This window comes from Polyangium jinanense (genome assembly GCF_028435365.1).
On the sequence record NZ_JAGTJJ010000024.1, the window covers coordinates 115,344 to 167,279 of the forward strand.

The 51,936-nt window shown below is 69.3% G+C and carries 37 protein-coding genes (1 of these 37 cut by a window edge); 18 read left to right on the forward strand and 19 right to left on the reverse strand.

Annotated elements, in window-relative coordinates; all coding sequences use genetic code 11:
- A protein-coding gene (locus KEG57_RS30885) for a glycosyltransferase family 39 protein (protein ID WP_272428750.1) crosses the window boundary here: on the reverse strand, positions 1 to 2,308 show its 5' portion. It extends 287 nt beyond the left edge of the window; 2,308 of the gene's 2,595 nt are visible here — the first part of the coding sequence; its start codon is at positions 2,306 to 2,308; its stop codon lies off the left edge, out of view.
- A gap of 141 nt (positions 2,309 to 2,449) precedes the next feature.
- Between KEG57_RS30885 and era the strand changes: the two genes are divergently transcribed.
- Both era and der read left to right on the forward strand, forming a co-directional pair.
- Positions 2,450 to 4,051, forward strand: a complete 1,602-nt coding sequence (gene era / locus KEG57_RS30890) for a GTPase Era (protein ID WP_272428749.1) — start codon at positions 2,450 to 2,452, stop codon at positions 4,049 to 4,051.
- A gap of 2 nt (positions 4,052 to 4,053) precedes the next feature.
- Entirely contained in the window at positions 4,054 to 5,454 is a 1,401-nt protein-coding gene (der, locus tag KEG57_RS30895) for a ribosome biogenesis GTPase Der (RefSeq protein ID WP_272428747.1), read from the forward strand.
- Positions 5,455 to 5,460: 6 nt separating this feature from the next.
- Here the strand turns inward: der and KEG57_RS30900 are convergent, their stop codons facing one another.
- The 3 genes from KEG57_RS30900 to KEG57_RS30910 form a co-directional block, all read right to left on the reverse strand.
- Positions 5,461 to 7,209, reverse strand: coding sequence for a hypothetical protein (locus KEG57_RS30900; RefSeq protein ID WP_272428745.1), 1,749 nt, complete (start codon positions 7,207 to 7,209; stop codon positions 5,461 to 5,463).
- Between the two features lie 59 nt (positions 7,210 to 7,268).
- Positions 7,269 to 7,649: a hypothetical protein gene (locus tag KEG57_RS30905; protein ID WP_272428744.1), complete on the reverse strand. Its 381-nt coding sequence runs from the start codon at positions 7,647 to 7,649 to the stop codon at positions 7,269 to 7,271.
- 128 nt (positions 7,650 to 7,777) lie between these two features.
- Positions 7,778 to 8,398, reverse strand: a complete 621-nt coding sequence (locus tag KEG57_RS30910) for a hypothetical protein (protein ID WP_272428743.1) — start codon at positions 8,396 to 8,398, stop codon at positions 7,778 to 7,780.
- A 327-nt stretch (positions 8,399 to 8,725) separates the two neighbouring features.
- Between KEG57_RS30910 and KEG57_RS30915 the strand changes: the two genes are divergently transcribed.
- The gene (locus KEG57_RS30915; protein WP_272428742.1) at positions 8,726 to 11,704 is read left to right on the forward strand and encodes a carboxylesterase family protein; all 2,979 of its coding nucleotides are present in this window, start codon (positions 8,726 to 8,728) and stop codon (positions 11,702 to 11,704) included.
- 31 nt (positions 11,705 to 11,735) lie between these two features.
- Positions 11,736 to 12,977: a pectin acetylesterase-family hydrolase gene (locus KEG57_RS30920; protein ID WP_272459102.1), complete on the forward strand. Its 1,242-nt coding sequence runs from the start codon at positions 11,736 to 11,738 to the stop codon at positions 12,975 to 12,977.
- Between the two features lie 66 nt (positions 12,978 to 13,043).
- Here the strand turns inward: KEG57_RS30920 and KEG57_RS30925 are convergent, their stop codons facing one another.
- Both KEG57_RS30925 and KEG57_RS30930 read right to left on the reverse strand, forming a co-directional pair.
- The gene (locus KEG57_RS30925) at positions 13,044 to 13,760 is read right to left on the reverse strand and encodes a hypothetical protein (protein ID WP_272428738.1); all 717 of its coding nucleotides are present in this window, start codon (positions 13,758 to 13,760) and stop codon (positions 13,044 to 13,046) included.
- A 121-nt stretch (positions 13,761 to 13,881) separates the two neighbouring features.
- Positions 13,882 to 15,762 (reverse strand): OPT/YSL family transporter, encoded by a 1,881-nt coding sequence (locus KEG57_RS30930; RefSeq protein WP_272459103.1) that lies wholly within the window; start codon positions 15,760 to 15,762, stop codon positions 13,882 to 13,884.
- A 164-nt stretch (positions 15,763 to 15,926) separates the two neighbouring features.
- Here KEG57_RS30930 and KEG57_RS30935 point away from each other — a divergent pair, with 164 nt between their 5' ends.
- On the forward strand, positions 15,927 to 17,093 hold the full coding sequence (locus KEG57_RS30935; RefSeq protein ID WP_272428734.1) for an oxygenase MpaB family protein: 1,167 nt from the start codon (positions 15,927 to 15,929) through the stop codon (positions 17,091 to 17,093).
- Positions 17,094 to 17,454: 361 nt separating this feature from the next.
- On the opposite strand, the gene KEG57_RS30940 is transcribed toward KEG57_RS30935, so the two are convergent.
- Entirely contained in the window at positions 17,455 to 18,834 is a 1,380-nt protein-coding gene (locus KEG57_RS30940; RefSeq protein ID WP_272425835.1) for a DUF2330 domain-containing protein, read from the reverse strand.
- Positions 18,835 to 19,031: 197 nt separating this feature from the next.
- On the opposite strand from KEG57_RS30940, the gene KEG57_RS30945 reads away from it, so the two are divergent.
- Positions 19,032 to 20,150 carry an MBL fold metallo-hydrolase gene (locus tag KEG57_RS30945; protein WP_272425836.1) on the forward strand — a complete coding sequence of 373 codons (1,119 nt, stop codon included), beginning with the start codon at positions 19,032 to 19,034 and terminating at the stop codon, positions 20,148 to 20,150.
- Between the two features lie 9 nt (positions 20,151 to 20,159).
- Positions 20,160 to 20,972 carry an SDR family oxidoreductase gene (locus KEG57_RS30950; protein ID WP_272425837.1) on the forward strand — a complete coding sequence of 271 codons (813 nt, stop codon included), beginning with the start codon at positions 20,160 to 20,162 and terminating at the stop codon, positions 20,970 to 20,972.
- Here KEG57_RS30950 and KEG57_RS30955 read toward each other — a convergent pair.
- On the reverse strand, positions 20,956 to 21,855 hold the full coding sequence (locus KEG57_RS30955) for a hypothetical protein (RefSeq protein WP_272425838.1): 900 nt from the start codon (positions 21,853 to 21,855) through the stop codon (positions 20,956 to 20,958). The genes KEG57_RS30950 and KEG57_RS30955 overlap by 17 nt on opposite strands.
- Positions 21,831 to 22,976: a GNAT family N-acetyltransferase gene (locus tag KEG57_RS30960; protein WP_272425839.1), complete on the reverse strand. Its 1,146-nt coding sequence runs from the start codon at positions 22,974 to 22,976 to the stop codon at positions 21,831 to 21,833. Before KEG57_RS30960 ends, KEG57_RS30955 begins: the two co-directional genes overlap by 25 nt.
- Positions 22,977 to 23,328: 352 nt before the next feature.
- Between KEG57_RS30960 and KEG57_RS30965 the strand changes: the two genes are divergently transcribed.
- Entirely contained in the window at positions 23,329 to 23,778 is a 450-nt protein-coding gene (locus KEG57_RS30965) for a hypothetical protein (protein WP_272425840.1), read from the forward strand.
- On the opposite strand, the gene KEG57_RS30970 is transcribed toward KEG57_RS30965, so the two are convergent.
- From KEG57_RS30970 to KEG57_RS30980, 3 genes are all read right to left on the reverse strand, one after another.
- On the reverse strand, positions 23,775 to 24,032 hold the full coding sequence (locus KEG57_RS30970; RefSeq protein WP_272425841.1) for a hypothetical protein: 258 nt from the start codon (positions 24,030 to 24,032) through the stop codon (positions 23,775 to 23,777). The two genes, KEG57_RS30965 and KEG57_RS30970, sit on opposite strands and share 4 nt — an antisense overlap.
- A gap of 77 nt (positions 24,033 to 24,109) precedes the next feature.
- Positions 24,110 to 25,732, reverse strand: coding sequence for a radical SAM protein (locus tag KEG57_RS30975; RefSeq protein WP_272425842.1), 1,623 nt, complete (start codon positions 25,730 to 25,732; stop codon positions 24,110 to 24,112).
- A 97-nt stretch (positions 25,733 to 25,829) separates the two neighbouring features.
- The gene (locus tag KEG57_RS30980; RefSeq protein ID WP_272425843.1) at positions 25,830 to 26,282 is read right to left on the reverse strand and encodes a PA2169 family four-helix-bundle protein; all 453 of its coding nucleotides are present in this window, start codon (positions 26,280 to 26,282) and stop codon (positions 25,830 to 25,832) included.
- Positions 26,283 to 26,524: 242 nt separating this feature from the next.
- On the opposite strand from KEG57_RS30980, the gene KEG57_RS30985 reads away from it, so the two are divergent.
- Together KEG57_RS30985 and KEG57_RS30990 are read left to right on the forward strand one after the other, a co-directional pair.
- The gene (locus KEG57_RS30985) at positions 26,525 to 27,697 is read left to right on the forward strand and encodes a hypothetical protein (RefSeq protein ID WP_272425844.1); all 1,173 of its coding nucleotides are present in this window, start codon (positions 26,525 to 26,527) and stop codon (positions 27,695 to 27,697) included.
- A gap of 22 nt (positions 27,698 to 27,719) precedes the next feature.
- Positions 27,720 to 28,466 carry a ferritin-like domain-containing protein gene (locus KEG57_RS30990; protein ID WP_272425845.1) on the forward strand — a complete coding sequence of 249 codons (747 nt, stop codon included), beginning with the start codon at positions 27,720 to 27,722 and terminating at the stop codon, positions 28,464 to 28,466.
- 13 nt (positions 28,467 to 28,479) lie between these two features.
- Here the strand turns inward: KEG57_RS30990 and KEG57_RS30995 are convergent, their stop codons facing one another.
- From KEG57_RS30995 to KEG57_RS31015, 5 genes are all read right to left on the reverse strand, one after another.
- Entirely contained in the window at positions 28,480 to 29,481 is a 1,002-nt protein-coding gene (locus tag KEG57_RS30995) for a PEGA domain-containing protein (protein WP_272425846.1), read from the reverse strand.
- A gap of 10 nt (positions 29,482 to 29,491) precedes the next feature.
- The gene (locus KEG57_RS31000; protein ID WP_272425847.1) at positions 29,492 to 30,826 is read right to left on the reverse strand and encodes a serine/threonine-protein kinase; all 1,335 of its coding nucleotides are present in this window, start codon (positions 30,824 to 30,826) and stop codon (positions 29,492 to 29,494) included.
- Positions 30,823 to 32,010, reverse strand: a complete 1,188-nt coding sequence (locus tag KEG57_RS31005; RefSeq protein ID WP_272425848.1) for a hypothetical protein — start codon at positions 32,008 to 32,010, stop codon at positions 30,823 to 30,825. Before KEG57_RS31005 ends, KEG57_RS31000 begins: the two co-directional genes overlap by 4 nt.
- 51 nt (positions 32,011 to 32,061) lie before the next feature.
- Positions 32,062 to 33,159 carry a tetratricopeptide repeat protein gene (locus KEG57_RS31010; protein ID WP_272425849.1) on the reverse strand — a complete coding sequence of 366 codons (1,098 nt, stop codon included), beginning with the start codon at positions 33,157 to 33,159 and terminating at the stop codon, positions 32,062 to 32,064.
- A 66-nt stretch (positions 33,160 to 33,225) separates the two neighbouring features.
- A complete protein-coding gene (locus KEG57_RS31015; RefSeq protein ID WP_272425850.1) occupies positions 33,226 to 34,041 on the reverse strand; it encodes an STAS domain-containing protein in 816 nt (271 codons plus the stop codon).
- A 196-nt stretch (positions 34,042 to 34,237) separates the two neighbouring features.
- Between KEG57_RS31015 and KEG57_RS31020 the strand changes: the two genes are divergently transcribed.
- A complete protein-coding gene (locus tag KEG57_RS31020) occupies positions 34,238 to 36,199 on the forward strand; it encodes a serine/threonine-protein kinase (RefSeq protein ID WP_272425851.1) in 1,962 nt (653 codons plus the stop codon).
- Between the two features lie 262 nt (positions 36,200 to 36,461).
- Here KEG57_RS31020 and KEG57_RS31025 read toward each other — a convergent pair whose 3' ends face one another.
- Positions 36,462 to 39,200, reverse strand: a complete 2,739-nt coding sequence (locus KEG57_RS31025; protein ID WP_272425852.1) for an RCC1 domain-containing protein — start codon at positions 39,198 to 39,200, stop codon at positions 36,462 to 36,464.
- A gap of 356 nt (positions 39,201 to 39,556) precedes the next feature.
- On the opposite strand from KEG57_RS31025, the gene KEG57_RS31030 reads away from it, so the two are divergent.
- Positions 39,557 to 42,301, forward strand: coding sequence for an ATP-binding protein (locus tag KEG57_RS31030; RefSeq protein ID WP_372518224.1), 2,745 nt, complete (start codon positions 39,557 to 39,559; stop codon positions 42,299 to 42,301).
- Positions 42,302 to 42,320: 19 nt separating this feature from the next.
- Here the strand turns inward: KEG57_RS31030 and KEG57_RS31035 are convergent, their stop codons facing one another.
- Entirely contained in the window at positions 42,321 to 45,680 is a 3,360-nt protein-coding gene (locus KEG57_RS31035; protein ID WP_272459104.1) for a serine/threonine-protein kinase, read from the reverse strand.
- A 36-nt stretch (positions 45,681 to 45,716) separates the two neighbouring features.
- Here KEG57_RS31035 and KEG57_RS31040 point away from each other — a divergent pair, with 36 nt between their 5' ends.
- The 6 genes from KEG57_RS31040 (at position 45,717) to KEG57_RS31065 (ending at position 51,818) form a co-directional block, all read left to right on the forward strand.
- Positions 45,717 to 46,967, forward strand: a complete 1,251-nt coding sequence (locus KEG57_RS31040) for a hypothetical protein (protein WP_272425854.1) — start codon at positions 45,717 to 45,719, stop codon at positions 46,965 to 46,967.
- On the forward strand, positions 46,964 to 47,557 hold the full coding sequence (locus KEG57_RS31045) for a hypothetical protein (protein WP_272459105.1): 594 nt from the start codon (positions 46,964 to 46,966) through the stop codon (positions 47,555 to 47,557). Before KEG57_RS31040 ends, KEG57_RS31045 begins: the two co-directional genes overlap by 4 nt.
- A gap of 377 nt (positions 47,558 to 47,934) precedes the next feature.
- On the forward strand, positions 47,935 to 48,540 hold the full coding sequence (locus tag KEG57_RS31050; RefSeq protein ID WP_272459106.1) for an RNA polymerase sigma factor: 606 nt from the start codon (positions 47,935 to 47,937) through the stop codon (positions 48,538 to 48,540).
- Positions 48,527 to 49,270 carry a hypothetical protein gene (locus KEG57_RS31055; protein WP_272425857.1) on the forward strand — a complete coding sequence of 248 codons (744 nt, stop codon included), beginning with the start codon at positions 48,527 to 48,529 and terminating at the stop codon, positions 49,268 to 49,270. Before KEG57_RS31050 ends, KEG57_RS31055 begins: the two co-directional genes overlap by 14 nt.
- Positions 49,271 to 49,331: 61 nt before the next feature.
- A complete protein-coding gene (locus KEG57_RS31060; RefSeq protein WP_272425858.1) occupies positions 49,332 to 50,180 on the forward strand; it encodes a HugZ family pyridoxamine 5'-phosphate oxidase in 849 nt (282 codons plus the stop codon).
- 366 nt (positions 50,181 to 50,546) lie between these two features.
- Positions 50,547 to 51,818: an ABC1 kinase family protein gene (locus KEG57_RS31065; protein ID WP_272425859.1), complete on the forward strand. Its 1,272-nt coding sequence runs from the start codon at positions 50,547 to 50,549 to the stop codon at positions 51,816 to 51,818.
- The last annotated feature ends 118 nt before the right edge of the window (positions 51,819 to 51,936 follow it).

Genomic DNA, 51,936 nt, shown 5'->3' on the forward strand with positions numbered 1-51,936 from the left:
GGTAGTGGAACCGCATGTGGTACTTCCGCTGCGGGACCACGCTGTCCACGACCGTGCCGGCGCCGTCGCGGACCTCCCAGCCGAGCACGTCGAGTTGATCCTCGAACGCGGCGTCGACGACGTGGAGCTCTGGTGGGAGCGGCTCGTCGAGCACCAGCGCGCCGAGCGGGTTTTCGTTGCGCTGGCCCCCGAGATCACTCGATACGAGCAGGATCTGGCTCGAACGCGCGTCGAGCACGGGCAGGTTCGAGCTCTTCTCCTTGCGGTGGAGCGAGTTGAGGCGCGGGAGCTCCTCGGCGCGGACGATGAGCCAGCGGCGATCCGTGCCCTCGGTGAGCCATTTGAAGGCCTCCGCGGGATCGTTGAACTGCGCGACCTCGCCGCCCTGGTGGTAGTAGGCGATCGAGCGGGCGCGCACGCCGAGCAGGGCGAGCGGCTCACCGGGCTTCTGAAGGCGCGCGTATGCGTCGAAGACCTCCTTCGGCGAGAGCTGCGCGGCGAGCGCCGGGTAGTAGCCGAACGAGAGCACGGCGCCGGCCGCGAGCGCGGCGAGGAGCACGCCGGCGCCGCGCGGAAGGCGCGTGAGGCCGAGGGCGGCGCGGAAGCCGTCGCGAAGGGTTGCGAGCGAGATCGGGGCGATCGCGAGGACGAGCGGCACCGCCCACCAGAGGTTCAAGCCGGCGTCGATGAAGTTGCGCGGCAGCCTCTGCACGGACGCCCAGCCGAGCCGCGTGCCGACGAAGAGCATCGCGCCGAGGCCGACGAGCGCGGCCTCCACGACGACCGCGGCGAAGAAGAGGTTGCCGTTCCAGACCGTCGTGAGCTCGCGGCTCACCTTGCGGTAGTCGTCGGCGAGGCCGGCGGCCCACTGGTCGATCGTGCCGGGTTTGTCCGCGCGCCCTTCGAACCACGCGATCGCCACGAGCGCCGCGAACGCCGCGGCGGAGACGCGCATCAGCGTGGTCGCATCGTGCTCGAAGCTCTTCGGGAACACAGGTTTGTCGACCTCGAACACGCTGAACATGCGCCCGGGATCGAGCACCATGTCGCGGTAGAGCACGAACGCGAGCAAGGCGACGCCGAGTGCGAGGGCGCGCGATGGAGGCGCGCCTCGATCGAAGTCGGCCACGGCGAGCCCCACGACGCCCGCGAGCAGCGCGACGCCGCTCCACGGGAGGAACACGACGTGCGGCGTGAGCGCGGCGTATACGGCGTACGCGACGGCGGCGCCGACGAGCAGCGCGACACGCAGGCCCACTTCGCGCCTGCGCGCAGGCACGTCGAGCTCCACGGGCGCGCGGAACAGCCTGCCGAGGGCGAACGGCAGGAACGCGCTCCACGGGAAGAGCGCGTGACCGAGGTGCCGGATCGTCCGATCGAACGTCGCTTCCACGCTCGACTTCTTGGTCAGGGCGACCGCGAGCGCGCGCGGCAGCGGCGCGTCGGGCGAGGTGCGGAGCAGGAGCGAGATCCCGAGTCCCAGGGCCACGAGCCCGGCGATGAGCGAAAGCGCGCCGAGCGCGTGCTCGACAGTGGATCGCCCTGCGGAAAACCCTCCGAGCTCGAGCACGAGCCAGGTGAGCCCCGCGGCGAGCGCAGGCACCGCGACGCCGATCAAGAGCCCACGCGACATGTACCCAGCCGCGAGGCCGAGGGCACCGACGAGCAGCCACACGCCCTTCACGATCCACGTGCGCGTGCCCAAAACCTCGACCTCGGCGCCTTCCTTCGTGCCTCGCGCGCGATCGAACAGCGCGCCGACGAGGCCTGCAAACGCGATCGAAAGCGAGGACATCGTGACGATGTCGCCGAGCATCGTGCGCGCCTGCATGAAGTAGAGCGGCGTCGTGGCGAGCGCGACGGCGCCGTAGAGCGCGGCCCGCTTTCCCGAGAGGCGCGCGAGTAGCTCGTGCAGCGCGACGACGCCGACGAACGCCCAGATCGCGAGCGGCAGCCTTCCCGTCCAGTCCGCGAGCCCGAAGAGCCGGAAGCCGAGCGCCATCGAGGTGAACGGCAGCTCACCCATGCGCAGATCGCTCAGCGTGGGCATCTGGTTGATGGCATCGGGCAGCGCGAGCTTGTCCGCGTGGAAGACGTGGATCGCGATGCGGCGCGAAAGATCGGCCGCGTCGAGCTCGTACGGATCCCAGATCCCGCTCTTGCCGAGCGTCGAAAACAGCACGACGGCAGCGACCGCGAGGGCGAACGGACGGGACCACACGGCGAGGGAAGGCGCGCGGGCGGTCGCAGGGTTCGGCAGAGCGTCGCGGGTCGTACCGCCTTGGGCGCTCTCGGGGACGGCTTCCATGGGGGGCTTCTACCGCTGCTCGGGCCGGTAGCCAAAGGCGTTTGGCGGCGCGGGCGCGGGTGCGGCGGACGGGCATCCCAACGTGGAGATCCGTCAGAAGCCGTTTGAGGCCTCCCTCGCTGTCTGCTATCGCGCCGCGCTGTGAAGAGCCGCAGACCCGAACCCCGCGCCGAGCGCCCTGGCCGGAAGCCCGAAACCGCGCGCGAAAAGCCGTCCGATGACGAACGAGCCGGCGCGTCCCCGCGAAAGGAGGCGCGCGGGCCGAGGCCCGAGCGCGGCCCGCGCGGAGGTCGGCCGGGCGAAGAGACGCGCGGCGCGAAGGGAAAACCGCGCGCGGACGAAGCGCGAGGGCAAGGGCCCGGCGCGGCGCGTGGAAAAGGACCCGCGAAAAAGGGGGCGCCTCCCGCGCGCGGCGGCGGCGGCAAGGGAGCACGGCCGGAGGCGCGTGGCGCGGGGGCGCGGCCGGGATCACCTGGACGCGGCGGAAGGCCTGCGACGACGGACGATCTCACACGTGGACCGCGCGGCGGCACGGGCGAGGGGCGTCGCGACAGGACGGCGCCGCGTCCACGCCCCGAGCCTCGCCCGGCGCCCGAAGCGAGCGGGCCCTCGCGGAGCGGTACGGTCGCGCTCATCGGCCGGCCGAACGTCGGCAAATCCACGCTGCTCAACGCGGCGCTTCAGCAGCCGCTCTCGATCGTGTCGAAGACACCGCAGACCACGCGCGACGCGCTGCTCGGCGTGGTCCACCACGGATCCGCGGAGCTCGCGCTGCTCGACACGCCCGGTCTGCATCGGCCGCGCACGCAGCTCGGACGCGTGATGAACGAGGCCGCGCGGGACGCGGCGCGCCGTGCCGACGTCGTCGTCTTCGTGACGGACGTCTCGCCCCGCCCCGTGAAGCACAAGGAAGACGGCACGCCCATCGAGCCTCGGCCGCTCCTGCCGCACCCCGGTGATCTCGTCCTGCTCGCGGATCTCGCGCCGGATCGGCCCGCGCTTCTCGTCGTGAACAAGGTCGATCTGCTCCGGGACAAACGGCACCTCTTGCCGCTGCTCGAGGCCTACGGGAAGGTGCGGAACTTCGACGCGATCGTGCCCATCTCGGCGCAACGCGAGGACGGCATCACGCTCGTGCTCGACGAGATCGCGCGCTTCTTGCCCGAGGGTCCGTTCCGCTACGGCGTCGACGACGTCACCGACAAACCCGCGCGGTACTTCGCGGCGGAGTACGTGCGCGAGCAGATCCTCCGCGCCACGCAGGACGAGGTGCCGCACGCCACGGCCGTCACGATCGATCGCTACACCGAGCCGCGGGCCCCGGGTCAGGCGGTCCAGATCGACGCCACGATCCACGTCGAGCGTCAGGGTCAGAAGCGGATCCTCATCGGCGCGGCCGGCGCGATGATGAAGCGCATCGGCATCGCCGCGCGCGAGCGCATCGAGGAGCTCGTCGGCGGCAAGGTGGTCTTGCGCCTCTGGGTGCGCGTGACGCCGGACTGGCGCGAATCTCTGCCGCGCCTCGAGGAGCTCGGTTATGGCAAGGCGCGCGCCGGCGGGGCGGACGCGGCCGAGTACGTGATCGTTGCCGAGCGTGACACCGAAGCGGACGAGGCCGACGACGAGGACGCAGGCGACGAGGACCTCGACGACGACGGCGAAGAGGACGAAGACCGAGACGAGGAGGACCTCGACGACGACGGCGACGACGAGGGCACGCCCGACGAGGACGAGGAGGAATGACGATGCAAGAAGACCAACTCGAGCAGCCGGACGAGGGCGTGGCCCCCGCGCGGATGATGAGCGCTCCGCTGCCGATCGTTGCGATCGTCGGCCGCCCCAACGTCGGCAAGAGCACGCTGTTCAACCGCCTCGTCGGCAAAAAGACGGCGATCGTGCACGACGAGCCCGGTGTCACGCGCGACCGGCACTACAGCGACGTCACGTCGCGCGGGCGCAGGTACACGCTCGTCGACACGGGCGGCTTCGATCCGGAGAGCGACGATCCGATGCGCCAGGGGATCAAGCGCCAGATCGACGTCGCCATCTCCGAGGCCGACGTCATCGTGTGCGTGCTCGACGCGAGCCAGCCGCCGACCCCGGCCGATCACGCTGAGCTCGACCTGCTCCGCCGCGCGGGCAAACCGGTCATCTACAGCGCGAACAAGGCGGATTCGCAGCGGGCCGAGATGGAGCTCTCCGATCTCTACCGCCTCGGCGCGAAGGACATCATCCCCTTCTCCGCGCTCCACGGCCGGCGCATCGACGAGCTCGAGTCCGCGATCGCGGCCGCGCTCCCGCCTCCCCCGCCCGAGCCGGAAGAAGGCGCGGCGCCGGACGAGGCCATCCGCGTCGCCATCGTGGGCCGACCGAACGCAGGCAAATCCTCGCTCGTGAACCGCCTGCTCGGCGAGGAGCGCCTCATCGTGGACTCGCGCCCGGGCACCACGCGTGACGCCATCGACACGCGCATCACGAAGGGCAAACACTCGTTCCTCTTCATCGACACGGCCGGCATCCGTCGCAAGGCGAAGGTCACGAAGGAGGACAGCGTCGTCGAGGCGGTGAGCGTGCTCCACGCGATCCGCGCGATGGAGCGCGCCGAGGTCGTGGTCCTCTTGAGCGACGCGTTCGAAGGCGTGGCCGAGCAGGACGCGAAGATCCTGGGCCTCGCCGTCGATCGCGCCCGCGCCGTCGTCGTCGGCCTCAACAAGGCCGATCTGCTCGACAAGAAGTCGTTCGCGAAGGCCGAGGAGAACGCGCGGGACAAGCTCTCGTTCGTGCCGTGGGCGCCCATCGTGCCCATCAGCGCGAAGACGGGCCGCGGCGTGGGCAACCTGCTCTCCACGATCACGCGCGTCGCAGAGGCCTTCCGCACGCGCGTGGGCACCGGCGAGCTCAACCGCTTCTTCGAGCAGGTCCTCGCGAACCGCCCGCCGCCCACGTCCGGCGGACGCGCGCCGCGGCTCTACTACGTCACGCAGGCCGAGACGTCACCGCCGCTCTTCGTGGTCATGGCGAGTGATCCCGAGAAGATCCACTTCAGCTACCAGCGCTACGTCCAGAACCAGCTCCGCAAGAACTTCGGCTTCGAGGGCGTGCCGGTCCGCGTGAAGTACAAGGCGAGGCGCCGCCGCGGCGAGTGACGCCCATCAATCTCCACGGTGCGAGTGTCGCCCCGACGAGGGGCGGCTCTCGTTCACCGGGATCTCGACGCGCGGCACCTCGTCGCGCACGTGCTCGGTCCCCGCATCTTTCCACACCGGCACCGAGCGGCTGAACACCTCCAGCCGCTCGATCTCCTCGTCGTCGACGAGGCACCGCAAGCCGAGCACCGCCTGGTTGATCCCCGTGAAGCCGAGCGCCTTCGCCAGCGCGCGCAGCCGGTCCTGCTCGTCTTCCTGCGGCTCCGAGGGGATCGAGATCGCCTCGCCCGACGGCGTTTCCAGGTGCCCTCGCAACGCCGAGAGCGCGCTCCGCGACGGGCCCACGATCTCGCGCGCGAGCTGCCGCGCCGCGATCCCGCCCCGCACGAGGTACTGCTCGCGCAAGAGCTGCGCGTTTGTCCGACCAACCCGCGCGATGAGCAGCGCTTGATCTTGCCAGTCGCAGATCCGCTGCAGGCTGTAGGTCGTGTTGAAGAAGATGCGCGGCGTCGGCATGAACGCGAGCGCATGCGCCGAGTCGATCCGCTCCTCCGCGAGGCGCGCCACGTCCTCGTCGTTGAGCCCATCGATGAGGCCGAGATCGCTGCCCCGGATCGGCGCCGTGTTCCCCACGCCGAGCATCGTCGCCGCCCGATCCGTCACCGCGCGTAGCACGCGCTCGCCGAGCAGCGCCACGGCCACGCCCACGATCAGCGCGCCCTTGTAGCCCTGGAACAGGTAGCCCTTCTCCGCGGTGCTCGCCGCCTCCGGGCCGTCGAGCAGCGCCACGCCGAGGAAGAGCGTCGCCACACTCACGATCAGCAGTGTCCGCGCCGCGAACGCCATCATGCGCGCGGTCGAATCGTTGCTGGCCGAACGAAACAGGATCTGCCCGAGGTTCAGCGTGAACGACACCGTGCAAGCCGCGCCCACGGAGAGCGCGATGAGATGCCGGAGCTCGTTCTCGCTCCGCGCGTACCGGACCAGGATCACCGCGCAGGCGGTGAGGATCGCCGACGCGATGAACCCGAAGATCGTCGCGTGCCGCGCCATGCGCTGCACCGACTCGCGCATGAGCTCGTTCTCGTAGGCCCACATGCGCTCGACCTTCTCGCGGAGCTCGAGCCGATCCCGTATCGCCGTGCCCGGCGCGTAGCCCACCTTCAGCCGGAAATCGCCGCGCGCGAAGCGACGCTCGACCAGCATCGCCGAGCACACCGCGAGGATCATCGGCATCGCGCAGGCCCCGAGCACGCGCAGCCGCACGATCGGCGACGTGCTCCACTCCGCGAGATCCTGGTAGGCGACGGCGAGGATCCCGCCGAGGCAAGCGAAGATGATCCACCGCACGAACGACGGCGCGATGAGCGCGAGGAACCCGAGCAGCGCGCGGAAGCGGTCCTCGCCCGCCTGCATCGACTCGGCGAAGGATGCGCCGATGAGCGTGTGCAGGAAGAACACCACGACCCCGATCGCGAGCCCCGATCCGATCTCCGCGACGTACTGCGGGCGGTTCGGCGCGACGTACCGGAAGAACAGCACAGCGCCGGCGTAGGCCGCGATCACGAGGAGCGCGACCACGAGCGCGCCGCGAACCGCCGATCGGGGTTCGGCCGGGCGGACCAAAGGTGAGCCCTCGACGATCCGGGGCGGCGGCGTGGCGGCGGTGCGGGCCGCCTCGGCGCTCTTGCCGGGCACGTGCCGCAGGGTCGGCGGCGACACCGGCGATTCGGCGGGGGGCGCGGGATCGGGCAAGGCAGGACCTCCGCCTGCATCGTACCTGCCCGCGCTCCCCTCCCCGGCTCGAAATCGCGTCAACGCCGCATCGACGACATCGTCCGGCGCGAGCCGCGGTGCGAGAGCGTGCGGTCGTCGGGCTCGTCGATCTCGTAGATCTCGGCGTCCGGCGGCGGGCGGACGGCCTTGCCGTGCAATCCTCCGGGATGCTCGCCGCTCTCGTAGCGGGCGTCGCTCTCCTGGCTGCTGATGCCGCCCGCCTGAGCTTCGGCGATGCGCCGGATCGTGCGCTCGTCGGCTTGCTTCGGCCTCGTGCGGACCACGCGCCTTCCGGCCCCGAGACGTCCCCTTTGAACGAACCAGACCGCCGCGGCCACGGCCGAAATGAGCCCGGCCGCGCGCTGGATGCCGCGCCAGGCTCCCCGGACGCGGCGTTGCCACCTGCGAGGAATGTTCATGGGTGAAAGGCTGGGGAGGCGAGTCGCGATCGTAAAGCGCTGCCGGCGCGGGCAGTGTGCGGCACGAAAAAGCACGCGGCGGGAACGAGTGGCCTCATTCCCGCCGCAATGCCTTCTCGCGCGCTTCGTTACTTCTGCGTCGCCTTCCGCATCTGGCACATCAGGTCACAGACCTCGAGCGGCAAGGTCTCGCGCTTCGTCTTCTCCTTCACGACCGGATCCGTCTTCTTGGGCTCGGTCGATTTCACGTTCGTGTTCGGACCCGTCCGCTGCGTGACCTTCGTCTTCTCGGACGCGGTCGCCTCCTTCGTGGACGGCGTCGTCGCCTTCACCTCGGCAGGCGGGGCCGGCGGCGTCGCGGCGCGCTTGAGGGCCACCTCGAAATGGGGCGAGACGCGACCGCCCAGGGTCATCGGCTCGGCCTTCGGGCGCGCGCTCGCGGCGCCGATTGCCATCGCCGAGACCAGGATGGCGCCCACGGCGGCGACGGCCCACCGCCCCTTGCGGCTTTGCGTCTCGACCACCTCGGCGCGCGGCTCGGGGGCCGGGAGCGGGGCGGGCTCGGGCGCGCCGAATGGGAAGATCGGCGCGTGCGGCAGGACGGGCGTGGCCGGCTTTGGCGCCTCGGCCGTGGCTGCCAGGGCTTTCAGATCGATGATGCCGGAGTCATCGGAGCGCGCGCTCGTTTGATTCGTCGTGGGTGCGTCGTTCGAGGCCTGGGCCACGAGTGAGCTCAGCGAAAACATCACCGAGCCGTCCTCACGCGTTCCCGGGGCCCCCCTCGAGGACATCGTTGGATTGGATCGAGGAATGCTCTTCATGGCTCGTTTCTCGCTTTCTCCACGTTCACGGGTTCGGAGGCGCTGCCCCCGGCCCGAATGGCGACGGTCACTGCATTCGACGCACGACTGCGATGGAAGTTTTGGTGACCAGGCAAAAGTGCACGAAGGCTGAAATCACTCCGTAGGGGACGGGGCGCGAGCGCCCGGCTTGGTCCGGGGCGGGGCTCGTGGTAGCTCTGCCGGCTCGCGTGGACGGCCGACTTTTCCGGTCGAACGCGGCCATTTCCCCCTTCGATGCGCCCTCGGTTCCTCCTCCCGCTCGTGCTCGCCGCCCTCGCCGGCCCCCCGGCTTGCCGCCCGCCGGCCGAGCATGGCGTCGAGCAGCGCCCGCCTCCGCGCGCCGAGGCGTCGGTGCTGGCTCCCGCGGCGCCGGATGCCGCGCCCGGAGCCGTCTGCACGCCCGGTGAGGGCCGTTGCACCTCCGAGGACGTCGCGCTCGTTTGCCAGGGCGGTGAACGCTGGGTGGAAGAGCGCTGCGGCGAGGGATCGACCTGCCTCGGCGCAGGCTGCGTCTCCCTCCGCGCCGAAGGAAATCCGCCGGTCGCGCTCGCTCGGGAGGCGCTCCTCGCGCCGCAGGGCGAAGGCTGGTTCGACGCGTGGACCGCCGTGGGTCCGCTCCCGGGCCCCTTACCCGAAGGCGAAGCGACGATGTCCCCCGACGCCGGCGCCCCGCCCTCGCCGCGCCCGATCTGCGCGAAGGACGGTTACGTCGACGTCCACGAGAAGGCCGATTCGAAAAAAGGCCCGAAGCCGCCGACCCATTTCGTCCTGTCGGGCCACCTCGTCTCCGGCCGCGCGCAGCGCATCCTGCTCGCCGCGGGTGTCTCCGGCCACGTGCGGATTTCCTTGGGCGGAAAGCGCATCCTCGACACCACGCGCGAGGCCGATCCCCCGCCCTTCCGCGACGAGACGCGGATCCCGCTCGACCTCGATCGGGGCGTCCATCGAATCGTCGTCGAGGTCGAGCAACCGACCCCTGCGCCCACGGGCTTCTGGCTCCGCGCCCGCTCCCCTTCCGGCGGACCCGCGCCGGACCTGCTCTTCGCCACGGCCCCCGAGGCCACGTGCACGCCGGCCGAGCTCCTGCGGGCCGAGATCCAGAAAAAACCCACGGCCACGGGATTCGAGGTCTCCGTGCGGCCCGCGTGGGTCGGCCTCGGCCCTCGGAAACCGCAGGATCTTCCCTACCGCGCCGAGCTCGCCTCCGAAAAAGCCGAGGCCCGCCTGCTCGGCGAGGGCCTCGTCCCCGCCGCCTCGCTCGGCACCCCCGAGGGCGCGTTTTCCCTCCCCATTCCCTTCGAAAAAACCGGGACGACCGACCTCCGTCTCCGCCTCGGCGCAGCGCCCGGGACCGAGCAGAAGATCCCGCTCGTCTACCGCGGGTCCTTACAAAAACGCGTCATCGCACTCGCGGGCAAACGCGAAACCATCGAGAGCTCTTCGGCCACCCGCGGCGAAAAAGACAGCCTCCTCGCCCATATCGACGGCCTCGTCGAGAACCTCGCGCAAAACGATCCCGACATCTCCTGGATCAAGCGTCAGACCGACGAAGCCGAGGCCCTCCTCGCCTCGCTCGAAAAGGGGGAAAACCCCTACGCCGGCCGGTTCGGCATCCAGCGCCGCGCCTATCGCAGCCCGCTCGACGGCCGCCTCCAGCCGTACGTCCTTCACGTCCCGCGGGCCTATCGCCCCGGGGGCAAACCGCTCCCGCTCGTCGTCGCCTCCCATGGACTCGGCAATCGCCCGGAGATCGCGCTGCGGGTCGTCGTCGGCGAGGCGCCCGAGGCTGGCTTCAACGGTCTGCTCGAAGCGCGCCATTTCCCGGGTTTGCCCGACCTCGGCGCGTTCATCGTCGCGCCGTGGCACTTCGGCAATGCGGGCCAGCGCCACCTCGGCGAGGACGACGTCCTCCGGGTCATCGCCGAGGTCCGCGCGCATTTCCCCATCGACGAGCGCCGCATCTCCATCACGGGCTACTCGCTCGGCGGCACGGTCGCGTTTTACCTCCCCTTCCATTACCCGGACCTCTTCTCCGCCTCGGCCCCGCTCTGCGGCTATCCGAACCTGCTCGGCTGGGAGAGCATCCGCAAAGCCCCGCACACACCCTGGGAAGACGTTCTTCTCGCCAAACGCTACATCGTGAACTGGGCCGAAAATGGCCAGCACGTGCCGCTCTTCATCGTCCACGGCGGAAAGGACGATCCCACCCGCTCGCAGCTCGTCGCCGATCGTTATCGCTCCCTCGGCTATCCCTACAAGTTCGACGTCCAGGAGGATCTCGACCACAACGTCTGGGATTATGGCTACGAGGACGGCGACATGATCGGATGGCTGAAATCGCATCGCCGGCCGAAAGCTCCGGAGCGCGTCCGGTTCGTCACGGGCGAATGGCGGTACGACCGGGCGCACTGGGTGCGCCTGCTCGGCATGGAGGTCGAGGACAAATTCGCCGAGATCGACGCGCGCCATTCGAAGGCGGACGGCATCACGGTGAAGACCCGCAACGTGGAGTCGTTCGCCCTCGATCTAGCGCAACTCTCGCTGCGCGAAGGCGCGGGCGTCACCGTGGACGGCGCGGCGATCGAAGGGCCTTTCGCGGCGGGGATGCTCTGGCTCGTCAAGAAGGGCGGCGCGTTCGTCCGCGTGCCCGAAGAACCCTCGCGCAAAGGGCGCAAGCGGGCAGGCATCTCGGGCCCGCTCGACGACATCGATCGCCACGGCCGCCTCGTCGTTTACGGCACCCAGGATCCGACGCAGATCGAGACGAACCGCCTCGTCGCCGAGCATTTCGCCTCCTTCGACACCTTCGCGGCCCGTTTCCCGGTGAAATCGGACGTCGAGATCACCGACGCCGAGATCGATTCCCGCAGCCTCGTCCTCATCGGAAACCCCCGCTCGAACCGGGTCACCGCGCTCCTCGAAAGCGCGCTCCCCATGCGCTTCGAGCCCTCCGCCGTCACGTTCCGCGGCAAGCGGCACGAGGGCGAGGACGTCGGGCTCTCCTTCATTTATCCCCACCCGCGCAACCCGGACGAATACGTCGTCGTACACGCCGGCGTGGGCTCCGCCGGCACCCTCGCGAGCCGCCACCTCCCGCGCTTCGCCCCCGATTTCGTCGTCTATGACGGACGCATGACGGTCCAGCGTGGTGGTCACTTGCTCGACCGGCGCGTGGCGATCGACGGCGGCGTCTTCGGGATCGACTGGAATTGAGTTCCCTTCCGGGACACCTTAGCGTCGATCCATGCGCACGCACTCGATCCCGTGGCTTGGTTTCGCCGCGCTCGTGACCGCTCTTTGCGCGGGCTGCGGCGGTGATTCGGAACCTCTCACGACGTCGGGCCTCCTGACCGGCGGCAGTGCGTCGAGCGGCGCGGGAGGAGCCGGGGGCGCGGGTGGAGGAGGCGGCGGCGGCGCCGGGCCGACGTGTTCACCCGAGGGCCCTTTCGACGGCCCCGCCATCAAACCGATCGACGCGCCGCCCGGCGAATGGACCTGGATTCCGGTCGACGGCGCGAAGTGTCGCGACGGCTCGCCCACGGGGTTCGGCATTCGCCCGCAGACGGGCTCGGACAAACTCGTTCTCTACCTCGAAGGCGGCGGCGCCTGCTTCAATGGCACGACCTGCGGCATCAACCCGGGCAGCTTCGGCTCCGTCACGTTCGCTGGCTGGAAAGGGACGGTCGGCAATGGCGGCATCTTCGACACGGGCAATGACGAAAATCCGGTCAAGGACTGGAACATGGTCTACGTCCCGTATTGCTCGGGCGACATCCACGCGGGGAACGCGAACAACGTCGACATCCCCGGCGCGCTCACGCCGAAGGATCAAGCGTTCGTCGGGTACACGAACCTTTATCTCTACCTGAAGCGCATCCTCCCCACGTTCCCCGGTTTGTCGAAGGTCCTGCTCACGGGCATCAGCGCGGGCGGGTTCGGCGCGGCGTACAACTACGATCGCGTGGCGCAGGCATTTTGCCCGACGCCCGTGGTCCTGATCGACGACTCCGGCCCGCCGATGTCGGATTCGTACATCGCCCCCTGCTTGCAGGATCGCTGGCGCACGCTCTGGAACCTGAAAGAAACGCTGCCGGCCGATTGCGCCGACTGCACCGGCGCGGACGGCGGCGGGATCGTCCATTACGTGGACTACATCGGCAAGAAGTACCCGACGAGCCGGCTCGGGCTCATCTCGTCGACACGCGACAGCGTGATCACGCTCTTCTTCGGGTACGGCAAGAACGACTGCCAGAACATCGACGGCATCACCACCGCCGTCTCGGGCGAGGTGTACGCGCAAGGGCTCGACGAGCTGCGCAAGACGCACATGAATGGCCCCGGCAACTGGGCGACGTACTACGTCGACAGCACGATGCACACGTACCTGCTCACCGGGCTCTACTCGACGGGCGTGAACGGGAAGAAGCTCTCGGACTGGGTCGGCGACGTCGTGAACGACGGGCCGATGGAGCACATCGGGCCCTGAAAAAGGAACGAGGAGCCGGGGGAGGGACCCGGCCCCTCGTTTAAGGGGTGCGTTCGAGCACTGGGATCAGCGCTGCGCGACGCGACGCGGGCGGAGCGAGACCGACGCGATGCGGAGCGGCTCGACGGTGTCCTCGCCGAGCGCCATGACGAAGTCGTCGTTCGCCGTGAGCACGGAATCACCCGCGATCACGAAACGCTCGCCGCCCTCGCCTTCCGCGACGAGCTGATCCTGCGGCACGATCTGGCCTTCGCGCAGGGTCGCGTCGAGGACACGCACGTCGGACGAGGTGCTCGTCGCGCGCAGCGTGACCCACGCGCTCACGGGCGTCGGCAGGGTCGCGAAGGACGTGTTCCCCGCGAAACCCGCGTACACCCAGGGGGTGTCCTTGGCCATTCGCTTCCAGCCGGCGCCTTGCTCGTCTTGCACGTAAAACGCGCCGTGCGCCGCGTCCGCGATGAGCCGTCGCGTCTCGCCATTCGCGCCCGTCGCGATCACGTCGGCATACACGAGACGGCCATCCGGGCCGAGCTCGGCGTATTCCATCACCTTCATCGCAGCGACCTGCGAGACGCCCGAAAGCGTCTCCGAGCCATCGCTGCGGACCGTGCGCTCGACACGTGCATGAGGCACCGAGCCCTGGGAGAACACGTAGACATGGTCTCCTGCCAGGGCGGGCGCCTCCACGCACGCCTCACGCGAGGAGGCGGCGTTCCCGCAGCCCGCCGAAAGCGAAGCCACGAGCGCCGAGAGAACCAGAGCGGAGATGTGTTGCGTCTTCATGGCACCCCTAATCGAGCGACGGGGTGCCGTTATTTCAAGACGTCGCGATTTTTTCTTTCGGCGGACGCGGGAGGTCCGAAGGACGAACCCTCGCGATCCTGATCACACGCGCGCGGCGTCGTCAGGATAGCGACGTCGGAGGCGCGGCGGGCGGCGGGGGCGTGGCCGCGGCGGGCTTGAGCAGGACGTTCGAGAAGAGCCCGTGCAGGCCCACGGCAAGCGCGTAGAGCGCCTCGCCCGCGATGAGGCCGCCGCCGACGAGCGACGTCGTGCTCATGTCCTCGGGCAGATCCTCGCCCTCCTTCTTTTGCTTCGCGGCCACGCTCTTCTGCCAGGTGTTGTACGCGGACGAACCCACGCCGCCGACGGCGAACCAGACGCAGACCATGAGCTCGACGAAGCCGCCGAACGACGACGCATACGGGCTCGGCAAGAGGAACGCGTCCACCACGAAGCCCGTGGCAAACCCTTCCTTCGAGCCCTTCACGAAGTTCTTGTAGCGCTCGCTCGCGTGGAGGACCTTGCGGAGGACCTCGGTGCTAATGCCGATCGCGAGGCCGATCGCGAGCGCCTTCACCTTGTAGGTCGGCAGGTAGCCGATGTCCTGCAGCGCGCCGACGAACTTGAACGTCATCGCGCTCTGCCACTGTCCGACGTCAGCCTTCGGGTTCGCGAACGAGTTGATCGTCAGCACCGGGTAGGCCTTCATGAACGTCTGCGCGAGCACGACGCAGAGCACCGCGCCCATCAGGATGCCGATGCTCTGGTAGCGGAACTGCACCGTGCGGTTCGTGCCGAGGCGATACCCCGTCGAGCGATCCTGCTGCATGTCGCCGCCAACCGAGCACGCGACGAGAAGGATGCTCGCGCTCATGAGCCCGACGCGCGGATCCTTCAGTCCGAGGCCGCTCATGAGCAGGACCGCGATCACGAACGCGCTCGAGATCGGGTTCGAGTCGCTGATGCCGAGCGAGATGCCGTTGATCAACACGAACACGCTCGTCAGCAGGATGGCGAAGATCGTGAAGCCGAGCGGCTGCCCCATGACGAGCGTCGCCACAGCCACGAGCGCCGCCGCCCAGAACACGATCCACGCGACGAGCCGCTTCGGGTTGACCTGCTTCCACGCGTCCTTCGCATCCGCCTCGAGGGGCTTGCCCGCCTGCGCGCGCACGCGCCGGACAGCCTCGACAGCGATGAGCGACATGTCGACCACCGCCGCGCCAAGGATCATCGCGAGCGCGATCAAGAAGCCGATCTTGCGGAAGCTCTCGCCCTCCTTGAGCCAGCCGATCGAGACGAGGTAGGGCGTGATCCACTTGCCGATGAGCCCCATCAAGAGCGCAGGGATCGCGATGCGCGCGCCGACGACCATGCCCGCGCCGATCGTCGACGCCGAGAGCTGCGTGGCGCCGACGGCCGGCAGCCTCTCCACGAGCGCCGCGAACACCACGCCCGCGCCCGTGCCGCCGCCAAGCTGCCCGATCGAGCGCTTGAGCAAGCGTTTGTCCGTGAGCGCGCGAAGGATGTTCGCGACCGCGTAGCCGCTCGGGTAATCGAGCTTCAAACGATCGACGAGGATCGGCGTGTACACCATGCCGAGGCCGACGCCGAACATGCCGATGCACGCGAAGAAGAGCGCAAGGTGATGCCACGGCGGCATCGGGATCCCGAGCCACGTCATCGCCTGGATGAGCACGCCCATGCCCGCCATGCCCGCGACGCTCGCGGCCATCGTCTGCATGTAGTTCGCGCCGTGTTTGCCCTCGGGGCCGTAGCCATACGTGACCGCGCTGCCGAGGATCCCCGCGAGCACCTGCCCGCCAACGAAGAACCCAAGGCTGAAGTTCATGTACGCAGCAGCGATGCCGCCGAGCGGGCCGAGGACCAAGATCGCCACAGCCGAGAGGAGCGCGTGGTACGCCGGCGTGTCGATCTTCGGGAGGAAGGCAAACTTGGGGCGCGGCGCCTCCTCGGCGGCGGCGGAGGAAGGGGTTGTCATCGGGAACGGGATGCTAGCAGCACGGACGGGCGCGCCTAGCGCTGGATCGCAGGCAAAGTATGTCCGGGAAGACGGGCCGACCGGGGAGGCCGAAGAGAGTCTGGACGAACCGCCAAAGGCCGCTCGCCAGCGGGCTCGACGGACCCTATGGTCTCCAGGTCCCGATGATCCCCACGCGCTACCAGAACCTCGAGGAAGCCCGCGCACGCTTCGGCGACCGCGTGGACCGTCTTGCGCCCTTCCTGCTCCGCGGCGATCCACTGGCCGACGCCGTGATCGAGGAGATGGAAGGCGCCCCGGCCAGTCGCGGGTTTTCCCTCCTCGACAAGGCCCTCCGCGCCCCCGAGACGCGCGGCCTCGAGCTGCCCCCGGCAATGCGCGCCTTGCTCGAATGGTCCTCCCACGTGCCCGCCTGGGTCGATTGGGATGCCGTCCAGCGCGGCGGCGAGCTGCTTTTGCGCTCAGGGGCCCTCGGGGGCGCAGTGCTGGGCACCTACTCGCTCGTGCTCGGGTACACGTCGCCCGGGGGGAACAAGCCGCTCGTCTTCTCGGGTCAGCTCGTGGAGCGCGCGCCGCGCCGGCTCGGCGAAACCTCGCGCTTCGTGCAAGCGACAGCGCAACCCGGCGGGCTTCTTCGCACGGGCGAGGGATTCGCAATCACCCTGAAGGTGCGGCTCATGCACGCGAAGGTGCGGCAGATGCTGTCGCGTTCGCCCAAATGGGACACAGCAGCGTGGGGCCTGCCCGTGAACCAGCACGACATGGCGGGCACGTCGCTCCTGTTCTCGCTCGTGTTCCTCGAAGGAATCCGCGCATTCGGGCTCGAGGTCGATCGCGACGAGGCCGAGTGCTTCATGCACCTCTGGCGTTACTCGGGGCACCTCATCGGCGTGGATCCCGAGCTGTTGCCAACGAGCGAGTTCGACGCGTGGAACCTCGGAAACCTCATCCGCGCGACAGAGGGCCGGCCCGACGACGACTCACGAGCACTGACGCACGCCCTCTTCGAATCGCCAATCCAGCAAGCAAGGACGCCCGAGGAGAAGCGGCTCGGCGCCTTCCGGCGGAACATCGGCATGGGTTTTTCGCGGGGGCTGCTCGGCGACGATCTCGCCGACGAGCTCGGAATCGAGCGCACGCCGTTCGTCGCAGCATTCCACGCCCTCCGCGCAGTGACGCGGGTAGCCGAGCAAGCACGCAAGCGCTCGCTGGCAGCCCATCGCAAGGCCATCAGCTCAGGCGCGCGTTACTGGGACATGGTGGTGCAGGAAGGACTCGGTGGCGCCCCAGCACATTTCGCGCCGCCAGAGCGCCTCTCGCGCGCAGCGTAGCGTAGCGTAGCGCCGGGGTTTCACCCCGGACCCCGACCAGGGGTTGTCCACCCCTGGACCCGGACCAGCGCAAGCGCTGGACCCGGGGTCGATGAACTGCGCAATGCGCAGTTCATCGAACAGGCCGAGTCAAGACCGGCGACGGGCTTGCCAGCCAAGGCAGCAGGGCTGACGTGTCTGCTCGACGAGGGGGGCAGCGCTGCTGTCTCAGCTGGCAACGCCGTTCGTGGTCTTGCCCCGGGCCCGTCGGAAAAACCGCGCATCGCGCGGTTTTTCCGCCTTCGGTCCAGGCCGTGCCGGGTCCGGGGTGCAGGGGGCGGACAGCCCCCTGCTGGGGTGCGGGGCAACGCCCCGCGGCGCATCACCTACGGCGGCGGCGTGCCACGGACAGACCGAGTGCGACGCTGAGGAGCCCGAGTGCGGCTGTGGTCTCGCTGCTGCTCGACACGGCGCAGCTTGCGCTGCTGGCGCTCCCGTTGCCTTTGCCGTCGCCGAGGTTGTTCCACCAGCCGCCGCCGTTTGGGTCACCGGGGATTTCTGAGCCTGGATCGCAGGGCGGGTACTCGGGGCACGTGGGCGGCGTGCCGATGGCCTTCGTGGCTTGGAAGAAGTTTGAGACGGGCACCTGCTCCGTTGCCGCGCCGAGTGCGAGATCCTTGTTCAGGGAGGCTCGTGCGAGCTCCGTGTTGATGCGCGTCAGCCAGAGCTCGTTCTCGTTGATCCCGCCGAACATCTTTTCGAGGTCGGCTTGGAGCTCCTCGTTTGCGGTCACGTATCCGTCGCTTGGATCGCCGTAGCCGCTCTGATCCGGCAGGAAGCTCACGAGCTGTTCGAGCCGGCCGCGGATGTCCCACGACGACGTCGGCTGCGCGTACTGGTTCAGCCAGTTCGAATTGTTTGCGGCCTTGAAGGCGTCGTCCTTCAGCGTCGCGTAGTTCGAATTGACCTCGTCCCAGTTCCACACGATGTCGGCCGCGTTGATCTCGAACGACGAGAAGTTCTTCGTTTCGTAGCGACCCTCGGCGAAGACCCAGAGCGTCATCGGGGCGACTGCGCCTGTGCCCGCGGCGACCATGCGTAGGGGCAGCGTGTTGCTCGCGCCGAGCGTGGTGATGCGTACGGGACGCATCGAGCTCACGCCCTGGCCGGGGACGAGCTTCAGTGCGAGGAAGTCGAAGCCCTCGCCGACGTAGGCGTCGATGATCGGACCGACGTCGGCGCTGATGTTGTAGCCGTTCGTCGTGAGCCAGTCCTTCAGGGCGTTCGGGTCCGACGACGCGAGTTGCACGGTTTCGTAGGGGCCGACGACCTCCTGCGAGATCACGTCGACGCCGCCGCCGGCCGAGTCGCCGCCTGCGCCGCCGGCACCACCTACCGAGCCGCTTCCTTCCCATCCGCCCCAGCAGGAGGGCGGCGGCGGGCAGTTCAAGGGAGGTGCCGCGACGGACGTCGCCGTGCGCTCACTGAGGACTGCGAAGACTGCGTCCGAGGACAAACCGACCTCGACCTGGCCTTTGATGGGCAGGATCCAGGCGAACGACGTGGGCTCGCCGGAGTATTCGATCTGGTCCCAGAGGGTCGTCGAGGTTTGCGAGACCGAAAAGATCATCCGGTGGCCGGTGACTTGCGTCGACTCGTCCTGCGGCGGGACGCAGCCGCCGCAGGCGGCGGCGTCGTGGGTGTTGGTCACGACGGCGGTGACGAGCGGGAGCGAAAGGAAGAGAGCGTGGATGAGCTTCATGCTTGGCAACCTCCGGGCAGCGAAGCTGCCGGAAGGCATGCCGCGTGCCTCTCCGATTCTTCGGCCGTTTCATGATCCCGGAGTCTGCGCTGCGGCTCTTTCGGGCACATCGGGGCACACGTTGACACGATTGCACGGAGGTTCTCGGCGACGCGCCTTCGTGGTAGGGAGGGGCCCGAACGAGGAGCGAGATTGTCATGCGCGAACCTTTGGATCCCGTGCTCCGACCGATCGACGTTTTCGCGGGCGCCCGTGACGCGTCGCGCCCCGAGGATCGCCTGCGCGAGGTCCGAAAACGCGCGGCGCGCCTGCGCGAAGAGCTGCTCTCGGCGCCGCCGGTGCCTTGTTATCGATCCCGCGGGCTCGTGCGTGTCCCCTATCCGACGCGGTATGCGCTGCGCGATGCCTTCCGCGGCCCGACGCCGTTCGTGCACATCCTGAACCGCGTCTTCCTCGTGCAATTCGAGGCCGAAGGCAGGCTCCGCACCCTGCTCGCCTCGCCCTCCGACATCCGCGCCAATGCCGAGACGCCGTTCTTCAAGCGCCTCGGCGGCATGTTCGGCCCCTTCAAGGACCTCGGCCAGCGCCTCATCGCGCCCGAGCTCGGCACCGTGGAATCGTGCCTCGCCGAGGCGGGGCTCTTGCCCGAGGACATCGATTACATCACGTACGATCACCTGCACACGCAGGACGTGCGCCGCTGGCTCGGCGCGCACGAGCGTCCCGGCTACTTTCCACGCGCAAAACTCCTCGTCATGCGCCAGGAATGGGAGAGCACGCTCGCGCTCGCGCCGCCGCAGCGCGACTGGTATTGCCCGGACGGGATCGACGGTGTCGATTCCTCGCGGATCGTCCTGCTCGACGGCGACACGAAGCTCGGCGAGAGCGTCGTGCTCATGGCGACGCCCGGCCATACCGAGGGCAACCATTCGATCGTGGTGCGGACGAGCGAGGGGATCTTCGTGACGAGCGAGAACGGCGTCGGCCCCGACGCGTATGCCCCGCGCGCTTCGCGGATCCCGGGACTCCGCCGATACGCCGAGGACACCGGGATGGAGGTCGTGCTCAACGGCAACACGCTCGAGCGCGGGCTCGACCAGTACATCTCGATGGTGCAGGAGAAAGAGGTCGCGGGTGCGTCCCGGCAAAACCCGGATTTCCCGGCGATGGTCAGCTCCTCGGAGCTCAGCGCCTACGCTCTGTTCCCCGGCGTCACGCCGACGTTCTCGTTCGGCGATCTCACGCTGGGCAAACCCGCGCGCCCCGCGCGCGACAACACCAAAACCCGCGCCACCGGCGCGGCTCTTTCGGCCTAGGAGGCGACAATGGCCGTCCTGGTCTTGACCGGCGCCGCGAGTGGGATCGGCGCGCACATGACGGGGGTTTTTGCGCGTCGCGGGGACACGGTCATCGCGACGGACGTGAACCTCGCCGCCCTGGAGAAACGCGCGGCGGAGGGCGCGTGGGGGACGAACGTTCGTCTCGTCAAACTGGACGTGCGCGAGGCCGCGGATTGGGAAGCGGCGCTCGATCGGGCCGAGCACGAGGGCTCTGGGCTCGACGTCGTCATGAACATCGCGGGCGTGCTCAAGCCCGGCTGGGTCCCGGATCTCGCGGCCGCCGACGTGGATTTCCACCTCGACGTGAACGTGAAAGGCACGGTGCTCGGCACGCGCGCGGCCGCGGCGCGGATGATCGCGCGGGGACGGGGCGGGCACATCGTGAACATCGGCTCGCTCGCGTCGCTCGCGCCCGTGCCGGGGCTCTCCCTTTATGCGGCGTCGAAATTCGCCGTGCGGGGATTCACGCTCGCCGCCGCGATGGAGCTCGCCCGCCACGCCATCGCCGTGACGCTCGTCATGCCCGACGCCGTGCAGACGCCGATGCTCGATTTGCAGGTCGATCACGAGGAGGCCGCGATGACCTTCTCCGGCCCGCGCCCGCTCACCGTCGAGGACGTCGAGCACGCGCTCGTGAACGAGGTGTTACCGAAGCGCCCGCTCGAAATCACCTTGCCGCTCGGCCGAGGCATTCTGGCGCGCACGGCGAACACGGCGCCGGCCGCTTCGCGCTGGCTCGAGCCGCTCCTCACGAAAAAGGGACGAAAGGCCCAGGAACGAATCAAGCAGGGGCGCTAGTCCAGCCCGGCACCTTCGCCCGCGGCGCCCGCTCCGCGCGCCAGAGGTCCCGGGCGAGCCAGGCGAGCACGCGTGGATTGTGCCGCACTTCCGTGAAATGGTACGGCAATCGGCCCTCGCCGAACGGCACGTACACGCGCACCGGTACGCCGAACGTGCGCGCCTCCCGCAATGCCGGCCCGAACGGCAAGCCGAGCAGCAATTCGAGCTCGCACGGCGTCCCGTTCGAGACGAGCCGCTGGAGCGCCTGTCGCACGAGCGGCGCGTCGTGCGAGGCCACCCCCACGTGCCGCGCCCTGCCCGCGAGCGCGTCGATCACCGCGAGAAAACCTGCCCGCGGATCGAGCTCGGGCGCCGCCGGATCCGGCACCTGCCCTTTCACCACGCGCACGGGCACGTTCCGCCGGATCGCCCAGGCCGCGTCCCGCACGCTCCGCGAAAAACGTCCGGGCAAGGTGAATCCGATCGTCGTCCCCCCGCCCATGACGCTCTCCGCGAGCGCCCGCGTCTTCTCCACGGCCTCGGGCCGCTGCGCGTCGAAATGCACCCGCGCGGACGAGAGCGTTGCGCGCGTCACGATCTCCCTGACGAGATCCCGCGAAAACCCGAGCGCGGGGGCCTTGATCGCGAGGTAATGGTCTCCGTCCGCCTCCGCGAAGGACTCGAGTGTGGCGAGCGCGCGGTTCGCCACGATCCGCGGGGACGTGTTCTCGCCGTTCCAGAAACAAACGACGACGCCCATGCCCGCGTCCCAGAATTGCCGGCTGAGCGTGAGGGCGTCGGTGATCCGCGGCCCGGCGACGTAGGCGCGTCCGGCGCGCTTCGCGATCGGCTCCCATGCCGCGAGCGCGGCCTGCTTCAGACCTCGGATCGTGTCATCCATCGAAATTGCCTCCTCAATGTCCGGAGCACGCGCGCGGCAGCCTGGCTCGACAGCGCGGACGCGCTCGCGAGGCTCACCGGATACGCACCGAGCGAAACCGTGGCGCGCTCCTCGTTCGTCCAGGGCTTGATCCACGGCGCGACGCCGCCGAGAAATTCGTACGTCGAGAGCCCCTGCTCGGCCGCGCGGCGCAGGCTCTCGCGGAGGAGCAGAATGCCCGGCGAGGCCTGTCGAAACGCCTCGTCATAGCCGATCTTGAGCAGCCAGTAGCGTCCGGCGTGCTCGACCGCGAGCTGCATCGCCGCGGCGAGGCCGCCGATACGAAGGAACGCGACGCGCAGGATCCCGCGGCGCGCGGCGGCGAGGGCGTACGTCCGGAAAAACGTGCCGATGACCAGATCGGACGACATTGCCGTGCCCTCGCGGCCCTTCCAGCAGGCGGCTTCGACACGGAAAGCCTCGTCGAGCACGCCTTCCGCTTCCTCGGGCGCGGGCGAGAGGAACGAATACGAGAGCTTGCCCTGGCGCTCGGCGTGCCGCTCGGCGCGGCGCAGATCCTGGCGCCGACGGGGCGAGAGGTGGCGCTCGGGCTCGCTCCACGAGGTATCGAGCGGGACGAATGGGCAAGGCTTCGCGGGCCCGACGCGGACGACGCCGCGGCGGCGGTAGGCCTCGCGCAGGGCCGGAATCGTGGGTGAGGTCGCGAGCACGCGCGGCAGGTGCACCGGATGCCGGTCGCGGGCGAGCGCCTGGCAAAGCGCCCGGAGCGACCCGGGGCCGCCGCGGGACAGATCGACGGGCTCGCCGAGCTCGATCGCCCCGGCGGGCAGGAGCGAAGGCGAAAGGCCCCCGTGATGGACGAGCGCCGCAATCGAGGGGGATTCGAGCGGCGACGTCGCGACGAGGACCCGCAATCGATCCCCCGCGCCGCTCGCCGAGAGCCAGCTCTCCGTCCAGAGGCTTTGCTGCATCGGGGTGTCCTGCAGCGCATCGAGCGCGGCCCAGGTCTCTCCTATCTGTGACAGCGCCGAAGCCCCGGCGAGTCGCTGGGTGGAGAGCGCCGCGCGGCGCATTTCGTCCGCGCTCGTGGAAGGCTTCGGCCGCAGCTCGAGCTCTTGCATTCCGTTTCCCCCCGCGGCTCCAGTGCCGTCCTCGGAGCTTGGTCCGCCCCCCCGGACCCCGCCACCTCACATGGCCCGTGAAAACCCATGCAAAGCGCGCCCGGAATGGCGGGTATCCGCGTCGAGCGCTCCCTTCGGATAACGAGGTTTTTCCCTGTGCCGGCGGGATCGCGCCCGGGGCATTCGTGGTCCTCGCGCGCACTCTCCAGGTTCTTCGGCCACTCCTTTGCATACGAGATCCAGCGCGCGCGCTCCGGGCATTTCTTTCCCACCCGGCCACGCGCCCTCGGCATAACGCCGCGCACCTACCCTACCCGCGCGGCCCGACCCATTCGAAAAGGAGTCCACCCCCGTGAACACGATGCTTCGGAGCACGCTGTGGCTCCTCCTCGCCCCGCTCGCGCTCGTCACAACGGACGCCGTGGCCGGAGAGGAGGCCAGCGTCGAGGTCGTCGGAGAGCCCGTCGCCCGGTGCACGGGCGAAAACGCGGTCGTCTCGCTCCGCCTGCGCAACAAGAGCGGCGAGACCGTGACAGCGCGTGCGAGCGCCGCGGTGATCGTCGCGTGCAGGGCCGAGGACAGCGAAGGAAAGGCGGACGAAAAGCGTGGCGATACTCTCGAAGTCGAGGAGCGAATCCCCGACAACGGAGGCAGATCCGTCACCTACACGCTCGTGCTGGAGGGGCGGAAGGGCTGCAACGCGGAGGAGCGCGTGGCCGCGATCGATTACGAGTCGGTGAAGCTCGAAATCGCCGGAGAAGTCACGGCCTTGCGCATGGAAGGGTGCAAGGGCTCCCGTTAATCGGTCGGCTCCATGGGCGGCCCGCTGATCTCCTCGGTCGGGGGCACCCACGTCTCGGGGTTCGGGCCGTCCTCCAGCGTGGTCCCCTCGGAATACGTCGGGCCGCCGGGATACGACCCCGCGCCGCCCTCGTCTCCCAAAGGCCCGCGCGAAACCGGCTCGCCGCCCCGCACGCCGGGCACGCTCTCTTGCGTCCGAGGCTGCCCGGCCCCGGCGTCACCCCGATCAAAAGGCCAGGGTTGCTCCTTCGCCATGATGCCCTCCAGGGCTTCCCCATGGGGCCGGCGCGGACGAAACGAAAGCCGTCCGCCCCATAGGAACGTCAAGCCCGTTACGGAGGCGCGGCCCGCGGACCCGAGCCGCCGGGCGAGAGCGCGCCCAGCACGGCCCGGAGCCCCTCGATGACCTCGGCCGAGGGCTGCCCCTCCCCGACCCGATACCCGCCCACGGGTTTACCGTTCGTTTCACCCAGCCAAACCCAGGCGCGCTCCCCCGACGGCGCCTCGAACCCGAGCTCGGCGCGCCGCCCTTCCGACAAGACGCGCACGTCCTTCCACGCGAGGGCGCCGAACGGCGCGCGCCGCCGCAAGAGCTGCGTCCGCGCTGCCACGGATCGCACGAGCGGCAGCGCCGCGTCCTCCCCGATCGGATGCACGAACGTGACGTGCCCGGACAACCTCTCTCCGATCGCGAGGATGCCCGCCCGCGACGCCGCCCGATCCGCCGGCGCGGCGACGATCCCCACGGAAAACCAGTCTGTTGCCGCGATCCCCTCGCCTTCCGACCGTGGCCTCAGCGTGACCACGAGGCTCTCCTCGCCTTCGAGCCGCACCTCGACCGCCCGCTCGCCGAGCTCCGTGAGGGTGACGCGGGAAAACGGATTTGGCGGGACGAACCCGGCGAACGCCTGCGCGACGAGCGCCCGCGCGTGCACCGAAAAGAGTTTTCGACTGGGATCGGCCTCGACGAGGCGCTCGGGCGTCACGGGGACGAACTCCTCGTCGCCGTACATCTCCCGGTACGTTTCGAAAACGCCATTGCAACGCGCGTCGAAGACGCACGTCGCGCAGCCCGCGGGCTTCGACTTGTCCCGCCGCTTGACGAGGTATTTGTCCCAGGGCTTGCTGAGCGTCTTCTCGCCGTCGACGGCGATCGTCATCGTCTTTTCGCCGTCGTGATGAATGAACGGCGCGAGGTGCGGCGCGACGCAATACGGGAGGTTTCCGATGTTGACGTCGAACCCCTCGGGGAAGCCCGAAACCATACGTTCCAGCGGGCCGACGAGGCTCCGGTAACGCGGGATCATCGCCGCGAACTCCGCCTCCGTGCGCACGCCCGCGTCGAGCGGCCGCACCATGTCGAGGTGGAGCTGCGAGACCCCGAGTGGCAGGAGCAGATCCGGGAACGCGTCCACGGATTCGTGGTTCGACTGGACGACACACATGTTCACGGTGAGCCGCTGCCCCCGCGCCCGCACGTGATGCATCGACTGCACAATGCGGGCGAACGACCCATCTTTGCGCGTCGTGCGCTCGTGCGCCTCCTCGGTCGCGCCCTGGATCGAGAAGCGGAACGTGAAATTCCCGCCGGTCGCGAGGATCTCGTCCACGAACGCGGCGCGAGCGGTCTTCACGCCGTTCGTGAAGATCACGATCTCCTCGAAGCCGAGCGCGACGCTCTCGCGCACCACGTCGAGGAACGCAGGCTGCAGCGTGGGCTCGCCGCCGAGCAGCGTGATCTTCCTGTGCCCGGCCGCGCGCGCGGCCCGGATCTGCTCGAGGATCGGCGCGAGCGGGAGCGGCCTCGCGCGGCCAAGCGCCGTCTCCTGGCCGCTGACGCAGAACACGCAACGGTTGTTGCACATATGGCCGAGTTGTATTTCGATCAACGCTCGGGGCTCCGGATCGCCTTCGGCGCCCTGCGCCCCGAACCCCCGCTGCGTCTTCGGCTCCATCGGCCGGGAGATCATACAACAAAACGACACCCCGCCACACACGCGACGTGCAGGCGGGGCCATGAGGGTCGTCCTTGGACGACGGAGAGCTGCTTCTCTAAGCCGCCTTCCTCTCCCAGACCCGCATGTTGAGCTGATCCTTGATCCATGCGAGGTGACGCTGCTCGTCCGAGAAGTTCCTCTCGAGGAGCGAGCGCACCTCCGTCGGCAGGTCGGCCACGTTGAGCGCCGCCTCGTAAGTGCGGTTCGTCAGCTCCTCATTCCCCCGCATCGCGAGCAGCGCGCTGTGATCGCCCTGGGCCGTGATGGCCGTGAAGCCCTCGATCAGGAACCCGGCCCAGGACGTCTCCACTTCGGGCTCGCCGCCGCAGGCCCGTACCTGCTGCGAGAGATCCCGAATGTGCTGCTGATGGTCTTTCTGGAACCGGTCCAGGTTGCTCCGGATGTCCTCCATCGTGCAGGCGTCGATCGCCTGCTTGTACGCATGCACCGCGTCCACGTCGAGCTTGATCAGTTTGTTCAGCTTATCAACCACTTCGCGGTTATCCATGGAAAACTGCCTCCTCGGGGCCCTTCCAGGCTCGGCATGTCCATGGGGGACGAATGTGCGCGACGTCGAGCCCCGTCGCGGGAACCTTTCGCCCGCAACGTGCAGAGTCTGCTCGCCGGACAAACCCATTCGGTCCCGGACGAAACCTCGCAAGCTTCTTGCAAGCGAGGGGGATCGGACGGCGACCCTGCGGCGCCCGATCCGTGAGCCCATCGCGGAGGAACCGAACGGGGAGGATTATCGTGGCACTCGACCTCACGAAGGAAAAAGGCGTGGCCCTCGACGCCCAGGAAGATTTCACCTGGCGCGACATGGTGCGCGAGCCGATCAGCAAGCTGAACGACGACGCGTTCACGCGCCTGCGTATCATCCTCATGAATGGCATCGAGATGGAGGCGAACCGCTTCCAGCACATGTTCGCCCGCATGAACCACCCGATGCGCGCCGAGCTCGCGAAGGTGCGGCGCATCGAGACGCACCAGCAGGTGCTCGTGAACTGGCTCCTGCCGGCGGATCAATCGCCGCTCGAGACCACGATCGCCTACGAGCAGGTCGCCATCGAGGTGACCGCGAGCCTCGCGCTGCTCGAGCCCGATCCGTACATCGCGCAGGTGCTCCGCTTCGGGCTCCTCGAAGATTTCGATCACCTGTATCGATACTCGGCGCTCATGGACCGCATGGAGGGCAAGGACGCGAACGCCATTCTGCAATCGTACACCGACGTCATGCCGGGCCGGCCCACGGTGGTCGAGCACCGGCATCCGCTCGACGATCTGCGCGAGCACTACGATCGCACCACGGCCTCGCCGATCACGAAACTCGTGTCGTTGACGATCATGTCGGGCGAGCAGCAGACGCAGAACTACTACCAGAACATCGGGCCGCTCTTCGCAGACCCGGCGGCGCGCCTGCTCTACGCGGAGATCGCGCACATCGAGGAGCAACACGTCACGCAATACGAGGCGATCATCGACCCACACGAGACGTGGATGGAGAAATGGCTCCTGCACGAGTGTACGGAGGTCTGGAACTACCTCGCGTGCATGGAACAGGAGTCGAATGCGCGGCTCAAGGCCATCTGGGAGCGCATGGTGGCCTACGAGCTCGGCCACCTGAACCACGTGATGGATCTCTTCCGGCGCGTGGAAAATCGCGATCCGTTCGAGATCATCCCGACGAGCCTGCCGGAGCGCATCAAGTACATGAGCCACCGCGATTACGTGCGGCAGGTGTTGAAGAACGAGGTGCACCTGCGCAGCGTGGGGACCCAGTTCGTCCCGGTGGCAGAGGTGCCTCCGGATGCGCCCTCGATCGCCTACAACCGGCAGATCAATTCTGATGGTTCGCCCAGCCAAACCGTGGCGGCGGGCTACGTCTACACCCCCGGAAGCGAGCTCGTGAAGCAGGCGGCCTGAAAAGAGCTCAAAGGAGGAAACGATGAAAGAGCCGACCGACATGGGGATGAATCGGACGGGGATCGGGACGAGCCCGATCGATTCGAAGGAGCTCATCGAGGCCGCCGAGGCCACGGTGCCGAGCAGCGAGGGCGACGCGTCGGGGATCGCGAGCCTGCGGATCTCGTACACCAGCGAGTCCGGCATCGTGGGCACGATGCCGCCGCCGTCGAGCGTGAAGGGCGCGGTGAAATCGGTGCTCGAAGGCCTCACGGCCAAGAACCCGGCCGTGTTCCTGGACAAACTCGCCGAGCGCCTGCAATTCGAGCGGACCGGGACACGCATGTACCAGAGCGTGCTCGCGAAGTTCGACGCGCTCGGGAGCTACGACGGCGGGCCGACGCGCGAGACGCTCCTCGAGTTCCACGACGAAGAGCTCAGGCACTTCCACGTGCTCCGGAGCGCCCTCGAGAGCATGGGCGCGGATCCGACGGCGCTCACGCCCTCGGCGGACATCGCGGCGGTGGAGGCGTCGGGCCTCTTGCAGGTCCTCAATGATCCGCGCACGACGCTGCCGCAGACATTGCACGCGATCCTCGTGGCCGAGCTCGCCGACAGCGAGGGCTGGGACATGCTGATCGAGCTCGCGACGAGCCTGGGGCACGAGGCGATGGCGGACGATTTCCGCGACGCGATGCGCGCCGAGGAAAAACACCTCGCGCACGTGCGGCAATGGGTCGCGAACCACGCGATGCAGGACGCGGAAGGGAAGTTGCAACAGGCAGCCTGATCAAGAACGCCGATCAGAACGGGAGCGGGGGCGTCGTCACGAAAAAGGCCGGCGAGAGCTGGCCCGGAGGGATGTCCCCCCGCCCCGGATCTTTTTCGGTCGTGAGGGCATACGCCGCGCCGCCGGCCGCGCCGCCCGCGACGACCACGCCGATCGTGGTCCAGAACCACCAGCGCGCGTAAATGGGCGGCGGGCGCTGGAGGACGAGCGCGACCGTGCGCTCGCCGCCGGCCGTCACGATGACGCTGGTCTCGTAATCGACGTATTCGGGGTGCCTCGATGCGACCTTGTGCGTCCCCGGCTCGACGAGCGTCTCGAGCGGCGCTTGCCCCGCGTTCTTGCCGTCGACGAGGACCGTGACCCCGGTCTTCGGCGCGGTCACGAGGAGCTTGCCGACCCTGGCCTTGCTCTGGAGCTGGGCATCGAGGACGTACGCACCGGCACCCGGCAAATCGACGCGCGTGCGATAAGGGAAATACCCCTCGGCCTCGACGAGGACGTCGGCCGGACCGGCCTTGAGCACGAGGGGTTTGTCGAGGGGCGACATTCCCGCGACGACGTCGCGCACGAGGATCCGCGCCCCGTCGACGTTCACCTTCACGGTGAGCCGCGACAGACGTTTTTCGATGTTCGCGATGCGATCGTTCAGCCCCGGCACCTTGGCGAGGAGCTCGGCGGGCGCCTGCGCGCGGAATACCGTGAGTTTTTCGAGCGCCTCGGGCAGCCGGTCGAGCGCTTCGAGGGCCCGGCCCATGTTGTACAAAAGCGCCGGCTCCGGGTTCAGCGCGTACGCCTCGGTATAGGCCGCGAGCGCGTCGAGCGGCCGGAGCTTGTCCATGGCCTTGTCGCCCTCGGCCTTGCGCTCCTTGGCGCGCGCCACGAGCGCGGGATCCTGCCCGGCAGGCGCCTGCGGGGCTGCTTGCGGCGCGTCGGCGCGGGCAGACGGGGCGATCGTCGTGATTAGCGCGACGAGGAGGACGTGGGAAAGGCCAGCACGAAGGCGATTTCGGCTCATGGCGCGATCTTTAGAGGTGGGTCGGATCCTCCGCCGGGGGCGGGGGCGGCTTGGGAGGCGTCGGCTTCGGCGTGGGCGCGGCCGTGGCCGTCGCGGTGACCGGCGGCGAGGCGGGCGTCGGCGCTTGTTTCGGCGACAGCCCCACGGCGACGGGCGCGGTCGGGGGCGCGGTCGCCGTCTCGATCGCGGCCGCAGGCGTGGCGGCGGGCGTCGGCGTCATCGTCGGCGAGGGCGCGGGCGTCGCCGCGGGTGGGAGCGTCGTCGCGGTCGTCACGGCCGTATCCACGGCCGGCTCCGCGGGCTTTTTCGTCTGCGAGGCCAGCACGAACAGAAAAACCCCCACGACCACCGCTGCAATGCCCGCCGACACGATCATCAATCGCCGGGTCGACATCGGCTCGCGGGGGGCGGCGAGCTGCGGCGTCTTCGCATTGAGCAACGTCTGCGGCGCGGCGCCGGCCGGGCCAAACGGCATGAGCGCGGCCATGAACGTATCGATGTCGGGCCACCTTTCGTCGGCGCGCTTTTCGAGCGCCTTCATGACCACGTCCGCGAGCTTCTGCGGCAGATCCGGCCGGACCTCACGCAAAGGCCTGGGATCGTCCGCGATGATCGCCGCGAGCGCGGCCGTCGCGCTCACCTCGTCGAAGGGCCCGCGGCCGCCGAGCAATTCGTAGAGGACCACGCCGAGCGACCAGATGTCCGCCCGCCCGTCGACGTTTTTTGCGGACCGCACCTGCTCCGGCGACATGTATTGCGGCGTGCCGAACGCCGCCGTCGTGGCCGTCTGCGCGGCGTTGTCCCGTTTGTCGAGGACCTTGGAAATGCCGAAATCGAGCACCTTGACGATGCGCCGCTGCCCCTCCTGGCACAGGAACAGATTGCCCGGCTTGATGTCGCGATGCACGACGCCCATGCGATGCGCCTGCGAAAGCGCCTCGCACGCCGCGAGGACGTAACCGACGGCCTCCGGATACGGCAGCGGGCCGCGGATCGCGAGCTCCTGACCGAGATCCCAGCCCTGAAGCAGCTCCATCACCATCATGGGGCTGCCGTCCGGGAGGTTGTCGACGTCGTAGACGCGCACCACGTGCGGCCCCTGGATCCGGGCCGCCGCGCGCGCCTCGCGCTCGAATCGCGCCGTCACGTCGGGCAGCACGCGCGCGTCGGGGCGCAAGAGCTTGATGGCCACGGCCTGCTCGGTGCGCTGGTGCCGCGCTTGCAGGACGATCCCCATGCCGCCCTGACCGAGGACGGACTCGACGACGTACTTGCCGGCGAGCACCGTGCCCGGCGCGGGCGCGCCATCGGGGGAGGCCGGATCCCGGGGAGCGGGCTCGGTCACGGGCGCAGCATACGCGTGAGCGCGTCCTGTGTGAAGAGGCGAACGCGGCGGAGGGTCGTGGTCTTGGGCTCGGGTGGGGGCGCGACCGGCTCGATGACCTCGCAGTTCTTGATCCCGCCCTGTCCCGCGACGCCGCCGTCGGGGCAGTTTTCCTTCGGGCCGCCGACGCCGCCTGCGCCGCCGCCGCCGCCGGCACCGCCGCCGCCGGTCCCCCAGAAGCCTCCACCGCCGCCCATCCCACCGGCGCCGGTCGTGGAACCGGCAGCGCCACCACCTCCGCCAACTCCAGACGTGCTGCTGCTCGACGAGCTGCTGGAAGAGCTGCTGCTGCTCGACGAGCTGCTGCTCGACGTACCACCGCCCGTGCCCGGAGGGCCAGCGTCCACCTCCACGGGTCCGCCGAGGCCGCCGCTTCCGCCGTTCCCGATGCTTCCGCCGAAGCCACCGCTTCCGCCGTTCCCGATGCTTCCGCCGAGGCCGCCGCTTCCGCCGAGGCCGCCGCTTCCGCCGTTCCCGATGCTTCCGCCGAGGCCGCCGCTCCCGCCGCTGCCGGGGCCCACGCCGCCCGTGCCGCCGTTTCCGCCCGGTCCCACGGGACCCCCGCCGCCGACGCCGCCGGCGCCGCCCTGGCCCTCGCCCACGTCACACGCGGACGTGTTCTTCGCGCATTCGTCGCCGGAGATCTCCGAATCGACGCAGCCAAACTTGGCGACGCACGTCGAATCCGGATCACACGGCTTGCCGATGCACTCGTTCCACATGAAAATCGGCAGATCGAGCGGCGTGCTCGGGATGAACCGGAGCCTGCGCCGCGCGATGATGCAGCGATCCTTCGTCGCCTGCGTCGCGTTCGGATCGAGGCAGTCGATGCCGCTCACGCCCACGCCCGTTGCGACCTTGATGGCGAGCAGCTCGTCTTTCGCGCTCTTCGGAATGAGCACAAGCGATCCGATACGATCGCCGATGCACGTGAGCGCCTCGGTGCCCGGCGGCGGGTTCGCCTCGAGCGACTGGTAGTCGTTGGCCACCGCGATCGCCGTGCTGGACACCTGGCCGCAGGGCACGTCGGTCTTGATCTCGATCGTGACCTGCGTGGGCTCGAGACACCCCGCGAACGCCGCCGCGACCGAAACCGAGAGGGCCGCCAAGATCGCACGACGGCGCTTCCCCTTCCCCTTGCGCATGGCGCGATTGGACATCCGCGCCCAGAACGCGTCAAGGGGCCGCGCGCACGTTCAGAGCTGCCCGAGCTCCGGAAACTCGCGCCGCAAGTCCTGCTCCAGCGCGCCCGAAGGCGCGAGCTTGCGCACACGATCGAATGCCCCGCGCCCATCCTCGCGCCGCCCGGCCGTGAGGTAGACCCGGACGAGCCACGCCGCGATGACCGCATTGTCGGGCAGCGCGAGCCCCGCGCGCTCGAGCCGCTCCGCCGCGGCGCCATAATCGCCGGCCTGGTACAAGCTGAGCCCCGACGCGAGCAGGAGCAGCGGATCGCCCTCTTCGAGCGCCTCGGCCCGGCCCACGAGCGCGAGCGCCTCGTCCTGCTTGCCCGCCGCGCGCGCCGCCCGGATCGCATTCGTGTAAAGCGGTTCGTACCGCGGAAACAGCTCGATCCCGCGCCGCAGCACGGAAAGCGCCTCCTCGTACCGCCCCGCGCGGTTCAGAAGGACGCCGAGGTTGTTGTGGATCTCCGCCACGTTCGGCCGGCGCGAGAGCCAGAACCGCATCGACGCCTCCGCCTCGTCGAGCCGCCCGGCCTGCATCGCGTCGACCGCGAGGTTGTTCTGGTAAAGCGCGAGGGCCGTGCCGTCGTCGATGCTGTTGTAGAGCGAAAGCGTCCAGTCGGGCGCTTCCTTGGCGAAATCCATCACGATCGCCATCGGCCCGCTGCCATAGCCGACGGCCACGTGCGACGAGAGGAAAAACGAGCCGTTTTTCTCGTAATGCCCCTCCACCTTCCGCACGTACACGAAATACACCGGCACGCCGAGGTGCCGCGCGAGCGCCGCGAAGAGGTGCGTATACGAGACGCAATCGCCCTGCCGCGCCCGGAACCCCGCGCGCGCCGTGAGCGATTGGCTCGGCGCATACCGGAACGCAAGGTCGTCCCGCAGGTATCGCGAGAGCCGCCGCAGCCGCTCCTCCGGCGTGCCCATGCGTCCCACCACCCGCTCGACGTCCGCCTTCATCTCCGCGTCGATCACGAGCGGATCCTCGACGCCGAACCCCTCGGCATGCGCCTCGCGGACGAGATCCTCGACGGTCACCGCCGGCCCCTTCGGCGGGCGCGGCGCGGGCCTGCACCCCGCGGCCCCGAGAAGGCACGCTCCCACCAGGATCATCCGTCGCCCCCACGCCCCGCGCACCGCCGCTCCTCCCTCCGCGCGCCCTCGCCCTCGTCAACGCCCCTGGGACCGCCCGAGCAGACCCAGCGCCCAGTGTAACCCATCTTCGAGCCGCGCGAGCGTCACGAGCCCGCCCAGATCGACCCCGCCCGCCACCATCGTCCGCGCCAGGTTCGGCCGCACCCCCACGAGCGCCGGCGTGGCCCCGAGGAGCCGCACCGCAGAAGCCGTCCGCACGAGGTGTGGCGCTACCACCTCGTCCACGACCGGCAGCCCCGTCACGTCGAGCAGCACCACCTTCGCCCCGTGCTCGGAGACGGCCGCGAGCAAGACCTCCAGGATGCACTCGGCCCGCGCGCCGTCGATCCGGCCGACGAGCGGCAAGAGGAGGACGCCACGCGCAAGCGGCAGGACCCGCGCGGAGAGCTCGAAGATCTCCTCGGCCTGCGCCTGCGTGATCGCCTCGCGCGCCTCGAGGAACGCGTCCGCGAGCGCGGCCGCGCCGGCATAACTGAAGCGACTCCGCGCCATCTCCCAGAAGAGGCGCGCTTCGGGGTCGTCACGAAATCGCTCGGCGAAGCGCTCCGTGAGCACCTCGAAGCCCACCTCGAACCCGCGAAGCATGTCCGAGATCTTCGCTCCCTGCGCGCTCCGCTGCGCCCCGACGGCGCCCAGGAGCGCGGTCAGCGTCCTGGGCGTGCCGGCCTCGAGATCCTCCAAGACGGCCTCGAACACGCGGGTGACCGAGACGCACAAGAGCTCGCGAGATAAGCGACTGTAAAACGGGTTCCTTTCAGCGAGGGCGCGATCACACGCCTCCGCCACGTACGCGTCGAGCCCTTCCCGGAATGCGTCGATGACCCGCTGCATGCACGCTCCTCGCGTGCACAGTGGTAACAGGATCTTCCTTCCCGAAAATGCCTTTCCATGCCTGGACGCGTCATGACGCGTATCCAGCACCGGCGAGCCGCCTCACGGCGCCCTCGGCTCCGACCGAGGACACGAAAATGAGGGACGCGCCGCCCAGCGCTTGACCGCTTTTGCGGTTTCAGCTTGCTTTGAATCCATGAAGCGCCATCGGACCTCCGAGCCCGATCTCTTCGACGACTCCGTGGAGGAGCCGACGAAGGCCGCGGAGGAAGAGGGGCGCACCTCGATCCCTCCGCCCGCGCGGATCTTCTCCGTGCCCCCGCCGGTCGATGCCGCCGAAGGCGAGACCTTCGGCATCGAGCCGCTCGATCGTTACGTGGAGAAACGAAAGCTCGGGCACGGCGCGATGGGCGAGGTCGCGCTCTGCAAAGACACGCGCATCGGCCGCGACGTGGCGCGCAAGGTGATCCTGCCGATCTACCAGTCCGATCCGCAGGTCCGCGCCCGTTTCCTGCGCGAAGCCCGGGTGCAAGGGCAGCTCGAGCACCCCTCGATCGTCCCGGTCTACGACCTCGGCGTCGACATCGAGGGATCGACTTACTTCACGATGAAATGCCTGCGGGGCCTGACGCTCGCGCAGATCGTGAAGGGTCTGCGCAAGAAAGACCCGGCCATCGTGGAGGCCTACAGCCGTCCCAAGCTGCTCCGCGCGTTCTCCGCCGCCTGCCTCGCCGTCGACTTCGCCCATTCCCGCGGCGTGCTCCACCGGGACCTCAAACCGTCGAACGTGATGCTCGGCGATTTCGGCGAGGTCTACGTGCTCGACTGGGGCCTCGCGAAGCTGCGCAAGGACACGTCCGAGGCCGCGCTTTCGCTCGACGACTCCTCGGACGACGTGAAGACGGCCGCCGGCAAGATCCTCGGCACGTTCGGGTACATGTCGCCCGAGCAGGCGATGGGCAAGGTGAGCGCGCTCGACGCGCGCAGCGACGTCTACTCGCTCGGCGCGATCCTGTTCGAGATCCTGACGCTCGAGCCTTTGCACACGAAGGACACCTGGAACGCGATGATGCTCGCGACGCTCCAGGGCGCCGACGCGCGCGCCTCGAGCCGCGTCCCGACGCTCGACCTGCCCCCGGAGCTCGACGCCATCTGCGTCAAAGCCACCGCGCTCGACCCGGATGCCCGGTACGCCTCGGCCCGCGATCTGCACGACGTGATCGAGCGGTTCCTCGCCGGCGACACGGACGTCTCGGTGCGCCGCGACATGTCGAGCCGTCACGCCCGCATCGCCGAGGCCGCCGCCCGGCGTGCCGACCGTCCCGGCCCGGAGGCCGCGGAAGCCCGGCGCGAGGCGATGCAGGAGGTCGGTCGCGCCCTCGCGCTCGACCCGACGAACCGCGAGGCCCTGCGCCTCCTCGCCCGGATCATCACCACGCCATCGAGCGACATCCTGCCCGAGGCGCGGGCCGAGGTGCGGGCGCGGGGCTTTGGCCGGCTGCGGCTCGCGCTGCGGGACGGCGTGCGCTTCGACGTGGCGAGCCTCTTGCTCTTGATTCCGCTCGCCTTCTGGATGGGCGTGCGGAGCACGGCGCACCTGCTCGCGATCGTGGGCCTTTCGGCGATCTCGTCGGCGCTGAAGCTCCTCGCGGCGCAGTCCGAGGAGGTGCGCCGGCTCTACGTCTTCAGTTACGGCGCGTTCCTGTTCAACATCCTCGCGCTCGGCTTCGTGGCGCGCGCGTTCGGCCCGCTGTTCTTCGTGCCGATGGTGCTGCTCATCTTCACGTTCTCGTTCTCGATGACGCACTCGGGCCGGTTCCGCGCGGCGGTCATCGTGACGGGCGTATGCGGGATGCTCGTGCCGCTCGGCCTCGAGCTCCTCGGGGTCATCGAGCGCTCGTACGCGTTCCAGAACGGGAACATGGTGGTCCTGCCACAAGGCGTGTCGCTGCCCGAGCTGCCGACGCTGGTGTCGCTCACGGTCGGGAACGTGTTCCTGATCGTGGCCCCGAGTGTGATCATGGGCCGCGTGCAGCTCGCGCTGCGGGAAGCCGAGATGCGCTCGGCGATGCAGGCGTGGCACCTGCGTCAGCTCCTGCCGGAGGAGGCGCGATCGGCGACGCCGCCGCCTCCGGCGGTGTCGAAGCTCGGGAGCTGAGCGGTACAAGGCGAACGGGGGGCGGTGCGGGCCCCCGGGGCTCGAGGAGGTCCGCGCGCCGGAACGCCGAGAGGCGGAGGTCATGCACGGGGGGGTCGAGGGCCCGATGACGGGCGCGTGCGCCCAGCGCCGGGGCTGTCGGAGGGCGATGCACGACGTAGTGCGCTCAGCGCAGGCGCCCTTCGGGGGCTCGGGTCGGGGGAGGTCGCGCGGAGGCGGGGGTCGGGGTGGATTTGTCGCGCGCCGATCGCCGGCGCGCCGGTCAGTGAATCGGCGTCGGAAGGTACCGGGTCGCGTTGGTGCCGTCCCCGAGCTGCCCGTAATCGTTGAGGCCCCACCCGAGGACGCGGCCGTCGGCCGTCTCCGCAAGGGTGTAGTAATGCCCCATGCTCACGATACCGGGCAGGCCGCCCGCGGGAAGGCCCTGGACGGCCGTAGGCGCCGGCCTGTCGGTGGTGGTCCCGTCTCCGAGCCCGCCCCAGCCGTTGTAGCCCCAGCAGAGCGTCTTTTTCGCCTGGGTCAGGGCGCAGGTGTGGGCCCCGCCGGCCGCGATGGCCACGACACCCGTGCTCAGGCCGACCACGGGCACGTACGTCGGGAACTGGTCACCGGCCGTCCCGGTGCCGACCTGCCCATGGCCGTTGTACCCCCAGCAGTTGACCGCGCCCGCATTCGTGCGCGCGCAGGTGTGGAGCCCACCCGCCGTGATGCCGGCGACGCCGCTCAATCCGAGGACGTCGACGGGCGTGTAACGGGTCGTCGTGCTGTTGTCACCGACCTCGCCGTGGCTGTTGTATCCCCAGCACTTCACCGTACCCGCGGTGGTGAGGGCGCACGCGTGCACGCCCGTGCCATCCTGATTGCCGGTCGCCCGGCTGACGGCGATTGCCTTGACGCCGGCGTCGAGGCCCGAGACGATCCCGGGGACGATGGCATTGCTGTTGGTCCCGTTCCCGAGCTGGCCATAGGCATTGTAGCCCCAGCACGCGACCGCCCCCGCGCTGGTCAGCACGCACGTGAACAGGAGCCCGGACTGGATGTCGACGATGTCCGTGAGGTCCTGGACGTCGACGGGGGTGAGGCTGTTCAGATTCGTGTTGTTTCCGAGCTCGCCGTTGCCGTTGTACCCCCAGCACTGCACCTTGCCATTGGCGAGCGCCGCGCAGGTGCTGAGCGACCCCACCGATACCTTGACCGCAGGTCCGCTCAGGTTGAGGACGGCGACCGGAGACATGCGGTTCGTCGCCGTGCCGTCCCCAAGCTGACCATAACTGTTGTACCCCCAGCACATGACGCCGCCGCTCTCGGTGATCCCGCAGGTATGGTGGGAGCCCGCCACGATGCTCTTCAGGGGGAGACAGGTGTTGCCGTTGTTGACCTTTGCGTATCCCGGCTGGCAGGTGAAGCCGCACGCGCCGAAGGTGCACGACGTGGCGCTCCCGTGGGGGGGCGGCTCGCAGCTATAGCCGCAGGCGCCGCAGTTGTTCGGATCGTTGTCGGTATACGTGCAGAAGGCGGACGAACCGACGCCGCACGTGTCGTAGCCCATCTGGCACGAATTCCCGCACGTCCCATTCGAGCAGACCTCGCCCTGCGGGCACGCGTGGCCGCAGCTCCCGCAGTTCTGCGGATCGACCGACACGTCGATGCAAAGCGTGGTTGCGCCCACGGTGCAAGCGGACGAGCCCTCCGCGCAGGTCTTCGCGCAGAGGCCGCCCGTGCAGACGTCCCCCGCAGCGCAGGCAAAACCGCAGCTCCCGCAGTTCTTGGGGTCGTTGATGAGGTTCGTGCAGAGACCGCCGCACAACGTGCCGTTGATGCCATTGCAGGCCGGGGCGCAGACGCCTTGCGAGCAGGCCTCTCCCACCGGGCACGCTTGTCCGCAGGCGCCGCAGTTTTCCGGGTCGTTCTGGAGCTTTGCGCAGTACGCGCCTTCGCCGCTCCCGCAGGTCGTGTACCCTGCCCCGCACGTGGGGCCGCATTGCTCGCCGGAGCAGACCAGCTCGCCCGCGCAGACGTTGCCACAGGCGCCGCAGTTCTGCTCGTCGGCGTCCGTGTCGACGCAGAGACCATTGCAGCTCGTATCGAAGAACCCGCCGCAATGCGAGACGCAGCTCCCGTTCGAGCAGAGCTTTTCCGCGGGGCAGACGACGCCGCATGCGCCGCAGTTCTGCGGGTCGTCGTGCACGTCGGCGCAGTGAGCGGCCGCCCCCGATCCGCACGTGGCGTACTCGGGCGCGCAGGTCGCGGCGCACGTGCCTCCCGAGCAGACCTGGCCGGCGGGGCACGCGTGGCCGCAACCGCCGCAATTGAGGTTGTCGGAGGCCGTGTCCACGCAGCTTCCGTCGCAGAGGGTGGACGTCTTGCCGGTGCAGGTCGCCCCGCATTGCCCGCCGGAACAGACCTGGCCCGTGGGGCACACGAAGCCACAACCGCCGCAGTTCTGGGAATCGGTGCCGAGGTTCGCGCAGTATTGGTTTGCTCCGACGCTGCAGGTGGTTTGCCCCGGTCCGCAGCCTGCCGCGGCCGGCTGGCATGCGCCGCTTTCGCAGGAGCTCCCCGCCGGGCAGGCATTCCCGCACGTGCCGCAGTTCGCCGGATCGATCGAGGTATCTTTGCAGGCATCGCCGCACTGCGTGGTTCCGCCCAGACAGACGACACCGCAGGCGCTCATCGAGCAGAGCTCGCCGGCGGGGCACGCATTTCCGCATGCGCCGCAGTTCTTCGGGTCGAGCGCTGTGTCGACGCAGGTGCCGTCACAGTCGGTCGTGCCGCTGCCACATATCGAACCACCACTCGACGCCGAGCCGCCCGAGCCCGTGGGCATGTCGCCGCCTGCTCCCCCTGCTCCCGCCATCCCACCGCCTGATCCTACCGTCGTCGACGAGCTGCCGCCCGAGCCTGTCGACGTCGACGAATCGCTGTCACCGCATCCGAGCGCGGCGACTGCTGCGCTCAACAACACCACGGTCGTCACGCGACCACCCAAACCCAATATCATGACGTCTCCTTATCCTTCGGCAGAGCGGGGTCCATCGTTCCCATCGTCCACGATTGTGCCGGCGACCCTTCGTAGATCGAAGCGCCCGCGCCGAGGCATAAGATGTCGATAATATCTCGATAAAATGGCCCCTCGATTCCACCCCACGCACCTCCACGGTCTTGCCACCGGCCTCCTTGGAAGAACTGCGCATCGCGCAGTTCTTCCACCCCGAGTCCAGGGCTTGCCCTGGTTCGGGTCGAGGGGCGAATAGCCCCCGCGGGGTCCGGGGCAGCGCCCCGGCGCTACGTGCTCCCGCGCGTCGTCGACACCCCCCTGGTCGTCCCCTAAAGTCCCGGGCCACGATCGTGCGAAACGTGCCGCGCTCGTCTCCATCGCCGCGGACCAACGTCAAGGCTCGCTCGACGCGGTTCATTGGACGGGAGCTCGAGCTCTCGGCCCTCCGCGCGCGGCTCTCCACCGAGGCCCTGGTGAGCGTCCTTGGGGCTCCGGGCATGGGCAAGACCCGGCTCGCCCATGAGTACGCCCTCCGGCATGCCGAGGCTTATCCGGGGGGCGCTTGGATGTGTGACTTGACCTACGCTTCTGATGTCGATGGCATCTGTGGGGCGATTGGCGCGACGCTGGATGTCCCCCTCATGGCGGGGAGCGGCGCGGGCATGCTTGCGCAGCTTGCGGATGCGATTGCTGCGCGGGGCCGGGTCCTCGTCGTCCTCGACAACTTCGAGCACCTCGTTGCGCATGCGCAGGCGACGCTCCCGGTCTTGCGTGAGCGGGCGCCGGAGGCACGGTTTCTCGTCACCTCGCGGACGCGAACCGATGTCGAGGGCGAAGCGATCCTCGATCTTGGTCCGCTGCCTCTCCCGCGGGGGAGTGCGGATGTTGCAGACTCCGAGGCGGTCCGCCTCTTCGTGGATCGCGCGGGGCTCGTCGTGCACGACTATGCCCTCACGATGGACGAGGCGCCCCGCGCGGCGGCGCTCGTGCGCGAGCTCGATGGCTTGCCGCTGGCGCTCGAGCTTGCTGCTGCGCGGATGCGCGTCTTCTCCACGGCCACGCTGCTCGAACATCTGCGCCGCCGGTTCGACGTCCTCGTGCGAGGGGCTTCGAGTGGCGGGCCACGGCATGGCTCGCTCAGGGACGCGATCGACGCCTCGTGGAGGGCGCTCGACCCCTGGGAGCAGGCCGTGCTCGCGCACTGCGCCGTCTTTCGTGGCAGCTTCGATCTCGACGCGGCCGAGCGGGTCATCGACCTCGGCGAGGGCGCCCCTTGCGTGGCTGACGTGCTCCAGTCGCTCCGCGATCGATCCCTGCTTGTGCGCGAGACGCCGCGCGAGGGGCCCGGCGATGCGCGCTTCACGCTCTACCTCAGCATCCGCGACTATGCGTGGGACCGGCTGCGCGAGCGCGGCGCGGACGAGGCCGCCATCACGCGGCATGCGGCCTACTACGAAGCGGAGGCGTGCTTCTGGTCCGCGAAGGCCGACGGGCCCGAGGGCGCCCTTGCCCGGCGCTGGCTCCTGGCCGAGAAGGAGAACTTGCTCGCGGTGCACCACCGCGCGTTCGAGCGGATCGGGCCGGCGCGCGCCGAGGACGTGCGCACGGCGGCGCGTGTCGCGCTCGCGCTCCAGCCGGCGCTCACGGTGCATGGACCGCTCAGCTTGGCGGCGGCCCTGCACGACGCGGTCCTCGGCGCCTCGGGCGCGGCTGGGCTCGACGCGGACCTCCGCGCGCGGGCGCTCGCTGCGCGCGCCGAGGTGCACCGGCTCATGGGGGATTATGCGCGCGCCATCGCGGATGCGGACGAGGTGCGCTCCCTCGGGGCCCAGATCCGAGACCACGACGCGCTCGTGCGAGCGCTCTTCACGAAGACGCTCGTCCACCTCTTTCAAGGTCGCCTGCTCGAGGCGCATGCCGAGCTCGAGCGTGCACGCGGGCTGATCCACCCCGACGATCGCCGCCAAAAAGGGCGCATCCTGACCGTGCTTGGCGTGATCCGGGTCTTCGAGGGAGCGCAGGACGAGGCGCGGGAGTCGTTCCTCAAGGCGTTGCCCCTCCACCGCGAGGCGGGCGACATCCATTTCGAGGGAATGGCGGAGGGCAACCTCTGCATCACGCAGATCCATTTCGGGCGACTCGAGGAGGCGCGCGAGCATGGCGAGCGCGCGGTCGCCCTTCACCGCGCCCTCGGCAACCGGCGGAACCTGGCCAATTGCTTCAGCAGCCTCGCGTCGATCGCCGACGAGCTCGGCCGTCCCGACGAAGCGGCGACGTACTTCGAGCAATCGATCCGCATCGCGGGTGAGATCGGAGATCGCTACACGCTGGGCGTGGTGCTCGGGCACCAAGGAAGCCATCTCTTCATGGCGCAGCGACTCCGCGAGGCCCGCGAGAGCTGCAAGCGCGCGCTCGCCAGCCTGCGCGACCAGCACTCGATGGAGGTCGCGATCCACGCGTGGCTCGGCAGCGTCGAGGCGACGGCCGGGCGCGTCGACGCCGCGCGCGAGGCGTTCGCCGAGGCGGAGCGGCCGAGCTGGGCACGGGAGCGGCCCACGAATGCCGCGGTCATCCACTATCTACGCGGGCACCTCGATCTCGCGCTCGCCCGCGAAGCTGCGGCCGGCAGCGATCTCGTGGGCGCGGCAGAGCACGTCGCCTCCGCGGCGCGACGGCTCGCGGCGGCGCCCCTCGCTCCGCCGCGCCTCGAGGTCACCCGCGCGCGCCGCTCGCTCGAGCACGCGCTCCTCACCCATGGACGGGCTTCCGAGGACGCGGCGCTGCTCGTCCATCCCGAGGGCGAGTGGTTCCGCCTGCCCTCGGGGAGGCGTGTGGACTGCTCTCGCCGGCGCCTGCTCGGCCGCCTCCTCGTCGCCTTGACGGAGCAGCGCCTCGCGCGACCCGGCGCGCCGATGTCGGTGAAGGATCTCGTGGCCAGGGGATGGCCGAGCGAGCGGATCTTGTCCGGCGCGGCGGTCGCGCGCCTCCGGGTCGCGCTGAGCAGCTTGCGCAAGGAGGGGCTGGGCGCGCTCCTTTCGAGTCACCCCAAGGGATACTTGCTGGATCCGAAGACCCCCGCGCGCTTCGCCACGCACGGTGAATGACGCGCGCCTTCGCGGCGGGTTACTCCTGCCCGATCGCGATCCCCAGCAACTGGCGCACCGCGAGGTAGCTCTCCGACACCGAGTACGCGAGCAGATCCTTTAGTTTGTCCGTGGGCAACGGATCGTCCGAGAGCGTCGGCTCCGCGGCGATGATCTTCTTCGCCACCCCGAGATCCCCGCACAGGACGAAGCCGGCGCGCGTCGCCGTGAACTCGACCGCGCGGAAGTACCGGGCGATGTCCGCCTCCTCCCGCTCGGAGACGAACTTCCGCACGAGCACACGGAGACCGTCCTGCTCGCGTGGCCCCATGAACGAGCGCAGCACCTTCGCTGTCGTCTCGGCGCGCGTGTCCACGTCGCGCGGCGTGTTCGCGTCGGGCATCACCATCTTCACGGCCGCGTGGAAGATGACGCGCAGCTCCTCCGCGCTCGGGAAGAGCAGCTTGATGTAGTGCTCGCCGCGGTACATCGCGAGGTGTTTGCCCGCGATGAACGCGAGCTCCTCCTGGGAAAAACCGCCGAGCAGCGTCTGCCCCACGACCGACGCGGGCGGCTCCGTCGGCACCGCGACGATGCCGCCCGGCACGTCGCTGCGCACGAAGAGCGCCGGGCACGTCACGCCGATGACGCGCGACGCCCAGCCCATCGTTCGCACGAACGGCACGCTCGACGTCGTCGGGTCCTGCCGCAGGAAGGGATCGAGCGAGAGCAGCTCCTTGCGTTGCCGCAGCGCCTCGACCTTCGCCTTCATGGCCGCGCGCGCCATCATCTCGAAGATCTTCCCGACGAGCAGGCTTTGATCCTCGTGGAAGACGTGGCGCGCCCAGAGCTCGTTGTCGAAGCGGCTCTTCACCTGGATGCGGCCGTCGGGGCGGTAGTCCTGGAAGTAGGTCACCTGCTCCTCGTCCGCCTCGCGCAGGAACGCGAGCGCGGCCGCGGCGCACCAGGCCGGATCGTAGGCGCCACGATCCACGCTGAGCCGGTAGATCGCCCGGTAGGCGTCGACGTACCCGGGATCGGCGCGCAGGATGGCCTGGTACGACGCGATCGCGTCGTCGATCTGCCCGATGTGCGCGCAGAGGGCGGCGAGCGTGAGGTGATCGGGGATGACCTCCTCGCGCGAGGCGTTGCGCAGCGCCATGCGGAAGGCCTCGACCGCGGCGCCGGGGTTGTCGAAGAGGTCGCGGTAGATCTCGCCGAGCTTGAACCACAGCCGGTGCTTGAACGAGGTGTCCTCGGTGCCTGCGTGCCGGTGCAGCATCTTCCGGTAGGCGCGCTCGATCTTCTTCCAGTCGGCGCGGCCCTCGTGGATCGCCACGACCAGATCGAAGGCCTCGACGAGGCTCGGGTTCTTGTCGAGCGCCTCGTCGAGCAGCTCGAGCGCGCGATCGGTTTGGTCGAGACGATCCTGGTGGACGAGCGCGAGCTGGTAGAGGTAGCGCGCTTTGCGCTCGGCCGTGGGCTCGGCGGCTTCGAGCTTGCGGAGCACGTCGCAGAGCTCGGCCCACTTGCTGTCGAGCTCGAGCTGCATCGCCAGCTCTTGCAAGCGCGCGCGCTCCTTGGGCGGCATCGGCGGCGCCGCGGCCTTGGGCGGAGGCTCGCGCCGCACGGGGACGGGCGGAGGCGCGGCGGGCTTGCGCGGCGGCGGCCCCTGCGGCGGCTTCGGCGGCGGCGCGGGCGCGGTCGCGGGCACGGTCGCGGGCACTGGCTTCGTGGGCCGCTGGCTCGCCCGCGAGCCGTCGTTCGGCGTCCCCCCCGAGTCCGAGAGCTTCGGCCCGGAGTCGGTCAGCTTGGGCGCGGAGTCCGTCAGCACCGGCGCGGACTCCGTGAGCGAAGAGTCCGTCAGCGCGGGCGCGGAGTCCGTCAAGAGCGGCAGGGACACCGGCGCGGAGTCGACCAGCGACACCAGCGCGGAGTCGAGCAACGAAGGGCCTTCGGAAGCGGCGGCGGGCGCGGCGGCGGCAGCGGGCGCGGGCGCGGGCGTCGCTGCCACGGGCGCAGGCGCGGGCGTCGCTGCCACGGGCGCGGGCGCCGGGGTCGGCGTGGTCGTGGGCTTCGGCGGCACCACGGGCCCCGTCTTCGGCACGGCGAGAGCCGGCGTGGGCGTGGCCGCGGGCCCCGCCTTCGGCGCGACCACCGGCGCGGCGAGCCCGGCCTTCGAGACGGGACCCGTCTTCGGCTCCGGAATGACGGCCTTCGCCGGCTCGGCTGCGGCGGGCGAGGACTTCGAGACCTGCAGCTTCAGCGGGAGCCCTGTCACCGACGGGCGCAGCGGCCCTGCTGCGGCGGGCTTCGGCATCGGCTTCGGAAGCGGCTTCGCGCTCTTCGCCGACTTCGACGAGACCGGCGATTCGAACGGCGTGATCTTGACGTCTCCCGTCATCGGATCCGACGACCACGCGTCGATGAGCCGCATCAGCTCGCGCACGGCTTCGCCGGCCGACTGCCAGCGCGCGGATGCGTCGCGCTGGATGCACTTCGAGAACCACGGGTCGAAGCCTGGCGGCAGGTACTTCGCGTAGTCGCCGGCTCGATGCGTCGCCGTCGGATGCTCCTCGAGCGCGATGCAGATCATGAGATCCGCGTACGTGTCGACGCCCCAGTATTGACCGGGCTGAACGCCCGTGAGCGCCTCGTACGCAACGAGCCCGAGCGCCCACACGTCGGTCGACGCCTGCACGGTCTGCGAGATCGAGATCCCTTGTGTCGCGGCGAGGCTACGCAGCGTTGCGCCGAGCTGCTCGGGCGCGGCGTACGCGGGTGATCCGATCTGCGTCGCGGTGCGTTGCTCGTGACTCTCCAGCACCTTCGCGATGCCGAAGTCCATCACCTTGAGGAGGATCTGGCCTTTCCGATCGCGGGCGATGAACAGGTTGCCGGGCTTGAGATCGCGGTGGATGACGCCTGCGCCGTGGGCTTGATCGAGCGCGTCGGCGAGGTGCTCGAAGATCGTGTGCGCGAGCCGCGCGGGCAGCCGTCCGTGCTTCTTGAGGTAGCTCTCCAGCGTGTCGCCTTGGAGCAGCTCCATCGCGAGGTACGGGACCTTGCGCGCCTCGTCCACGCCTGCGTCGAAGACGTCGACGATGTGCGGGTTTTCGCCGATCCGCGCGCCGAGCTGGGCCTCTTTCACGAAGAGGTCGACGAACTCTTTGCGCGTGACCAGGTGCGGGTGCACGAGCTTGAGCGCGCACGCCTTGCCCGTGTTCACGTGCTTGGCCTGATAGACGATGGCCATGTTGCCCTGGCCGAGCCAGGATTCGACCCGATATCTGCGGGCGATCACGTCGCCAGGCTGGGCCAGCGTCCCTTCCGCCATGATGATGCCGCGCAGTATACGTCCGAGGCGCGCCGTTCCACCACCCTGCGAAACGAGAGGCACGCTCTTGTCGTCCCCGACGTGCTAGCAGGGATCGACATGGACACGCTGCCCGACACGGCGCCGGAGCCCCCGAAGGAGCCCCCGAAGAAGAGCCCGCGAGGGCGGCGGATCGTGGCTTTCGTGCTCCTCTTCGCCGCGGCCCTCGGCCTCGGGGTAGGCCTCGGCCACCGCCCGCTCGTCCGGTTCTGGATCGAGAAGGAAGCGCGGGCCCGGGGCATCGAGCTCACGTTCGACGACTTCAACCCCAAGTGGGGCCGTGTCGTGCTCACGGGCGCCAAGGCCAAGCTCGAAGGCGTCACGGGCCTCGCGGTCGAGGCCCCGTGGGTCGCCGTGGACCTCGCGGGCCTCTCCCCGACGCGGCTCGAGGCCCGCAACGTGGTGGTCACGCTCGCCACCCCGCTCGACGAGCGCCTCGAAGCCCTGGCCGCGTTCGATCGCCGCCACCCGGGCGCCCTGGATCTGCCGGCGACCGCGAACGCGACGGTGTACTGGGGCTCGAAGGAATCGCCGTGGATCGTGCTCGCCGGCCAAGCGACGAAGGGGCGCGGCGACGAAGGGGCGTTCGAGGGGACGGTGGCGTTCGAGGGGACGAACCTGGGCCTCGTCGGCGCGCGCTGGAACGGCAAGGATCCGGCTTCGATATGGCTCGGCGCAAAGACGCCCGAGGCGGCGCCGCTGCGGCTCGCGCTCGACACGAAGGCGAAGCCGATGCGGCTTTCGGCGACGCTGCCGCCGACAAAGGTCGACGACCTCGCCCGCGCGCGCTCGTTGTCGGTCCCCGCGGATCTGCGCGGGGCCTCGGTGGAGGGGACGGTGGCGGTGACGTTCGGCGGTCCCGAATCGAAAGGGATGTACGCGGGCACGGCGTCGCTCGAGGTGAAGGGCTGGGTGCCGCCGCATCCGAAGGAGCTCGACGGGATCGTCTTCGGGAACAAGACGAAGCTCGGGGCGACGTTCGAGATCACGCCGAACCTCGTGGACATGCGCATCTCGAAGGCGACGGTGGACGCGGGCGCCTTCAAGCTGGCCGGCCCCGGGACGGTGAAACGCGAGGGCCTTTCGGCGCGGGTGAAGATGACGCTCGACGGCGCGGTGCCCTGCTCGGAGCTCGGCGCCTCGGCGGTCGGCGCGCACGTGGACGGGCTGATCGGCGACCTGCTGAAGGGCGTGGCCCGCGTGGGTCTCGGCGGCAGCGTGAAGGTGCGGGTCACGGTGGACGCGGATACGAGGAAGATCGAGCGCGCAACGGTGGATCAGGCGGTCACGGTGGGGTGTGGGCTGCGATGAGTCGCGCCGCCCCGCAACGAACCCGCGCAAGCTTCGCCCAGGCCGTGCTCCGCGAGGTCGAGACGCTCGACCCGACCGTGCGAGCTCGCATCCTTGCGCGCATGGCTCCCGCGTCCCTCGCGACGATCCGCGGCGCCATCGGCATACAATGGCTCCCGCCCGAGCCTTATTACGACATGGTCGAAGCGCTGCGCGCGGAGCTCGGTGCTCCCGGCACACGTGCGCTCTTCCGGCGCTGCATGAACCGTTACTTCGAGAATCCGCTCCTCCGGGCGGTCGTCGAAAGCTTCCTGCGCCGGGCCGGATTCACGCCGCAATCCTTGCTGCGCTTCGTCCCGCGCGGCCGTGAGCTCGTCGCCGAGAATGCGGGCCGGCTGGTCTACGAAAACCTCGGCGAGCACGAATGCATGCTCCGACTGCGAGGGTTTCCGGCTGCGCATTTCCGGAACGGGACGATGGTCGAGCTCCTGTCGGGTTGCTGGGAATCCGCGCTCGACTTCGCCGGGGTGGACGGGAAGGTCGAGGTCGAGAGGCTCGATCTGGAGCGGGGCGCGTGTGATTTCGTGCTGTCGTGGAAGCCGCGGGCGTGACCGTCGCTCCTCGCTTCGCGTCAACCCGCGCGGATCATCGTGGATAGCGTCGGTTGACGCTCGTCGATACCCGCCGGTCATCGTGATCCGAGGGGGTTGATCCGCATCAACCCCCTCTCTGATCATCGTGAGCAGCAGGGGTTGATCCTCGTCAACCCCCGCCGGTCCTCGTGGACAGAGGGGGTTGATCCTCGTCAACACCCTCGGTGTCATCGTGGACAGAGGGGGTTGACGCTCGTCAAACACCCGCTGGCCATCGCGTCCATCCGCGGTTGATCCGCATCAACCCCCTCTGTCCACGCCATCCAGCGCGCCAGCTCACACTTCCCCTCCCTCCGCATCTTTTCTGTCACCTCTCCCCGCCCGCCCCGTAGAGCATGGGCGAGCACCTCATGCGCCTCTTCCCCTGGCCCTGGGCGGACCCTGACGATCGCCATCGCGCTCTCCTCACCCGCGCCCAAGCGGGCGACCGCGAGGCGTTCCGGGCCCTTTACCAGGACCTTTACGACCCGGTCAGCCGCTTCGTCGGCCGGCGCGTCCGCAGACGGGAAGACGTCGAGGACCTCGTCGGCCGCGTCTTTCACAAGCTGCTCGAGCACCTCGGCGACATCGATCTCCGCCGCGGCTCCGTGCGCATGTACGTCCTCTCCATCGCGCGGAACGCCGTCATCGACCATGCCCGCGCGCGCCGCGAGGGCACGCCCATCGAGGACGTCGCGCCGATCCTCGCCGACGATCGCGGCACGCCGCTCGACTCGCTCGTTCAACAAGAGCGCATCCGCGCCCTTCGCGCGGCCGTCGCGGCGCTGCCCGATCACGTGCAGGAGCTGCTCGCGCTTCGATATGGCGATGGCCTCGAGCATGCCGAGATCGCGGCGCTGCTCGGGGAGTCCACGGCCGCCGTGAAGCAGCGGCTCTCGCGCGCGCAGCGGTCGCTCCGCGAGGTGCTCCAGGAAGGTGAGGTCGTCGATGTTCGGTTCTGATCGAGAAAAAGAGCTCGAAAAGGTCTTCGAGCCCGCGAGCGCGCCTCGCCCCGAGCACCGCACGGCGCTCGAAGCGTCGCTCCTCGCCACGTTCGACGCAATGCCCCCGGAACAAAGGAGGAAACCCATGGAGAAGAAACACGTGTTGCGGAAAATGGCTTTCGGCGCGGCAATCGCCGCAGTGATCGGCGTCGCGGCTTGCGCGGCCCCCATGGAGGTCGACGTCGAGGTCGGCCGGAGCCTGACGGTCACGTACGCCGAGGCCGAAGCGATGCCCAAGCCGCCCGAGGTCATGAAGGCCCTGGAAGGCTCGGTGAAGCTCGACAACGTGAAGGTCCGCGGTCGCCACCAGAACGGCGAGGTGACCCTGCAGATCGAGGCATGGGGCGAGGACCTCGGCGACGAGCCGCTCGCCGACAAGCTGCGAGAAGCCATGCCCGCGCTCGCCTCGGCGAAGATCACGGAGAAGCCGCTCTCCGGCAAGGTCGATAGCACGCTCGGCAAGAAGATTGGCCACGATCTCTTCAACCTCGACATCACCGACGACCAGGACGTCGAGGTGGTACGGCAGAAGATCCTCGAGCAGCTCGCCGCGCAGGGCTTCGAGGGTCAGGTGAAGGTCGACGTGCAAGGGGACGGAAAGGGTGAGGGGCGGCGGGTGAACATCGAGCTCCGCCGGGAAGAGGAGTGCCCACCGGAAGAGGCGGAGGAGAAAAAGGCCGCGCCCTGATTCGATCGTTCGGTCGTCCCGCATCGATAAAACCGGCGCGCCGTGTTATGACGGCCCTATCATGACGAAGGGCCGCGAACAGAATGCCGCCGGGAACGAGAGCCAAGGGAAAGGCGTGGACACTCGGTCCACAGTCGCAGGGACAGGTCCGTCCGGGGCCTCCCCACACGCGCCGAGCCACGCCGAACGCGCGCGCACACTCGCCCGCGCCGCCCGATTCGGATCCCTCGCCACGATGGCGCGTGATCCCGAGGGTTTCCCTTATGCCTCGCTCGTGGCGCTCGCCACGGACGCGCGCGGCCGCGCCCTCTTCTTGCTCTCGCGCCTCGCCGAGCACACCCAAAACCTGCTCGCCCGTCCCGAGGCCTCCGTCCTCCTCCTCGAATCGCCCATCGTCGGGGACAAATTGCTCGAAAAAGGACGCGTGACGCTCATCGGCCCCTGCACAGCCGTGCCGCCGGAGGAGGTGTCCGAATGCCGCGCGTTGTTCCTCGCCGCGCACCCGGACGCCGCGACCTACGCCGATTTCGCGGATTTTTCGCATTACCGCATCGAGCCGCGCTCCCTCCGTTACGTCGGCGGGTTCGGCCGCATGTCCTGGGTCGACGTCGCCGCATACACCCGCGCCGAGCCCGATCCACTCGCCGAATTCGCGCCCCGCATCCTCGGGCACATGAACGACGACCACGCCTCGTCGATCCTCGCCTACGCGCGCAAGCTCGCCGGAATCGCCGAAGCCACGAGCGCGCAGATGACCGCCGTGGACCGATACGGCATCGAAATGGCCGTCGAGACCCCCTCAGGCGAGCGTCGCGTACGGCTCGCATTCGACACGGAAATCCGGACCCGCGAGGAGGCACGCAAAGCCCTCATCGAGATGGCAGGGCGAGCCGGCGAAGGCGAAGACTGAGAGCGCGGGGCGTTGCCCCGCACCCCAGCGGGGGCTGTCCGCCCCCTGCACCCCGGACCAGGCACGGCCTGGACCGAAGGCGGAGAAACTGCGCGATGCGCAGTTTCTCCGACGGGCCCGGGGCAAGACCACGAGCGGCGTTGCCAGCGCTGAGGTTTTGACTGGCAGGGTCGTCGCCGGTCTTGCCTCGGCCTGTTCGATGAACTGCGCATCGCGCAGTTCATCGACCCCGGGTCCAGCGCTTGCGCTGGTCCGGGTCCAGGGGTGGACAACCCCTGGTCGGGCCCGGGGTGAAACCCCGGCGCTACGCTGCCGAAGGGGGGAGGTCTTTACCATCCTGCGTCCGTCTGCTACGTCCGCGGCGAGATGTCGGACGAAACCAAGCTTCCTTCGGGCCGCCTCGGCCGCCTCGTCCGGCTCGCCGAGATCGGCGCGCGCACGGGGACGAGCCTGCTCCTTCGCCGCGAGGGCGATGACGCGGCTGCCAAGCGCGCGGCCGAGGTCCTTGGCAACCTCCGCGGCGTCGCTGCCAAGGTCGGCCAGATGGCTGGCTACATCGATGGACTCGTCCCTGAGGAGCATCGTGACGCTTACCAGCGCTCGATGAAGAGCTTGCTCGCTGCGGCGCCTCGCTCCTCGCCGGAGGCCATTCGCCTCCTCGTCGAGGAAGAGCTCGGCGCCCCGCTCGATCGCCTCTTTGCTGAATGGGATGAAAAGGCCGTCGCGAGTGCCTCGATCGGCCAGGTGCATCGCGCCCGCACCCTCGAAGGGGATGAGGTCGCGGTCAAGGTCCAGCACCCCGGCGTGGCCGAGGCTGTCGAGGCGGACCTGAAAAATGCGGGCTTGCTTGAAGGCGCGCTCTCGATGATGGGCACGCGTAAGGTCGGCTCCGCGAAAATGCTCGAGGAGGTCCGCGCCCGCTTCCGCGAGGAGCTCGATTACACGATCGAGGCGCGCCGCCAGATCGAGTTCGCGCGCGTCCATGAGGGCGACCCGAAGATTTTGATCCCCTGGGTCGATCTCGATCGTTCGTCGCGCCGTGTGCTCACGACGCAGTTCGTTCGCGGCCGGAATCTCGACGAGGCGGCCGGCCTGCCCGAGCGGGATCGCGTCGCGCTTTGCCGCACGCTCTGGCGGTTCGTTTACAAGGGCACGCTCCTCGGCGAGATGTTCAACGCCGACCCGCACCCGGGCAATTATTTCTTCCAGGACGACGGGCGCGTGGCGTTCCTCGATTTCGGCTGCGTGCAGCCCATCCCCGAGAAGCGGCGCGGCGTCGCGCGCAGGCTCCACCGCGCGGCCGTCGAACGCGACGAGGCCACGTTTACCGAGGCCGCGAAGATCATGCTGGAGACCCAGGGCGGCGACCACGAGAAGCGCGTGCTCTCGTACATTCGCCGCGCGTTCGAGCCGCAGTTCTCCTCGCCGTTCCGGATCACGCGCGACTACGTGGCGAGCCTCGTCCACCACATGAAGGAGGCAGGCAAGGAGACGCTCAAGACCGGGGACACCTCCTTCGTGCCCATGCCCGAGGGCATGCTCTTCATGAACCGCCTCCAGTTCGGGTTCTATTCAGTCCTGGCCCGGCTCGACGTCGAGGTCGATTACGCGGCGGAAGAACGCTCGTTCATGGCCTGACGCGCCTCGCCGGGGCCCTGCCCCGGACCCCGCGGGGGCTGTTCGCCCCTCGACCCGAACCAGGGCAAGCCCTGGACCTTTGGTGGAAGAACTGCGCTGCGCGCAGTTCTTCCAACGG

What these genes read in the sequence shown, in the direction of transcription:
- KEG57_RS30925 (WP_272428738.1), bottom strand. Translation starts at nt 13,760, where the DNA reads ATGAAGACGCAACACATCTCCGCTCTGGTTCTCTCGGCGCTCGTGGCT.
- KEG57_RS30905 (WP_272428744.1), bottom strand. Translation starts at nt 7,649, where the DNA reads ATGAACATTCCTCGCAGGTGGCAACGCCGCGTCCGGGGAGCCTGGCGC.
- KEG57_RS30970 (WP_272425841.1), bottom strand. Translation starts at nt 24,032, where the DNA reads ATGGCGAAGGAGCAACCCTGGCCTTTTGATCGGGGTGACGCCGGGGCC.
- KEG57_RS30990 (WP_272425845.1), top strand. Translation starts at nt 27,720, where the DNA reads ATGAAAGAGCCGACCGACATGGGGATGAATCGGACGGGGATCGGGACG.
- KEG57_RS30960 (WP_272425839.1), bottom strand. Translation starts at nt 22,976, where the DNA reads ATGCAAGAGCTCGAGCTGCGGCCGAAGCCTTCCACGAGCGCGGACGAA.
- KEG57_RS30930 (WP_272459103.1), bottom strand. Translation starts at nt 15,762, where the DNA reads ATGACAACCCCTTCCTCCGCCGCCGCCGAGGAGGCGCCGCGCCCCAAG.
- KEG57_RS31020 (WP_272425851.1), top strand. Translation starts at nt 34,238, where the DNA reads ATGAAGCGCCATCGGACCTCCGAGCCCGATCTCTTCGACGACTCCGTG.
- KEG57_RS31055 (WP_272425857.1), top strand. Translation starts at nt 48,527, where the DNA reads ATGTTCGGTTCTGATCGAGAAAAAGAGCTCGAAAAGGTCTTCGAGCCC.
- KEG57_RS31015 (WP_272425850.1), bottom strand. Translation starts at nt 34,041, where the DNA reads ATGCAGCGGGTCATCGACGCATTCCGGGAAGGGCTCGACGCGTACGTG.
- KEG57_RS30915 (WP_272428742.1), top strand. Translation starts at nt 8,726, where the DNA reads ATGCGCCCTCGGTTCCTCCTCCCGCTCGTGCTCGCCGCCCTCGCCGGC.
- KEG57_RS30945 (WP_272425836.1), top strand. Translation starts at nt 19,032, where the DNA reads ATGCGCGAACCTTTGGATCCCGTGCTCCGACCGATCGACGTTTTCGCG.
- KEG57_RS30920 (WP_272459102.1), top strand. Translation starts at nt 11,736, where the DNA reads ATGCGCACGCACTCGATCCCGTGGCTTGGTTTCGCCGCGCTCGTGACC.
- KEG57_RS30995 (WP_272425846.1), bottom strand. Translation starts at nt 29,481, where the DNA reads ATGAGCCGAAATCGCCTTCGTGCTGGCCTTTCCCACGTCCTCCTCGTC.
- KEG57_RS31045 (WP_272459105.1), top strand. Translation starts at nt 46,964, where the DNA reads ATGAGTCGCGCCGCCCCGCAACGAACCCGCGCAAGCTTCGCCCAGGCC.
- KEG57_RS31065 (WP_272425859.1), top strand. Translation starts at nt 50,547, where the DNA reads ATGTCGGACGAAACCAAGCTTCCTTCGGGCCGCCTCGGCCGCCTCGTC.
- KEG57_RS30935 (WP_272428734.1), top strand. Translation starts at nt 15,927, where the DNA reads ATGATCCCCACGCGCTACCAGAACCTCGAGGAAGCCCGCGCACGCTTC.
- KEG57_RS31060 (WP_272425858.1), top strand. Translation starts at nt 49,332, where the DNA reads ATGACGAAGGGCCGCGAACAGAATGCCGCCGGGAACGAGAGCCAAGGG.
- KEG57_RS30980 (WP_272425843.1), bottom strand. Translation starts at nt 26,282, where the DNA reads ATGGATAACCGCGAAGTGGTTGATAAGCTGAACAAACTGATCAAGCTC.
- KEG57_RS30950 (WP_272425837.1), top strand. Translation starts at nt 20,160, where the DNA reads ATGGCCGTCCTGGTCTTGACCGGCGCCGCGAGTGGGATCGGCGCGCAC.
- KEG57_RS31040 (WP_272425854.1), top strand. Translation starts at nt 45,717, where the DNA reads ATGGACACGCTGCCCGACACGGCGCCGGAGCCCCCGAAGGAGCCCCCG.
- KEG57_RS30975 (WP_272425842.1), bottom strand. Translation starts at nt 25,732, where the DNA reads ATGGAGCCGAAGACGCAGCGGGGGTTCGGGGCGCAGGGCGCCGAAGGC.
- KEG57_RS31005 (WP_272425848.1), bottom strand. Translation starts at nt 32,010, where the DNA reads ATGCGCAAGGGGAAGGGGAAGCGCCGTCGTGCGATCTTGGCGGCCCTC.
- KEG57_RS30955 (WP_272425838.1), bottom strand. Translation starts at nt 21,855, where the DNA reads ATGGATGACACGATCCGAGGTCTGAAGCAGGCCGCGCTCGCGGCATGG.
- KEG57_RS31050 (WP_272459106.1), top strand. Translation starts at nt 47,935, where the DNA reads ATGGGCGAGCACCTCATGCGCCTCTTCCCCTGGCCCTGGGCGGACCCT.
- KEG57_RS31025 (WP_272425852.1), bottom strand. Translation starts at nt 39,200, where the DNA reads ATGATATTGGGTTTGGGTGGTCGCGTGACGACCGTGGTGTTGTTGAGC.
- KEG57_RS30940 (WP_272425835.1), bottom strand. Translation starts at nt 18,834, where the DNA reads ATGAAGCTCATCCACGCTCTCTTCCTTTCGCTCCCGCTCGTCACCGCC.
- der (WP_272428747.1), top strand. Translation starts at nt 4,054, where the DNA reads ATGCAAGAAGACCAACTCGAGCAGCCGGACGAGGGCGTGGCCCCCGCG.